The sequence below is a fragment of the Hymenobacter monticola genome (assembly GCF_022811645.1).
In the GTDB taxonomy this organism is placed as follows: Bacteria; Bacteroidota; Bacteroidia; order Cytophagales; family Hymenobacteraceae; genus Hymenobacter; species Hymenobacter monticola.
In genome coordinates, this window is the sequence record NZ_CP094535.1 from 115,343 (window position 1) to 173,013 (window position 57,671).

General features: G+C 61.8%; 41 protein-coding genes and 1 pseudogene (2 of these 42 running past the window's edge). 25 read left to right on the forward strand and 17 right to left on the reverse strand.

Annotated elements, in window-relative coordinates; all coding sequences use genetic code 11:
- From MTP16_RS23875 to MTP16_RS23915, 9 genes are all read left to right on the forward strand, one after another.
- On the forward strand, positions 1-2,209 hold the 3' portion of the coding sequence (locus MTP16_RS23875; RefSeq protein ID WP_243520231.1) for a glycoside hydrolase family 3 C-terminal domain-containing protein. 167 nt of this gene lie to the left of the window's left edge; the window shows 2,209 of its 2,376 coding nt (coding positions 168-2,376); its start codon lies off the left edge, out of view; the stop codon is at positions 2,207-2,209.
- A gap of 26 nt (positions 2,210-2,235) precedes the next feature.
- Positions 2,236-3,744, forward strand: a complete 1,509-nt coding sequence (locus MTP16_RS23880) for a xylulokinase (RefSeq protein ID WP_243520233.1) — start codon at positions 2,236-2,238, stop codon at positions 3,742-3,744.
- Between the two features lie 41 nt (positions 3,745-3,785).
- Complete coding sequence (gene xylA / locus MTP16_RS23885) at positions 3,786-5,102, forward strand: xylose isomerase (protein ID WP_243520235.1); 1,317 nt, start codon at positions 3,786-3,788, stop codon at positions 5,100-5,102.
- 33 nt (positions 5,103-5,135) lie between these two features.
- A complete protein-coding gene (locus MTP16_RS23890) occupies positions 5,136-7,088 on the forward strand; it encodes a sialate O-acetylesterase (protein ID WP_243520237.1) in 1,953 nt (650 codons plus the stop codon).
- A 31-nt stretch (positions 7,089-7,119) separates the two neighbouring features.
- Positions 7,120-7,959 (forward strand): SDR family oxidoreductase, encoded by an 840-nt coding sequence (locus MTP16_RS23895; protein WP_243520239.1) that lies wholly within the window; start codon positions 7,120-7,122, stop codon positions 7,957-7,959.
- A 72-nt stretch (positions 7,960-8,031) separates the two neighbouring features.
- On the forward strand, positions 8,032-10,080 hold the full coding sequence (locus tag MTP16_RS23900; protein ID WP_243520240.1) for an alpha-L-arabinofuranosidase C-terminal domain-containing protein: 2,049 nt from the start codon (positions 8,032-8,034) through the stop codon (positions 10,078-10,080).
- A gap of 46 nt (positions 10,081-10,126) precedes the next feature.
- Entirely contained in the window at positions 10,127-13,489 is a 3,363-nt protein-coding gene (locus MTP16_RS23905; RefSeq protein ID WP_243520242.1) for a glycosyl hydrolase, read from the forward strand.
- A 30-nt stretch (positions 13,490-13,519) separates the two neighbouring features.
- Positions 13,520-16,390, forward strand: coding sequence for a glycosyl hydrolase (locus MTP16_RS23910; RefSeq protein WP_243520244.1), 2,871 nt, complete (start codon positions 13,520-13,522; stop codon positions 16,388-16,390).
- A gap of 27 nt (positions 16,391-16,417) precedes the next feature.
- A complete protein-coding gene (locus MTP16_RS23915; protein ID WP_243520246.1) occupies positions 16,418-17,314 on the forward strand; it encodes an alpha/beta hydrolase in 897 nt (298 codons plus the stop codon).
- A gap of 76 nt (positions 17,315-17,390) precedes the next feature.
- Here MTP16_RS23915 and MTP16_RS23920 read toward each other — a convergent pair whose 3' ends face one another.
- Together MTP16_RS23920 and MTP16_RS23925 are read right to left on the reverse strand one after the other, a co-directional pair.
- On the reverse strand, positions 17,391-18,668 hold the full coding sequence (locus tag MTP16_RS23920) for a type II toxin-antitoxin system HipA family toxin (protein WP_243520248.1): 1,278 nt from the start codon (positions 18,666-18,668) through the stop codon (positions 17,391-17,393).
- A gap of 6 nt (positions 18,669-18,674) precedes the next feature.
- Complete coding sequence (locus MTP16_RS23925) at positions 18,675-18,995, reverse strand: helix-turn-helix transcriptional regulator (RefSeq protein WP_243520457.1); 321 nt, start codon at positions 18,993-18,995, stop codon at positions 18,675-18,677.
- Between the two features lie 280 nt (positions 18,996-19,275).
- Here MTP16_RS23925 and MTP16_RS23930 point away from each other — a divergent pair, with 280 nt between their 5' ends.
- Together MTP16_RS23930 and MTP16_RS23935 are read left to right on the forward strand one after the other, a co-directional pair.
- Positions 19,276-20,109 carry an oxidoreductase gene (locus MTP16_RS23930; RefSeq protein WP_243520249.1) on the forward strand — a complete coding sequence of 278 codons (834 nt, stop codon included), beginning with the start codon at positions 19,276-19,278 and terminating at the stop codon, positions 20,107-20,109.
- 15 nt (positions 20,110-20,124) lie between these two features.
- Complete coding sequence (locus MTP16_RS23935; RefSeq protein WP_243520251.1) at positions 20,125-21,036, forward strand: helix-turn-helix domain-containing protein; 912 nt, start codon at positions 20,125-20,127, stop codon at positions 21,034-21,036.
- A gap of 306 nt (positions 21,037-21,342) precedes the next feature.
- Here MTP16_RS23935 and MTP16_RS23940 read toward each other — a convergent pair whose 3' ends face one another.
- The 7 genes from MTP16_RS23940 to MTP16_RS23970 form a co-directional block, all read right to left on the reverse strand.
- Complete coding sequence (locus MTP16_RS23940) at positions 21,343-22,137, reverse strand: LytR/AlgR family response regulator transcription factor (protein ID WP_243520253.1); 795 nt, start codon at positions 22,135-22,137, stop codon at positions 21,343-21,345.
- A 9-nt stretch (positions 22,138-22,146) separates the two neighbouring features.
- A complete protein-coding gene (locus MTP16_RS23945) occupies positions 22,147-23,247 on the reverse strand; it encodes a sensor histidine kinase (RefSeq protein ID WP_243520255.1) in 1,101 nt (366 codons plus the stop codon).
- A gap of 89 nt (positions 23,248-23,336) precedes the next feature.
- On the reverse strand, positions 23,337-23,606 hold the full coding sequence (locus MTP16_RS23950; protein ID WP_243520257.1) for an acyl carrier protein: 270 nt from the start codon (positions 23,604-23,606) through the stop codon (positions 23,337-23,339).
- Between the two features lie 107 nt (positions 23,607-23,713).
- Complete coding sequence (locus MTP16_RS23955) at positions 23,714-27,157, reverse strand: efflux RND transporter permease subunit (RefSeq protein ID WP_243520259.1); 3,444 nt, start codon at positions 27,155-27,157, stop codon at positions 23,714-23,716.
- 48 nt (positions 27,158-27,205) lie between these two features.
- A complete protein-coding gene (locus tag MTP16_RS23960; RefSeq protein WP_243520261.1) occupies positions 27,206-28,342 on the reverse strand; it encodes an efflux RND transporter periplasmic adaptor subunit in 1,137 nt (378 codons plus the stop codon).
- 26 nt (positions 28,343-28,368) lie between these two features.
- Entirely contained in the window at positions 28,369-30,036 is a 1,668-nt protein-coding gene (locus tag MTP16_RS23965; protein WP_243520263.1) for a TolC family protein, read from the reverse strand.
- Between the two features lie 48 nt (positions 30,037-30,084).
- A complete protein-coding gene (locus MTP16_RS23970) occupies positions 30,085-30,702 on the reverse strand; it encodes a TetR/AcrR family transcriptional regulator (RefSeq protein ID WP_243520459.1) in 618 nt (205 codons plus the stop codon).
- A gap of 552 nt (positions 30,703-31,254) precedes the next feature.
- On the opposite strand from MTP16_RS23970, the gene MTP16_RS23975 reads away from it, so the two are divergent.
- On the forward strand, positions 31,255-31,668 hold the full coding sequence (locus tag MTP16_RS23975) for a DoxX family protein (RefSeq protein WP_243520265.1): 414 nt from the start codon (positions 31,255-31,257) through the stop codon (positions 31,666-31,668).
- Between the two features lie 61 nt (positions 31,669-31,729).
- Positions 31,730-32,476: an SDR family NAD(P)-dependent oxidoreductase gene (locus MTP16_RS23980; protein WP_243520267.1), complete on the forward strand. Its 747-nt coding sequence runs from the start codon at positions 31,730-31,732 to the stop codon at positions 32,474-32,476.
- Positions 32,477-32,978: 502 nt separating this feature from the next.
- Here MTP16_RS23980 and MTP16_RS23985 read toward each other — a convergent pair.
- The 4 genes from MTP16_RS23985 to MTP16_RS24000 form a co-directional block, all read right to left on the reverse strand.
- On the reverse strand, positions 32,979-33,935 hold the full coding sequence (locus tag MTP16_RS23985; protein WP_243520269.1) for a hypothetical protein: 957 nt from the start codon (positions 33,933-33,935) through the stop codon (positions 32,979-32,981).
- 132 nt (positions 33,936-34,067) lie between these two features.
- Positions 34,068-34,775, reverse strand: a complete 708-nt coding sequence (locus tag MTP16_RS23990) for a siderophore-interacting protein (protein WP_243520271.1) — start codon at positions 34,773-34,775, stop codon at positions 34,068-34,070.
- Positions 34,776-35,027: 252 nt separating this feature from the next.
- Complete coding sequence (locus MTP16_RS23995) at positions 35,028-35,315, reverse strand: acyl carrier protein (RefSeq protein WP_243520273.1); 288 nt, start codon at positions 35,313-35,315, stop codon at positions 35,028-35,030.
- 73 nt (positions 35,316-35,388) lie between these two features.
- The gene (locus tag MTP16_RS24000; protein ID WP_380286592.1) at positions 35,389-36,117 is read right to left on the reverse strand and encodes an MlaE family ABC transporter permease; all 729 of its coding nucleotides are present in this window, start codon (positions 36,115-36,117) and stop codon (positions 35,389-35,391) included.
- Positions 36,118-36,766: 649 nt separating this feature from the next.
- Between MTP16_RS24000 and MTP16_RS24005 the strand changes: the two genes are divergently transcribed.
- The 6 genes from MTP16_RS24005 to MTP16_RS24030 all read left to right on the forward strand — a co-directional run bounded on the left by MTP16_RS24005 (position 36,767) and on the right by MTP16_RS24030 (position 47,189).
- Positions 36,767-37,897 (forward strand): adenylate/guanylate cyclase domain-containing protein, encoded by a 1,131-nt coding sequence (locus tag MTP16_RS24005; RefSeq protein ID WP_243520277.1) that lies wholly within the window; start codon positions 36,767-36,769, stop codon positions 37,895-37,897.
- Between the two features lie 555 nt (positions 37,898-38,452).
- Positions 38,453-39,265: an IS5 family transposase gene (locus MTP16_RS24010; RefSeq protein WP_243520279.1), complete on the forward strand. Its 813-nt coding sequence runs from the start codon at positions 38,453-38,455 to the stop codon at positions 39,263-39,265.
- Positions 39,266-39,784: 519 nt separating this feature from the next.
- Positions 39,785-41,410, forward strand: a complete 1,626-nt coding sequence (locus MTP16_RS24015) for a vitamin K epoxide reductase family protein (RefSeq protein WP_243520281.1) — start codon at positions 39,785-39,787, stop codon at positions 41,408-41,410.
- A gap of 831 nt (positions 41,411-42,241) precedes the next feature.
- Positions 42,242-43,378 (forward strand): TlpA disulfide reductase family protein, encoded by a 1,137-nt coding sequence (locus tag MTP16_RS24020; protein WP_243520283.1) that lies wholly within the window; start codon positions 42,242-42,244, stop codon positions 43,376-43,378.
- Between the two features lie 127 nt (positions 43,379-43,505).
- Positions 43,506-45,863 carry a peptidase domain-containing ABC transporter gene (locus tag MTP16_RS24025; RefSeq protein WP_243520285.1) on the forward strand — a complete coding sequence of 786 codons (2,358 nt, stop codon included), beginning with the start codon at positions 43,506-43,508 and terminating at the stop codon, positions 45,861-45,863.
- A gap of 33 nt (positions 45,864-45,896) precedes the next feature.
- Complete coding sequence (locus MTP16_RS24030; protein ID WP_243520287.1) at positions 45,897-47,189, forward strand: HlyD family efflux transporter periplasmic adaptor subunit; 1,293 nt, start codon at positions 45,897-45,899, stop codon at positions 47,187-47,189.
- Between the two features lie 311 nt (positions 47,190-47,500).
- On the opposite strand, the gene MTP16_RS24035 is transcribed toward MTP16_RS24030, so the two are convergent.
- Positions 47,501-47,668, reverse strand: coding sequence for a hypothetical protein (locus MTP16_RS24035; protein ID WP_243520289.1), 168 nt, complete (start codon positions 47,666-47,668; stop codon positions 47,501-47,503).
- Position 47,669: 1 nt separating this feature from the next.
- Positions 47,670-48,308, reverse strand: coding sequence for a recombinase family protein (locus tag MTP16_RS24040; protein WP_243520291.1), 639 nt, complete (start codon positions 48,306-48,308; stop codon positions 47,670-47,672).
- Positions 48,309-48,446: 138 nt separating this feature from the next.
- Between MTP16_RS24040 and MTP16_RS24045 the strand changes: the two genes are divergently transcribed.
- The gene (locus MTP16_RS24045; protein WP_243520293.1) at positions 48,447-51,536 is read left to right on the forward strand and encodes a Tn3 family transposase; all 3,090 of its coding nucleotides are present in this window, start codon (positions 48,447-48,449) and stop codon (positions 51,534-51,536) included.
- 265 nt (positions 51,537-51,801) lie between these two features.
- Here the strand turns inward: MTP16_RS24045 and MTP16_RS24050 are convergent, their stop codons facing one another.
- Entirely contained in the window at positions 51,802-52,419 is a 618-nt protein-coding gene (locus MTP16_RS24050; RefSeq protein WP_243520295.1) for a TetR/AcrR family transcriptional regulator, read from the reverse strand.
- 89 nt (positions 52,420-52,508) lie between these two features.
- Complete coding sequence (locus MTP16_RS24055; RefSeq protein ID WP_243520297.1) at positions 52,509-52,922, reverse strand: DUF2147 domain-containing protein; 414 nt, start codon at positions 52,920-52,922, stop codon at positions 52,509-52,511.
- Positions 52,923-53,165: 243 nt separating this feature from the next.
- Between MTP16_RS24055 and MTP16_RS25955 the strand changes: the two are divergent.
- From MTP16_RS25955 to MTP16_RS24080, 5 genes and pseudogenes are all read left to right on the forward strand, one after another.
- Positions 53,166-53,222 (forward strand): annotated as a pseudogene (locus MTP16_RS25955) (hypothetical protein); the annotation flags it as partial.
- Positions 53,223-54,035, forward strand: coding sequence for an OmpA family protein (locus MTP16_RS24065; protein ID WP_243520298.1), 813 nt, complete (start codon positions 53,223-53,225; stop codon positions 54,033-54,035).
- Between the two features lie 490 nt (positions 54,036-54,525).
- On the forward strand, positions 54,526-55,983 hold the full coding sequence (locus MTP16_RS24070) for a hypothetical protein (RefSeq protein ID WP_243520301.1): 1,458 nt from the start codon (positions 54,526-54,528) through the stop codon (positions 55,981-55,983).
- Between the two features lie 138 nt (positions 55,984-56,121).
- Positions 56,122-56,724, forward strand: a complete 603-nt coding sequence (locus MTP16_RS24075; RefSeq protein WP_243520303.1) for a glutathione peroxidase — start codon at positions 56,122-56,124, stop codon at positions 56,722-56,724.
- A gap of 282 nt (positions 56,725-57,006) precedes the next feature.
- On the forward strand, positions 57,007-57,671 hold the 5' end (the start) of the coding sequence (locus tag MTP16_RS24080) for a patatin-like phospholipase family protein (RefSeq protein ID WP_243520305.1). The gene runs 1,585 nt beyond the window's last position; 665 of the gene's 2,250 nt are visible here — the first part of the coding sequence; its start codon is at positions 57,007-57,009; its stop codon lies beyond the right edge, outside the window.

The following is a 57,671-nucleotide window of genomic DNA, read 5'->3' on the forward strand; positions in this document are numbered from 1 at the left end:
TTACCTGCCCGACCTGGCCAAGCTGATGCCGCAGATGCTGAAAAATCTGCGCCCCGAGCAAAGCAAAATCGTGGGTACGGCGGGTACCACCTACGCCCTGCCCAAGTTCAACATTGCCTCGCTGGCCGAGTCCGACGGACCCTCCGGTATCAACGTGTACTACCAGAGCGGGAGCCGCACGTTCTACGCTACAGCCTGGCCCAGCCCCGAACTCCAGGCCTGTAGCTGGGACACGGCGCTGGTGCGCCAGGTGGGCCGGGCCTACGGGCACGAGGCCAAGGAGTACGGCCTGGATATCCCGCTGGCCCCGGCCCTGAATTTGCACCGCAGCCCGCTGGGCGGGCGCAACTTCGAGTATTATTCCGAGGACCCACTGGTGTCGGGCCGCATGGCGGCCGCGATGGTGCAGGGCCTGCAGAGCCAGGGAATCGGCAGCAGCATCAAGCACTTCGCGGCCAACAACCAGGAAACCAACCGCAACACGGTCAACACCATCGTGAGCGAGCGGGCGCTGCGCGAGCTGTACCTGCGCGGCTTCGAGATTGCCGTGAAGGAGGCCCAACCCTGGACGGTGATGTCGTCCTACAACAAGATTAACGGCACTTACACGTCCGAAAGCCGCGATTTGCTCACCACCATTCTGCGTGACGAGTGGGGCTTCAAGGGTTTCGTGATGACCGACTGGTTTAGCGGCACCGACCCCGTGGCCCAGCAGCGGGCCGGCAACGACCTGCTCATGCCCGGCAAACCCGAGGAGACGCAGAAAATCATTGCCGCCGTGCAAAGCAAGGCCCTGCCCGAAAGCGTGCTCGACGAGAACGTGGCCCGCATTCTGCGCGTGATGCTGCAAGCCCCTTCGTTCAAGAAGTACGCCTACGCCGACCACACCGACCTTACGCAGAGCGCGCGGCTGGCCCGCGAGGCCGCCGCGCAGAGCATGGTGCTGCTCAAAAACAGCGCGGCCACCCTGCCCATTAGCAGCCGCAAGCAACTGGTATCGCTGTTTGGCAGCACCAGCTACGACCTGCTGGCCGGCGGCTCGGGCAGCGGCACCGTCAACGCTACCTATAAGGTGTCGCTGGCCGATGGCCTCACCCGCGCGGGCTATACGCTGGAGCAGAAAGTGCAGCAGGCCTACACCCAGTACGTGGGTCAGGAATTGCTCAAACGGCCTAAACAGACGTTTATGCAGCAGTTTGCCAAGCCTTATAAGCCCGTGGTGGAGTTGCCGCTCGACAGCGCGCTGCTCGTGCAGTCGGCCAAGACGGGCGGCGTGGCCGTTATATCCTTCGGCCGGGTGGCGGGCGAAGGCACTGACCGCAAGCCGGAGGATTTTTACCTGACCGACGCGGAAAAAAGCCTGCTCAAGCGCGTGTCCACCGCCTTCCACGCCCAGGGCAAGAAGGTGGTCGTGGTGCTCAACGTAACCGGGGTGGTGGATGTGGCCCAGTGGCGCGACCAGGCCGATGCCATCGTGCTGGCCTGGCTGCCCGGCCAGGAGGGCGGCAACGCGCTGGCCGACGTGCTCAGCGGCCAGGTGAACCCTTCGGGCAAACTCGCCAGCACCTTCCCTATGCGCTACGCCGATGAGCCGACGGCCAAGAATTTCCCCGGCAAAACCCTGCCGGTTCCGGCCAGTGCGGCTAGTACGGGGGTGTTTACTTCGGCCGCCCCGCCGGCCGAGGTGACGTACGAAGAGGGCGTGTACGTGGGCTACCGCTACTACAACACATTCGGCGTGAAACCGGCCTACGAGTTCGGCTACGGCTTGAGCTATACTACGTTTAGCTACGGTCCGCTCACGCTTAGCGCTCCCACTTTTAGCGGCCAGCTCACAGCTACGGTCACCATCACCAACACCGGGAAGGTTGCCGGCAAGGAAGTAGCCCAGCTCTACCTGGCGGCCCCCACAACTAAACTCGATAAGCCCAGCAGTGAGCTCAAGGGCTTTGCCAAAACCGGCCTGCTTCAACCCGGCCAGTCGCAGACGCTCACCTTCACCCTGCAACCCCACGACTTAGCCTCGTTCAACACCAAAGCTTCGGCGTGGGTAGCCGACGCCGGCACCTACGCCGTGCGGGTGGGCGCCTCCTCGCTCGATGTCAAGGGCACGGCCTCGTTCAAGCTGGCCAAGGAGCTGGTGGTGGAGAAAACCCACAAGTCGCTGACGCCGCAGGTGGCCATCAAGGAGCTGCAATTCAAGAAATAATCTGCCCACCGGGCCTCCGCTTACCCATGAACTATTTGCTTGGCTACGACCTCGGTAGCTCTTCCATCAAGGCGGCGCTGCTCGACAGCGCTACCGGCCGCTGCGTGGCCTCGGCCACGAGTCCGGCCGGGGGGCGCGAGCTGGGCATGGACGTGCCCCAGCCCGGCTGGGCCGAGCAGCACCCCGAGCGCTGGTGGCAGGAAGTGGTGGCGGCCACGCAGCTGCTGCGCCGCCACTTCCCCTTTGCGCCCGGCGAAGTCGCCGCCATCGGCATCACCTACCAGATGCACGGGCTGGTGCTGGTCGATAAGGAGGGGCAGGTGCTGCGCCCGGCCATCATCTGGTGCGACAGCCGGGCCGTGGACTTGGGCAACCAAGCGTTTAGCGACCTCGGCGAAGCGTACTGCCTGGAAAATTTTCTCAACTCGCCGGGCAATTTCACGGCCAGCAAGCTGAAGTGGGTGCGCGAAAACGAGCCGCAGGTGTACGCCCGCATCCACAAGGCGCTGCTGCCCGGCGACTACCTCGCCTACCGGCTCACGGGCGAGCTGCAAACCACCGTGTCGGGCTTGTCGGAGGGCGTGTTCTGGAACTTCAAGCGGCAGGCCGTGGCCCAGGAGCTGCTCGACTACTACAGCCTCGATGCCGCGCTGCTGCCTACGGTCGTGGACACGTTCGCGGTGCAGGGCCGGCTCCACGCCGAGGCCAGCCAGGCGCTGGGCCTGGCGGCGGGCACGCCCATCAGCTACCGCGCCGGCGACCAGCCCAACAACGCTTTCTCGCTCAATGTGTTGAACGCGGGCGAGGTGGCGGCCACGGCCGGCACCAGCGGCGTCGTGTACGGCATCAACGAAACGCTAACGGCCGACCCGCGCTCGCGGGTCAACTCGTTCGTGCACGTCAACAGCACCCACGCGCAACCTAAGAACGGGGTGCTGCTGTGCCTCAACGGCACGGGCATCCTCAACAGCTGGCTGCGGCGGCTGGTGGGCGAGCTGCCCTACGACGAGCTGAACCAGCTGGCGGCGCAGGCCCCGGTGGGCGCGGCGGGCCTGCGGTTTCTGCCCTTCGGCAACGGGGCCGAGCGGGTGCTCGAAAACCGCCCATCGGCCGCCGGGCTGCACGGGCTGCAATTCAACGTGCACGGGCGCGAGCACGTGATTCGCGCCGCGCAGGAGGGCATCGTGTACGCCCTCACCTACGGCCTGGACATCATGCGCGACATGGGGGTGCGGGCGCAACGGGTGCGCGCCGGCCACGCCAACATGTTTCTGAGCCCGGTGTTCCGCGAGGCCTTCGTGAACGCGGGCAACCTGACGCTGGAACTCTACGACACCGACGCCGCCCAGGGCGCGGCGCGCGCCGCGGGCCTGGGGGCCGGCATCTACGCCAGCGAGGCGGAGGCCTTTGCCGGCCTGCGCCTGCTGAGCGCTACCGAGCCGACGCCCGCCCTGCGCGAGCAGTACCAAGCCGCCTACGCCGACTGGCTAACCCTGCTGGCGCCCGAGACCCAGCCGGAACGGCGGCTGGCTTAACTTTTTTCTACCCCCCAACCATTACCGACTACCCTTCTTACATGGCAACCTCCGAGTATTTCAAAGGCATAAACAAGATTCAATTTGAAGGCCGCGAGTCGGACAACCCTCTTGCCTTCAAGTGGTACGATGCCGACCGCGTAATAGCCGGCAAAACCATGCGCGACCACCTGCGCTTTGCCACGGCCTACTGGCACACCTTCGTGGGCACCGGCGGCGACCCCTTCGGCCCCGGCACCAAAACCTTTGCCTGGGACCAAAAGGGTGACATCATCGGCCGGGCCAAAGACAAAGCTGACGCCGCATTCGAGTTTTTCACCAAGCTGGGCACGCCGTACTATTGCTTTCACGACATCGACCTCGTGGACGAGGGCGCGTCCTTGAGCGAGTACGAAAGCAACCTCGCCGCCATCGTGGACTACTGCAAGCAAAAGCAGCAGGAAACCGGCGTAAAGCTGCTCTGGGGCACGGCCAACGTCTTCTCGCACCCGCGCTACATGAACGGCGCCAGCACCAACCCCGACTTCGCGGTAGTGGCCCACGCGGGCACGCAGGTCAAGAATGCCATCGACGCCACCATTGCCCTGGGGGGCGAGAACTACGTGTTCTGGGGCGGTCGCGAGGGCTACATGACCCTGCTTAACACCAACATGAAGCGCGAGCTGGCCCACCTGGCGCAGTTCCTAACCATGGCCCGCGACTATGCGCGTCGGCAGGGCTTTACGGGCAAGTTCTTCATCGAGCCCAAGCCGGCCGAGCCTACCAAGCACCAGTATGATTTCGACGCCGCCACCGTTATCGGCTTCCTCAAAGAGCACCATTTAGAACACGATTTCCAACTGAACCTCGAAGTGAACCACGCCACGCTGGCGGGCCACACCTTCCAGCACGAGCTGCAAGTAGCTGCCGACGCTGGCATGCTGGGCAGCATGGACGCCAACCGCGGCGACTACCAGAACGGCTGGGACACCGACCAGTTCCCGAACAATCTAAACGAGCTGACCGAGTCGATGCTCATTATCCTGGAGGCCGGCGGCATCACGCAGGGCGGCATCAACTTCGACGCCAAGACGCGCCGCAACTCGACCGACTTGGAGGATATCTTCATCGCCCACATCGCGGGCATGGACACGTTTGCGCGGGCGCTGGTCGTGGCCGATAATATCCTGACCAAGTCGCCCTACAAGCAGTTCCGCCACGAGCGCTACGCCTCGTTTGACGCCGGCGCGGGCGCTGAGTACGAAAAGGGCGGTCTCACGCTGGAAGACCTGCGCCGCATTGCTCACGAAACCGGCGAGCCTACGCCCCGCAGCGGCAAGCAGGAGTGGCTGGAAAGCATTATTAACCAGTATATCTAGGCTGATTCAGCCAGGCTAAACTCCTTAATTCTCATGAAGTACGCCCTCGCCTTTTTAGGAGCTTTCCTGCTGAGTACGAGTGCCTGGGCCAACGTGCGGCTGCCGGCGCTGGTGGGCGACAACATGGTGCTGCAACGCGACGCCAACATCAACCTCTGGGGCTGGGCCGACCCGGCCGAAAAAGTGACGGTGCAGTTTCAGGGGCGTCAGCTGAGCACCAGCGCGGGGGCCGATGGCAAGTGGAAGCTGGTGCTGCCGCCGGTGCCGGCGGGCGGACCTTACGACCTGGTAGTCGCGGGCAAAAACACCCTGACCCTGCACAACGTGCTGGTGGGCGAGGTATGGCTGGCCTCGGGGCAGTCCAATATGGAGTGGCCGCTCAACGGCATCAACAACGCCGGCACGGAAGTGGAAACGGCGGAGTTCCCGCAAATCCGGCTTTTCACTGCCAAGACGGCCGTCGCGCTGCAACCGCAGGCCCGGCTGAAGTCGCCGGGCTGGCAGGTGTGCACGCCGCAAACCGTGGCGGCGTTTTCGGCCGTGGCGTTTTTGTTCGGGCACGAGCTGCACCAGCGCTACAAGGTGCCGGTGGGTCTCATTCAGTCGGCCTGGGGGGGCACGCCCGTGCAGTCCTGGACCAGCGCTGAGGGGCTGAAGCCGTTTCCGGAGTTTTCGACCGCCCTCGCGCGCTTTTCGCAAACGGATTCCAGCGCCTTCGCGGCCTTTACCGCCCGCAAGGAGGCGTGGTACCAGCAGTTTGGCAAGGTAGACCGGGGCCACTCGCCGAATAGTCCCTCCTGGGCCAGCGCGGACGTCAACACCGCCAGCTGGCCCACGCTGGCTCAGCCAGTGCTCTGGTCAACCGTCAGCCAGCTAAAAGGCTTTACGGGCATTGTCTGGCTGCGCAAAACGCTAACCGTGCCCGCGGCCAGCGCCGGCAAGCCTCTGGAATTGAATTTAGGGCGCATTCTGGTCTCGGACTCGACCTTCTTCAATGGGCAGTTCGTGGGCCGTACCGTCGGGGCCGAAAAAGCCCGCCGCTACCAGGTGCCGGGCAATCTGGTGCAGGCTGGCGAGAATACCGTGGCGGTACGCGTGGTGGGCAACCTCTTCTTCGGGGGCGGCCTGGGGGGGGCGGCGGCAGACTTGTACGCCCAGGCCGGCCCGACCCGCCTCCCGCTGGCCGGGGAGTGGCGCTACCAAACCGGGCCTGACCTGACGACGATGCCCTACGAGGCCGGCCTGTCTGAGGTCAATTCGCAGCTGCCCCAGTCGCCGGCTATCATCTACAACGCCATGATTGCCCCGCTCCTCCCCTACACCATGAAGGGCGTTATCTGGTACCAGGGCGAATCGAACGCCGACGACCGGGCGGAGGCCCTGCGCTATTACCAGTTGTTTCCGGCGCTGATAACTGATTGGCGGCGGCAGTGGGGCACCGACTTTCCGTTTCTGTTCGTGCAGTTGGCGGGCTACCAGCCCAACCCGCCCGCCCCGGCCGACGAGCCTTGGGCGCGCCTGCGGGAGGCGCAGGCCCGGGCGCTGGCGCTGCCCGCGACCGGCATGGCTACCGCCATCGACGTGGGAGAGGAAACTAACATCCACCCCAAAAACAAGCAGCCGGTGGCCCACCGCCTGGCCCTGGCCGCCGAAAAGGTAGCCTACCGGGAAAACGTTGTGGCCTCCGGCCCCACCTTCAAAAGCCTGACGGTGGAGGGCACCAAGGTGCGGCTGCGCTTTGCCAACACCGGCACCGGCCTGCTGCCCACGGATAGCCAGCAGCTCACCCACTGCTTTGCCGTGGCCGGGGCCGACAAAAAGTTTGTGTGGGCCACGGCCGTGGTGCAGGGCAACGACATCGTGGTGTCGGCCCCTGGCGTGCCGCAGCCTATGGCCGTGCGCTACAACTGGGTGAACACGCCGCAGGGCAACTTCTACAATAAGGAAAACCTGCCGGCCGTGCCCTTTCGCACCGATAACTGGTAAGCTATTATTCTTCTATAAGAACTCATTGAAAATGCGTAAAGTAAGCGTTATCACCGGCGGTGCCGGCGGCATGGGCCTGGCTACGGCCAAGCTTATGGGCCAGGACCACCAAGTCGTTATCTGCGACGTGAGCCAGGAGCGCCTGGATGCGGCCCAGGCCGAGCTGCGCGGCCTGGGCATTGCCTGCGAGGCCGTGGTGTGCGACATCACCAACCGGGAGTCGGTGGCCGAGCTGGTGCGGCGGGCGCAGCAACTGGGCACCGTGGCTTCGCTTATCCATACGGCCGGGGTAAGCCCGCAAATGGGTAAGCCCGAGCTGATTATGCGCATCAACGCCCTCGGAACCATCCACGTCAGCGACGCCTGCTACGCTATCGCGCAGGAAGGCTTCTGCTTGGTCAACGTGGCATCGATGGCCGCCTACACCTTGCCGAACTTGTTCGTGCCGACGCGGGCCTACAAGCTGGCCGGCACCGACCAGGAGGCGTTTTTGCGCAAGGCGCTGTTCGTGGGCAATTTTCTGCCGCAGAAGCTACGTTCGGGTATTGCCTACTCCATCAGCAAGAATTTCGTGGTGTGGTATTCCAAGCAGCAGGCGGCCCGCTTCGGGCAGAAGGGGGGGCGCGTCCTGTCAGTATCGCCGGGCAGCATCGACACGGCGATGGGGCGGCTGGAAATCAAGAGCGGGTCGGAGAAGATGCTGCAATTCGCGGCCCTCAAGCGCTTTGGCCGCCCCGAGGAGGTGGCCGAGGTGCTGGCCTTCTGCGCCAGCGACAAGGCCAGCTACCTCACCGGCATCGACATCCTCTGCGACGGCGGCGTCATTGCCGGCGTGACGCCGAAGGACCTACGGTCGCTGTCGGTGGATTAGGGGGCAGTTCTGGCGTCACGGGGCGCCTCACCCCCAAGGGCAAATTCTCAACCATCAGCAACTCCCACCCCGATGAAAACCTCCTCTCCCCTGGCGGCCCTGGCGGCTGGCCTGGCCCTGCTGGGGCCGCTGGCCGCCGTGGCCCAGGCCCCGGCCACGCTCACCGTGCAGGTGGGCAAGCCGGGGGCAGCCGTTAACAAGACCATGTACGGGCTGTTTTTTGAAGACATCAACTTCGCGGCCGACGGCGGGCTGTACCCCGAGCTGGTGAAGAATAAGTCGTTCGAAATCAGCCCCAACCTGCTGGGCTGGCGGGCGTTGCAGAGCGGCGACAACCTCGAAATCTATGCCGTGCGCACCGAGCAGCCGGTGAGCGCCAGCAGCCCGCACTACTTGCGCGTGGCGGCCCGCCCCGGCACGGGCGACGAGGCGGGCATCGAAAACGAGGGCTTCCGGGGCATGGGCATCCGGCAGGGGGCCGAGTATACGCTCTCGTTTTGGGCGCGGCGCGGGCCGGGCAGCGGCGCGCGCGGCCTCACGGCCAGCCTCACGGCAGGCAAAACTAAGACCCTGGCCCAGGCGCAGGTGACGGGCCTCACCGGGCAGTGGCAGAAATACGCGGTGGTGCTGCGCGCCACCGACACCGAGGCCAAGGCCAAGCTGAAGCTGGTGCTCGACGGCCCCGGCGCGGTGGACCTGGACGCGATTTCGCTGTTTCCGAAGGACACGTATAACAACCGCCCCAACGGCCTGCGCCCCGATTTGGTGCAGCTGCTCAAGGACTTGCAGCCGGGCTTTCTGCGCTTTCCGGGGGGCTGCATCGTGGAGGGGCGCACGCTGGCCGAGCGCTACCAGTGGAAGAAAACTATTGGCGACGTGGACGGCCGCGAGCCGCTCATCAACCTCTGGAACATGGGGATTCGGCCCCGTGCCACGCCCGACTACTACCAGTCGTTCGGGCTGGGCTTTTTCGAGTATTTCCAATTGGCCGAGGACATCGGGGCCGAGCCGCTGCCGGTGCTGAACGTGGGCATGTCCTGCCAGTCTAACTCGGCCGAGCTGGCCCCCATCACCGGCACGAGCAGCGCCAGCGCGGCCCCCGCCAAAGGCCCGAACGCCGACGCGCCCCCTAGCTTCGGCACCGACGACCCATCGCTGGATGTGTTTATTCAGGACGCGCTCGACCTGCTGGAATTTGCCAACGGCCCGGCCAGCAGCCCGTGGGGGGCCAGGCGCGTGGCGATGGGCCACCCCAAGCCCTTCAACCTCAAGTATATCGGGGTTGGCAACGAGCAGTGGGGCCAGCAGTACTTGGAGCGCTACGAGCCGTTTGCCAAGGCCGTGAAGGCCAAGTACCCCGGCATCGCCATCGTGAGCAGCGCCGGCCCCCGGCCCGACGGCGACCTCTTCGACAAAGCCAGCAAGCGCCTCGGCGAGCTGAAGGCCGAGTACATCGACGAGCACTACTACGCCCTGCCCGAGTGGTTTCGGGAGCACGCCGACCGCTACGATAACTACCCGCGCACCGGCCCCAAAATCTTCGCCGGCGAGTACGCCGCCAACGGCCAGCACCCGTGGGACAACGCCCTCTCGGAGGCCGCCTTCATGACGGGCCTGGAGCGCAACGCCGACGTGGTGGGCATGGCCGCCTACGCCCCGCTTTTCGCCCACGTCAACGCCTGGCAGTGGACGCCCGACCTCATTTGGTTTGACAACCTGCGGGCTTTTGGCACGCCAAGCTACTACGTGCAGCAGCTTTTCAGCCTCAACAAAGGCACCCGCGTGCTGCCCGTGGCGCTGCCCGGCCAGGCCAAAAACGGCACCGACAACCTCTTTGCCAGCGCCGTGGCCGACGAGCCGGCCGGCGAGGTGGTAATCAAGCTCATCAACTACAGCGCCAGCCCGCGCCCGGTCAGCCTCGACCTGGCCGGGGCCAAAAAGCTCGGCAAAACCGGCCGCGCCCAAACGCTGGCCAGCGCCGACCTGCAAGCCCAAAACAGCCTCGACGAGCCCAGGAAAGTCGTGCCCCAGGCCTCAACCTTCTCACTCAGCGGCTCGAAGGTGAGCTACACCCTGGCCCCGTACTCCTTCACGGTGCTACGGGTGAAGGGCACGAAGTAATACGTATTTACTGCTGAGCACGCGCCCCCCAGCCCCTCCCAATATTATGACGAAGCTACCCAAAACCCCCTGCGGCGTGGGGGTACTCGCCTGCCTGCTCGCCGCCGACGCGCTGGCCCAAACCACGCCCGCCCCCGCGCTGCCCGGCCTGTACCGGGAGTTTCAAAACCCCGGCAACGCGGCCCGGCCCCGCGTGTGGTGGCACTGGATGAGCGGCAACATCGCGCCGGCCGGCATTCGCAAAGACCTGCTTTGGATGCAGCGCAGCGGCATCGGCGGCTTCCAGACCTTCGACGCCTCGCTGCCCACGCCGCTCATCGTGCCCAAGCGCGTCGAGTACATGTCGCCCGACTGGAAGGCCGCCTTCCGGCTGGCTACCCGGCTGGCCGACTCGCTCCAGCTGGAAATGGCCATTGCCGGCTCGCCGGGCTGGAGCGAGAGCGGCGGGCCGTGGGTGCCGCCCCAGGACGGCATGAAGAAGCTGGTGTGGCGCGAGGTGCGGGTGCCGGGCGGGCGGCCGTTTCGCGGGGCGCTGCCCCGGCCCTCCGCGGTGGAGGGCGCGTTTCAGAACCTAGGCATTATCAAGGGAGCCACCGGCGCGTTTGAGACGGAAACGCCGCCCACGCCCGAGTACTACGCCGACGTGGCCGTGGTGGCCTACCGCCTGCCCGCCGCCGACGTGGCCCCCGCCGCGCTGCGGCCCACTATCACGGCCAGCGGCGGCACCTTCACCCTGGCCCAGCTCACCGATGGCGACCTGGGCACCACCAGCCTGCTGCCGGCCGACCCCGCCAAGGGCACGGCCTGGATACAGTATGCCTACCCCAAGCCCCAGACCATCAAGGGCGTGACGGTGGTGGGCGGCGACATCCGGCCCTGGGCGGGCATCGTGCCGCCGGCCGAAGACCGCACCCTCGAAGCCAGCGACGACGGCCAGACGTTTCGGCTGGTCGCGGCGATTCCGGCGGGCGGCGTGGGCCAGCAAACCATCACCATCCCGGCCACCACGGCCCGCTACTTCCGGGTGACGTTCAAGAACCCGGCGGCCCCGGTCAACATCGGCGCGATACTCGGCACCGGGGGCGAGGCCCCCCCCGCGCCGGCCGGCACCGGCATCGCCGAGCTGGTGCTACACCCCGTCACGCGCATCAACCACTTCGAGGAAAAGGCCGGCTTTGCCGCTACCTACGATATAGCCGCCTACCCCACCCCCGCTTCGGGCGACGTGGTGGCCCCGGCCGATATCGTGGACCTGACCGCTAAGCTCACGGCCGACGGCCAGCTGAGCTGGACCCCGCCCGCGGGCGAGTGGAAAATCGTGCGCTTTGGCTACTCGCTCACCGGCCACAAAAACACTCCCGCCAACCCCGAAGCCACCGGCCTCGAAGTAGACAAGCTGGACGCCGACGCGGTGAAAAGGTACTTCACCACCTACCTCGACCAGTACAAAGACGCCACCGGAGGCCTGATGGGCCGCCAGGGCCTGCGCTACGTCATTACCGACAGCTGGGAGGCCGGGCAGGGCAACTGGACGCCGCAGATGGCCGCCGAGTTTCGGCAGCGCCGGGGCTACAGCCTGGTGCCCTGGCTGCCCGTGCTCACCGGGCAGGTGGTGAAAAGCACCGAGGCCAGCGAGCAGTTTCTCTGGGACTGGCGCCAGACCATCGGGGAGCTGATTGCCGAAAAGCACTACGACCAGCTCACGACGCTGCTGGCCGCGCGCGGCATGGCGCGCTACTCCGAAAGCCACGAAAACGGGCGGGCGCTGCTGGCCGATGGCATGGACGTGAAGCGCACCGCCGCCGTGCCCATGGGCGCCATGTGGCTGCCGGGCGTGGCCAGCCCCCCCGCCAAGATGGCGCAGGCCGACATCCGGGAGTCGGCCTCGGTGGCGCACCTCTACGGCCAGAACCTGGTGGCGGCCGAGTCGCTCACGGCCCTGGGCCTGGCCGGCCGCGCCTGGTCGTATGCCCCCGAAGACCTGAAGCCCACCGCCGACCTGGAGCTGGCCAGCGGCCTCAACCGCTTCGTAATTCACACCTCCGTGCACCAGCCGGTCGATGATAAGATACCGGGCCTCAGCTTGTTCGTGGTGGGGCAGTGGTTCAATCGCCACGAAACCTGGGCCGAGCAGGCCAAGCCCTGGATGGACTACCTGGCCCGCAGCAGCTACCTGCTGCAACAGGGCCGGGCGGTGGCCGACGTGGCCTACTACTACGGCGAGGGCAGCAACATCACCAGCCTCTTTGGCGAGCAGCTGCCCGCCGTGCCCGCGGGCTACGAGTACGATTTTGTGAACCCGCACGCGCTGCTCCACCTGCTGTCGGTGCAGGACGGCCAGCTCGTGACGCCAAGCGGGATGCGCTACCGGGTGCTGGCCCTCGACGACAACGCCCGCCAGATGTCGCTGCCCGTGCTGCGCAAAATTGCCCAGCTGGCGCAGGCCGGGGCCACCATTTGCGGGGTGCAGCCCGAAAAAAGCCCGAGCCTGGCCGACGACCCGCAGGAGTTTCAGCGCCTCGTGCAAGCCGTGTGGGGCGCCGGCAACCCCCGCGTGAGCACCGGCCGGCCCCTGGCCGACGTGCTGAGCGGCCTGCAAGCCACCCCCGACTTCACCTACGCGCCCGCCAAAGGCGGGGCCGAGGTGCTGTACGTGCACCGCCAAACCCCTGAGGCCGATATCTACTGGGTAAACAGCCGCAGCAATGAGGCCGCCCAGGTCGAGGCTTCGTTTCGGGTGGCGGGCAAGGTGCCGCAGCTCTGGCACCCCGACACGGGCCTGACGGAGCCCGCCGCCTACCGCACCGTGGCCGGCCGCACCGTGCTGACCTTGCGCCTGGTGCCCCACGAGGCCGTGTTTGTCGTGTTTGCCGCCCCGGCCGCCCAGCCGGTCCTGGCGCTGCCCGCCCGCACCGAGCAGGAGCTTGCCACCGTGGACGGCCCCTGGCAGGTGGCCTTCCAGCCCCGGCGCGGCGTGCCGACCAGCGCGTCATTTGCCCAGCTCGCCTCGTTTTCGGAAAACAGCGAGGCCGGCATCAAGTACTTTTCCGGCACGGCTACCTATTCCAAAACCATCCGGGTGCCGGCCACTGCCCGCGCCAACAACGCGCAGGTATGGCTCGATTTGGGCGACGTGAAGAACCTGGCCGAAGTCATCGTCAACGGCAAGTCGCTGGGCATCGTCTGGAAAAAACCCTTCCGCGTGGACGTAACCAACGCCCTGAAAACCGGCGACAACGCCGTGCAGGTGAAGGTCACGAATCTGTGGGTCAACCGCCTGATTGGCGACGCCCAGCCCGGCGCCGCCCCTAAAATCACCTACACCACCGTGCCGTTCTTCAAGCCCACCGCCCGTCTCAAGCCCTCCGGCCTGCTCGGGCCGGTCAAGCTCATTTCTACGACCAACTAGCTGGTAGCCCCTCGCTAACCACTTGCTACTATGAAAAAGACCCCATTGGTCCTGTTGCTAGCCCTGGCTACCGACGCGGTGGCCCAGCAGGCCCCTACGCCCGGCCAGCGCACCTGGCTCCAGCCCACCACGTTTTCGCTCGGCAGCTTTGGCAACCCGGCCGGCTCCTACGGCCCCCTTACGCGCTGGTGGTGGCCCGGCAACCTGGTCACCAAGACCGAGTTGCAGCGCGAGATAAACCTGTTTGCCGACTACGGCTTTGCCGGCGTGGAGGTGCAGGCCCTGCAACTGCCGACGCCCATGACCAGCGACGAGCGCCGGCAGCTGCAAACCGTGGACGGGCCGGAATACTACGAAAACCTGCGCGCCATGCTCGACGAGGCCCGCAAGCGCCACCTGGTAGTGGACCTGACCGACGGCAGCGGCTGGCCCCCCGGCGGCAGCTACCTCACCCCGGAAGACGGGTTTTTGTCGCTCGAATTTGCGGCCGTGACCGTGGCGGGCGGCCAGAAGGCCCGCGTGGCGCTGCCCCGCGTGCCCAACCCCACGCCCGTGCCCGCCCGCCTGCAAGCGGTGCTGGCCGCCAAAACGCGCCCCAAGGCGGCCGGCGACACCAGCCGGACGGTGCCCCTGGACGAGGCGTCGGTGCGGGTGCTCACGGCCGGCGTGCGCCACGATACCCTCACCTACGAACTGCCCGCCGGCTCCTGGCAGGTCATCGCCTTCTGGAGCATCCCGAGCAACGAGCAGACCGCGATGGCGGCCACGCGCCAGCAGGGCCCGGTACTCGACCACCTCGACTCGGTGAAGGTGCGCAAAAACTACACCCACCTGTTTGGGGCGCGCACCGGGCTGGCGCCGTACTTCGGCAACCCCGTGCGGGCCATCTTCAACGACAGCTACGAGTTTAAGGCCAACCGCCACTACGCGCCCGATTTTCTGGCCTATTTCAAGGCTCACCGGGGCTACGACATCACGCCCTACCTGCCGGCCAACATGCAGAAGGGCTACAACTTCGTGGAGTTTATGCGGCCGAACGCCCAGCCCGACTTCACCTTCTCCGACCAGGACTGGCGCCTGCGCCACGACTACGACCTGACGGTGAGCGAGCTGCTGGGCGAGCACTTCTTCAACACCAGCCGCACCTGGGCCGAAACCCGCGGCCTGCTGCACCGCACCCAGGGCTACGGCCTCAACATGGACATGATAGGCATGGCGGGCCTGGCTTCCATTCCGGAAACCGAGAGCATGCTCGGCCCCGAGGCCAACCTGAAGGTGATGACCTCCGGGGCGCTGCTCTACAACAAGCCGATTATGACGGCCGAGGCCGCCGTGTTCATGAACCAGGCCTACACCACCACCCCGCAAACCGTGCGCCTGGCGGTCGATAAGCTGTTTGCGGCCGGCGTCAACCAGGTGGTGTACCACGGCGTGCCCTACCGCCGCACCAGCGAGCGCCTGGGCACGGAGGGGTGGTACCCGTTTTCGACCCCCGCGCTGAGCTTGATTAACTTTTCGTCGAACCTAGGGGAGGGCAACCGCTTCTGGCCCGACCAGCCGGAGGTGAACCAGTACGTGCGCCGGGTGCAGTACGCGCTGCGCGCCGGCAAGCCCCACGCCGACGTGCTGGTGTACTACCCCTTCCTCAACGTGGAGGACATGCCCGACAACCCCGAGGAGATTTTCACCCTCGGCACGCTCGGGCCGGCCACGCCCCCGCCCGTGCCGCCGGTGGCCCAGGCCGCCGCCCGCGCCAAGCAGGCCTGGGCCGCCCAGGTGTACCCCCTGCTCAACGAGCTGGAGCACCAGGGCCTCAGCTGGCAGTGGGTCAATGACGCCTCCCTGCAAGCGGCGACGCCGGGGCGCGATGGCCAGTTCGCGATTCGGGGCAACACCTTTCAGGCCCTGATTCTGGCCAACGCCGCCGTGCTGCCGCTGCCCACCGCCGAGCACCTCAAAGACCTCAGCCGCCAGGGCCTGCGCCTGCTGGCCACCGGCGAGCTGCCCACCCGCCAGCCCTCCTACCTGCGCTGGCAGGAAAACGACCGCAAAACCGCCCAGGCCATCCAGGCCGCGCTGAAGGGCAAAAACAGCCGCTACCTCCGCCAGCCCGGCGAGTGGGCTACCTGGCTGCGGCAGCTCACGCCCGCCGTGCGCTTCAGCGCCCCCTACCCCTTCACCCGGCAAACCCAGCGCGAGCTGCCCGACGGCAGCCGCGTGCAGTTTATCTGGAACAAGAGCGCGCAGTGGCAGAACATCACCCTGGCCCTAGGTTCGCAGTTCAAGCGCAGCTACTGGCTGAACGCCGACGCGGGCACCACCACTCCCAACGCGGGGCCTACGGTGTCGTACCAGCTGCCGCCCTACGGCTCGGTGCTGCTCTACGCCGCCACCACCCCCGCCGCCAGTGCCCCCGCCGCCCCGGCCGCCCCCGTGGTAAACCCCACCCGCCAGCTGCTGGCGCTGGAGCAGTGGCGCCTGAAAACCGACAGCGTGGAGCTGAAAAACACGCCGCTGTTTGACTGGAAAACCAACCCCCAGCTCCGCTATTCAGCCGCTGAGGGCGTGTACACCGCCTCGTTTGAGTGGCGCCCGCCCGCCGGCACGGCCCCCTACTTCCTCGACCTGGGGCAGGTAGCCTACACGGCCGAGGTGTTCCTCAACGGCCAGCGGGTGGGCAAGCGCATCTACTCGCCCTACGTGCTCGATATCAGCCGCTTCCTGAAGCCGGGCGCCAACACGCTCACCGTGCGCGTGGCGCCGGGCCAGCTCAACGGCTACCTCAACCAGGCCCGGCACGGCGACCCGCGCTACAAGCAGTTCAAGGACCGCCAGGACCAAGTAATGTCGGGCGGCCTGCTCGGGCCGGTGGTCATCCGGCCGGGCCGGGTAGCGGAGTAGTTCAGCGGTTACCTCATCCCCTAGCCCATGAAAACCCTTTTACCCTTTTTGCTCTTGTTCGTCCTGCACGTAGCCAAGGCGCAGGAAGTGTTGCCGCTCTACGATAAGATTCCCAACAGCAAGCCGTACCGGACCCCGGAAAGGGTATCCGTGCGGGCGGGGCTGGTGTCCAGGGTGTCGGTGCCGACGCTGACCAAGTACCAGCCCGCCGTGCCCGGCCCGCAGCGGAGCGCCGTCATTATCTGCCCCGGCGGGGGCTATACCCTGCTCTCGGCCCGGCAGGAGGGCGAGGCGGTGGCCATGGCGCTCAGCAAGCTGGGCGTGGTGGCCTTCGTGCTGAAGTACCGCCTGCCGAGCGACAGCACCATGCGCGACAAGAGCATCGGGCCGCTCCAGGATGCGCAGCGGGCGTTGCAGCTCGTGCGCGAGCGGGCCGCCGAGTGGCACATCGACCCCACCAAAGTGGGCCTGATGGGCTTTTCGGCCGGGGGGCACCTGGCCGCTACGGCCGCCACGCACTTCAACCAGGCGGTTATCGACAACCCCAAGCGCACCTCGCTGCGGCCCGATTTTTCGGTGCTGCTCTACCCCGTCATCAGCTTCCGCGACAGCCTGACCCACCTCGGCAGCCGCGACCAGCTGCTGAGCAAAAACCCCGGCGCCAGCGCCATCCGCAGCTTCTCGAACGAACTGCTGGTGACGCCCCAAACGCCGCCCGCCTTCCTCATGCAGGCCGCAGACGACAGCACCGTGCCCGTGGCCAACAGCCTGGTGTACTACCAGGCGCTGCTCAAGCAAGGCGTGTACAGCGAGCTGCTGCTCTACCCCCACGGCGGCCACGGCTTCGGCCTCAACAACCCCGCCACGCCCGACAAATGGCTGGACGCGCTCAAGAACTGGCTGACGGCCGGCAGCTTCCTGTAGGCGCTTGCTCACCGGCCCTAGCCCGGCAGCCGGGCTAGGGTCCGGACAAATCAGGAGACCAACTTTATTGCTTGCTTCACTCCGCAGCGGCAAACGCCCGGCTCATGCGCTGCTGCTCTTCCCGGCTCAGCTGGTGCGTTTCGGCCTCCTGCGGCCAGGTGCGCACTGCCGCCAGCACTTCGGTAAGTAGCGCGGTGGCCTGGGCCGGCTTCAGCCGGAAATGCGGTGCTACGCTACAAGCCAGTTCCAGGTCAAGCTCGTTGCTGGTTTCCGAGATATTGAGCCGGAGGCCGTGTCCGTAAGGGATGGGGTTCAAATCATAAGCCGGGGCCAGCCGCCAGCCCTGGGGCGTGAGCAGAAAACCGTGGTTACGCAAGTGGTCGTCGGTGTTGGAAATGCAGATATTGAACACGATGCGTCGCCACAGCTCGGCCAGGTCGGGGCCTGTACTAGCTCCTTGGGTGATGAGCAATTCGGCCAGCTCCAGGTAGCTGGCTCCATCCTGGTAGCTGGTGCCGTCCTGGTAGCCGAGCAGCGTCATCGCCGAGGCAAAATGCAGCCGTTGTCCATCGGCAGACCGGTCAAATCGCCGGGATAAGTAGGTGTGGTGGCGACTATTGAATTGTTGGGCCCGACCGTCGGCCACGTGCATACCCGCTTTCACGGCCAGCCGATTCACCAGGGCCTCCCACGCCCCTACGTCATGCTCGTCGTGGCTACTGGGAAATTTGGCTATCCACAGGGCGTTGTGCTGGTCTACCACGCTGGCCTTGGGCCGCGCGCCGCCCAGCGAGGAGCCGGGGGCTACCAGCAAGGCCAGCCACTTAAGATAGTCCGGGTCAGAAGCGGCATCGGTTCGCTCCAATTGCAAGCTGGCGTGCTCCAACTCGCGCAGGGAAGTCCAGGGCGGGGCCGCCATTGCCCGGTTATCATTCAGAAAAGGCCCATCCGGCTGGGTTTTAAATCGCAGGCCGCCCATGCGGTGCCCGTCAAATACGCCTAGTAGATAGTCCGATTCCATCAGGGTGCGCTCGGAGCGGGCTTCCTGCCGGGCCAGCGCTGCTTCGCGTCGGCGCATCAGCAGGCGGCCCCAGCGGTCCGGCGCAGAGTCCAAGAACAAGCCAAAGTTGCTTTGGTCGTCCTTGGCCAGGTACTGCGGACCGCTGTAGAGTTGCAGGTCGGGGTCCAGCAGCTGCGCGTAGGGCGAGGCCAGCCAATCGCGGGAATACTCGAAGGAGAATATTTCCTTGCCCCGCCCTGGAGTGGCTGATAGCGTGCCCATCCACTGTGGCTCGGCCATTCCCTGCCAGTGCGCATAGACCAGCAATTGCGTGCGAACTGCATTTTTTGCCATGACTTGCTACGCTTCGTCGCGCTTAGGGGCCCGTTCTTTTACCAGCAGCCCGGCATCCTGTAGCTTGCGGCCGAGCACATCATCCTCTGCTAAATGAAGGATGGTTTTTTCCAGTCCAAGAGTAAGAAGAACCTGTAAGTAAGTCCCGATACTCACGCTAGGAGCACCTTTCTCGATGGCCAGCAAGGTCGTTCGGCTAATATCGGCTCGCTCCGCAATCTGGGCGGCGCTCAGTTTGCGGCGTAGGCGGGCCAGCCGAATATTCTCGCCGACCTCAACCAAGAGTTGCTGCAAGCGCGGTAGTAGCGGTTTGGCTTCACGTGGCATAATGTTCAATACTTTGGACAAAAATAAGCATTTTTGCCCAAAGTATTGAACATGTATTGATGAATGACACGGTTGTTGCAAGCTATGACAGTATGCCTGCTACTTATATTTTTCCAGCTGTGGCAGATGAGAAAATTATTCATAAAAGAAGCACTTCTCACACGTTGGCTTAAGCAGAGTGCTGTTTCACGCCCTCTCATTTCACCTACAACAATCCGGGATTTGGCTACGTGACGCTTTTTGGTGCAAGAGACCTTTGCCCCGAACAAAAAGCGAACCTATGAGCACCACTAGAAAAGTTATCCTGGTAACCGGCGCGTCGGCCGGAATAGGCAAAGAATTCGTCAAGGTTTTACTGGCCGATGGCCATACCGTGTACGGGGCCGCCCGCCGAGTGGAGAATATGATGGATATCCAGCAGCTGGGAGCCAAGGTCTTACCACTGGATGTGACCAACGACGAGTCGATGGTGCAGACCGTGCAGACGGTTTTGACGGAACAGGGTCGCATCGACGTGCTTATCAACAGCGCGGGCTTCGGACTGAATGCGGCCTTTGAGGACGTCTCGATGGCCGACGCGCGGTATCAGTTTGAGGTCAACGTTTTCGGCCTGGCGCGCCTCTCGCAGCTCGTGCTCCCGGCCATGCGGCAGCAGCAGGCAGGAAAGATTATCAACATTTCCTCCATTGCGGGGCGCATGCCGTCGCCCTTTGCGGCCTGGTACCATGCCTCTAAACATGCGGTGGAGGCCATTAGCGACAGCATGCGCATAGAGCTGCAACCGTTCGGTATTCAGGTGGTCCTTATCGAGCCGGGTTCGGTTAAATCAGAATGGGGAGGCATTGCCATAGATAATGCGCTGAAGCATTCCGGCAACGGCCCGTACCAGGACATGGTGCGGGGGTACGTGGCCACCGTCCGGGACATGGACGCCAGGGCGTCGGAACCGGCGGTTATTGCCCGATTGGTGAAAAAAGCCATTGATTCGCGACGGCCCCGGATACGCTACGTGGGCGGCTTCATGGCCAAACCCTTGCTGCTGATTCATAAACTTTTGCCCGCCCGGCTGTTCGATGCCCTGTTAGCGAGTCAGATTAAGCCGAAGAAGCCCTAGCCGTTTACGCCGCCCATGAAGGCCACTCCCCTCCCCATTCGCTCGCTCAGCGACTTGTTCCGGCTCCTGGACCTGGGCAAGCCCCAGCACCCGCTCATTGCGCTGCTGAAACACCAGGCGCTCCCGCCGCTGATGCTGGCCACCGAAACCAAATTCGTTTCGGACCTGTACGTCATCCTGCTGAAGAAGGAAGTCCGGTTCAAGCTGAAATACGGTCAGAATTACTACGATTTTGACGACGGCCTCATGGCCTTTATGGCCCCTGGGCAGGTTATTTCGCTGGAAAATGAAGAGGGGAATCCGGTCGAGGGCTGGCTGTTGGCCTTCCACCCGGATTTCATTCAGCCCTATCCGCTGGGCAAGAAAATCAAGGAGCTGGGGTTTTTCTCCTACGCGGTGTACGAGGCCCTGCACCTGTCGGAAGCGGAGAAAGACATGCTGCGGGAGCTGATGGTCCAGATTGAGCGGGAGTACCTGTCGCCCATCGACCAGTTTAGTCAGGACGTGATAGTCTCCCAGCTTGAGCTGCTGCTGAACTATGCCAACCGCTTTTATAACCGGCAGTTTCTGACCCGCAAAAAAGTAAACCACGACTTGCTGACCCGGCTGGAAGCGGCGCTCGAAAGCTATTTCAGCAGCCCCCAGCTGCCGCAGCTGGGCCTGCCCAGCGTGCAGTACCTGGCGCAGCAGCTGCACGTGTCGCCCAACTATTTGAGCGACCTGCTCCGCACCCTGACCGGAAAGAACACGCAACAGTGCATCCACGAAAAGCTCATCGAAAAAGCGAAGGACCAATTGGCCACCACCACGCGCTCCATTAGCGAGGTGGCCTATGCGCTGGGCTTTGAGCATCCCCAGTCCTTCAGCAAGCTGTTCAAGACCAAAACCAACCTTTCTCCGCTGGAATTTCGGGCTTCCTTCAACTGACCAAGGAAGGGACCGAAGTTACGCCGGCTGGAGCGTTGGCAGCTGCCTCTCGGCATATTAAGCCGCCCTTACCAGATGCCAGCTTCCCCGCTATTTATGGCTTGGTCCAGCTATCCCCTGCCTGCTGCGAGCACATCAATCGACTGGATAAACACCTCGGCTCCAGTGGAGAGAGCCGACCTTTTCAGAACCAAATGGTTCGTGCTAGTTACCATCAAAACTCAACAAGCGAAATACCACGATTGGGTACACAGTGAATTTGACCACTACGCTGGACCTGCGTTAACCAACACTTGATTCAAGCCGTTAGCTGCCCCCCACCCACCGGCGGAGCTCGGCTACCCGAAGCTTGGGCACGATGACCTCCTCGGCCGTAACGGGCTGCAGGTGCACCACCATGCGGTTGCCATAGTACGGTTCCAGGGCGGTGACGCTGGCGCGGGCGAACAAGACCTGCCGATTGGCCCGAAAAAACTGCTGCGGGTCTACCTGCGTCTCCAATTCGTCGAGCGTGCTGTCGATGGCATATTGCTGCCCGGCCAGCGTGGTGAGGTGAACCGAGCCGTGCCGAATAACGAAGTGGGCCACCTCGCTGGTGGCGATGGGCAGCAGTTTGGTTTTGTGAGGCACCAGCCAGCTGGTCTTGTAGGTGGCTTTGCCGCTGAGCTGCTGCATGGTGCGCAGCAGTTCAGGCAAATTGGGAATGGCCCCGACCAGGGGCGGGGCGGTACTGGCGTAGTGCCGTTTGAGGGCATCGAACTTCTGCAGGCCGCGCTCTAGATTATCGCGGGTGATGGGCTTGAGCAGGTAGTCGATGCCGTTGACCTGGAAGGCCTCCATGGCGTGCTCATCGTAGGCCGTGACGAAGATGACCGGGCAGGTGACTTCTACGCGCCGGAATATCTCAAAGCTGCTGCCGTCCGACAAGTGGATGTCCATGAATATCAGGTCGGGGGTAGGGTTTTCCTGCAGCCAGGTCACGGTATCGGCTACGAATTCCAGATGGGCCACTACCTGCGCGTCGGGGCGCACTTCTTGCAGCAGGCGCTGGAGCGCCCGGGCCGGACGCAGCTCATCTTCGACTATCAGAATGTTCAACACGGGCAACGGCTAAGCAGGTAAGGGAATGTATACGGAAAACTCGTCGTCGGTCTGCTCCACCAATAGGCTCTGCTGGTTGAGCATCCGCACGCGGTTGGTCAGATTGCTCAGGCCAATGCCGCTGCTGGGCTCGGGCACGAGGCGCGGAACGCGGGTATTGCGCACGCGCAGCGTGGCCGGGGCCACGAAATCGACGCGTACCAGCAGCGGCTGGCGGCGGCTCACGGTGTTGTGCTTCACGGCATTCTCCATGAGTAGCTGCAGGGCCAGCGGCGGCACCTGCCGGTCCAGTACCTCGGCCGGCAGGTCCATTTCCAGCTTAATGCCGTCCCCAAAGCGCATCTGGAGCAGGTAGAAATAAGACCGCAGAAAGCTGACCTCGTCGCGGAGCGGCACGGCCATCTGCTCGCCGTAGCGGAGCAAATAGCGGTACACCTGGGCCATTTCTTCCACAAAGAGCGCGGCGGCGGCCGGCTCGTCGTAAATCAGCTCGCCCAGCGTGGAGAGTGAGTTAAACAAAAAATGGGGGCTCAGCTGCTGCTTGAGGCTCTCGTAGCGGGCTTGCAATTGCTCACGCTTCAACGATTCATTCTCGATGGTCAGATAACGGCCACTTTCGACCAACTCAATGGCGAGCTGAAAGGACAATCCCACGGCCGTTAGAATCTGGGAGAGAATCACCCTTATGCGCAGCGAGGTGGTTTCCATATTTATTCCCAGAAAGCTGTCAACGTAGTTGCGGGCGACAATGTAGAGCGTGAACATGATGGCAATAATGACCGCGCGCAGGAGGCGGTCGACCCAAAGCGGCTGGTTGCTGAGCCAGCGCTGCACGGGGTTGTTAACGTAGCGCAGCAGATAGTTCACCCAGAATTGCACCTGGAAATACAGCACCGCATTGATGAACAGCAGCAGCAATTCCCAAATGGTGGTGTGCTGGCGCTGCACAGCCGCCGCTGGCAGTACCAGCAGGGCAAAGGCGACGGAGATGCCCAGGGTGATGCGCCGGTACGTTTGCCGCGAGAACATCACCGGGGCCTCGGCGCGGGCCGTGCCGGGCCGCGGGACGCTGGGCTGGCTGACGGCGGAAGACGGAAGTGACTGGTTCATGAGGGCAAGCTAGTGGGACAGCAGCAATCCTGCGATTGAAGACGAGGCTACCCGGCTAGTAACGGCGGGCTGGGCCCGACGTCCGGGTTCTAGGCCGAGGCGCGGCAGCCCACTACGTAGCGCACGAAATCGCCCACCGTGTAAAAGGGTACCTCGTCGGGCACCGTGAGGTGGAAATTACGCTCCAGCTCCAGGATGATGTCGACCACATCGACCGTGTCGAAGTGCAGGTCGCGGCTGAGGCTGGCCGAGCGCCGCAGCCGCGCGGTCTTGATGGCCTTGCGCTTGCTGATGATACACAATACTTGCTGCTCCAGGACTTTGGTGGGCGCGGGAGAATAAGAAACGTCGGCTAACATATTGCAAAAAAAGAGAAGGTTGACGTTGGAGTTGTAGCAAAAAAAAATGGCCGGGCAGCCGCCTGCGGAGTTCCCGCGGACAAGCCACCCGGCCAATTCTTGGCTGCTTACGCCAGCACAGCGGGCGTAGCGGCTTCGGCTTCTTCGTGGTCGGCGGCGTGTGCCTTCGGCTGCGGCTCGTTGTAGTGACGGCCGGAGATTTTGGCGCGCAGCTTCTCATTGAGCAGGTACATCACGGGCACCACCAGCAGCGTGACCAGCGTGGCGAAGGCCAGGCCGAAGATGATGGTCCAGGCCAGCGGGCCCCAGAACACCACCGACTCGCCGCCCAGGAAAATGTGCGGGTGGCCCGACTTGAAGAGCTCATAGAAGTCGATGTTCAGGCCCACGGCCAGCGGAATCAGGCCCAGAATGGCGGCCGTGGCCGTCAGGATGACCGGGTTGAGGCGGGTGCGGCCGGCCAGCACCAGGGCGTCGTGCAGGTTCATGCCCTGCGAGCGCAGCATGTCGGTGAATTCGACCAGCAGAATGCCGTTCTTCACCACGATGCCCGCCAGGGCAATCACCCCTACCCCAGTCATCACGATGCTGATGTTCATGCCCGTGATGGCCAGGCCCAGCATCACGCCGATGATGGAGAACAAAACTTCCGTCAGGATGATGACCGGCTTGCTCACCGAGTTGAACTGCGTGACGAGCACCAGGAAGATGAGGGCAATGGCACCCAGGGCAGCTACGCCCAGGAAGTTGCTGGTTTCGGCCTGGTCTTCCTGCGCCCCGCCCATTTTGATGGTGTAGCCGGGCGGCGTGGGGAAGCTCTTGAGCGCCTGCGTCACGTTGGCCACCACGTCGGGGCCAGTAAAGCCACCCAGCACGTTGGAGCTGATGGTGATGATGCGCTTGGTGTCCTTGCGCTTGATGCCGCCGTAGGTCGTGCCGTAGGTGATGTCGGCGATGGACGACATGGGCACCTGGCGCACGTTGCCGCTGGCATCGCGGAAGGTCAGGGGCGCATTCATGATGGCGTCGATGTTGTCGCGGTAGGGCTTGGCGTAGCGCACCTGGATGGGGTACTCATCATCCGGGGTCTTGAATTTGCTGGCCTCGTAGCCGTACACCGCCGTGCGCACTTCCTGCCCAATCTGGGCCGTGCTGATGCCTTCGCGGTTGGCGCGGGTGCGGTTGATGCCGACGCTGATTTCGGGGTTGCGGTCCTGCAGGTCGGAGCGCAGGTCTTCGATGCCGCCGATTTTGAGCGAATCGATGTAGCGCTCCACTTTCTTGCTCAGCGCGGCCAGCTTGGGATAGTCGTCGCCGCTGACCTCAATGGCAATGGGCTTGCCCTGGGGCGGGCCGCTGGCCTCCTGGTCCACCGATACCTCGGCCCCCGGAATGCCCTTGACAGCCTCCCGAATCTGGTCCATGTACAGACCAGTCGTTTTGCCTTTGCGCTCGGCCAGCTCCTTGAAGGCTACGGCTACCTTGCCCAAGTGCGACTGCGAGGTGCCGGCCGCCGAAGCTTCGGAAGGGTCGCCGGCGCCAATGGCGACGTTGGTAATCACCGATTCCACGTCGGGGTTGTCGCGGCCAATGACCTTGTACACGCGCTTTTCCAGCTCGCGGGTCACCGAGTCGGTGACTTCCACGCGGGTGCCCACCGGCATGCGCAGGTAGGTATAGATGAAGTTGGGGTCGCCCGAGGGGAAGAAGTCCACCTTGGGCTTGCGGGCCACCACGGCCAGCAGGCTGCCCACCATCAGCACCACCAGGCTGAGCATGATGGCTACCTGCCGCCACACCGTGCCGCCTACCACAATTTCCACCAGGCGGGCGTAGCCGTTCTGGAAACGCGGCAGGATGCTGCGCTGGAAACCGGCAATCATGTAGACGAACACGTACTTGTCGAGGAAGCAGAAGACGATGATGGTCACCATCAGATTGCCCAGAAAAGTCGAGCCCGCCAGGTAGCCGGCCACGGCCACCAGCAGAATGCCACCCATCCCGAGCAGGAAATTGCGCGTGAGCTGCGGCTTTTCCACGCGGTCGAGGTGCTCTTCGCGGTTCATGAAGCTCACGGCAAACACCGGGTTCATGATGAAAGCCACGATGAGCGAGGCCCCCAGCGTGAGGATGAGCGTAACGGGCAAAAAGAACATGAACGAGCCCACGATGCCGGGCCAGAACAGCAGCGGCACGAACGGGGCCACCGTGGTGAGCGTGCCGGCCAGCACGGGGATGAACACCTCGCCGGCCGCATATTTGGCGGCCTGGGCCGTGGTCAAGTTGGGGTGCTCGTGCAGCAGGCGGTGGGTATTTTCAATCACCACAATGGCGTCATCGACCACGATGCCCAGGGCCAGCAGGAAGGCAAAGAGCACAATCATGTTCAGCGAGAAGCCGAACATGGGCAGCATGATGAAGGCCAGGAACATGCTCAGCGGCACCGAGAGGCCCACAAACAGGGCGTTGGTGGTGCCCATGAAGAACATCAGAATCAGCGTCACCAGCAAAAAGCCGATGATGATGGTGTTAATCAGGTCGTTCAGGGTATTGCGGGTCTGGCTGGAAGCATCGCCGGTAATGGTGATTTTCAGGCCTTTGGGGGTGCTGGCTTCCGCGTCCTTTACCAACTGGTGAATCTTGTCCGAGGCATCGAGCAGGTTTTCGCCCTGGCGCTTCACCACGTTCAGCGTCACCGAGGGCTGGCCTTCGAGGCTGGCGTAGCTCTCGCGGTCCTTGAAGCCGTCGGTCACGGTGGCAATGTCGCCGAGGCGCACCGAGGCCCCGCGCAGGTTTTTCACCTGAATGTTGGCGATGTCGTCGGCCTTCACGTACTGGCCGGCTACGCGCACGGCCCGCTTCTGGGTGCCCACGTCGATGGAGCCCCCCGAGATGGTGATGTTCTCGCGGGCGATGGCGCCCTCAATGTCGGAGAAGCTCAGCTGCGAGGCTTGCAGCTTGTACAGGTCCAAGTCTACGTTCACCTGCTGCTCCAGCGCCCCCACGATGTCGACGCGGGTGATTTCGGGCAGGGCCTCAATCTTGTCCTGAAAGTCGTCGGCCAGCTTTTTGAGCTGCGAGGCCGGCAGGTTGCCGCTCAGGTTGACGTACATGATGGGCTGCTCCGAAATGTTCACCTCGTTCACCGTTGGGGCGCTGGGCAGGTCGTTGGGCAGCTCGGAGCTGGCCTTGTCCACGGCGTCCTTGATGAGCTGCTTGGCGTACTGCACATCCACACCCGAGTTGAACTCGATGTCCAGAATACAGTAGTCCTGGTTGGAGGTGGAGTTGATTTTTTTTACTCCGTTCACGCCCTTAATCTCCTTTTCGAGCTGGCGCGTCACCAGGTTCTCGATGTCGGAGGGCGAAGTGCCGGGGTACACCGTGGCCACGATGATGCGCGGAATCACGATGTCCGGGAATTTCTCCTTGCCCAGCTTGACGTAGGCAAAGATGCCGGCCACCGTCAGCAGCAGCGTGATGATGTAAATACTGGTTTTATTATTGATGGACCAGCTGGTGGGTCCAAATTCCTTCTCAAGGTCTTGCATGACAATTGGCTGCTGGATGAGGGAGTAATCCGTGGCGAGGTGAGCCGGCTAACCGACTTTCACCACCTGGCCATCATTCAAATTCTGGTACCCGGCCGAAATCACCTCATCCCCCGGCTTCAGGCCGCTGATGACTTCCTGCTGGCCGTTGTAGGCCTCGCCGGTTTTGATGACGCGCTTCTGCGCGACGGGCTTGCCCCCCTCGCGGGCCACCACCAGCACGTAGCTGTTCTGCTCGTCTTTCTGAATCAAATCCACGGGCAGCACGGTGGCGTTTGCCTTGCCGTAGTTCTGGATGCGCACGCTGGCCACCATGTTGGGCCGCAGGCGGGAGGCCTGGCCGGCGGGCAGGCGCAGCTCGGCGGTGAAGGTGCGGCTGGTGGCCGAAATGCTGCGGCTCACGGTGCGCACGGTGCTGGCAATTTCCTCGCCGCCCAGGTCGGGCAGCGTCACCAGGGCCTTGTCCCCGGCCTTGATGCTGCCGGCGTAGGCTTCCGAGATGTCAACCAGGACTTTGCCGCCCTGCCCGCTGTTGAGTTGCACCACGGCCATGCCCGGCGACACCGTTTCGCCCAGCTTGGGCAGCACGTTATCCACGGTGCCGGCGTAGGGCGCCACCACGTTGTAGAGCGCTTTTTGCTGGTTGAGGCTGGCGAGGTTGCGCTGCAGGGCCTCGTAGTTGCTTTTGGCTTGCAAATACTGCACTTCGGTGCCGATTTGCTGCTTCCACAAGCTGGCTTGCTTGTCGTAGATGGTTTTGGTCAGGTCCAGGCGGGTGCGCAGCTCGGCAATGTTGGCATCGAGTACGCCGGCGTCTACCGTAGCCAGCACCTGGCCTTTGCTCACGTGGTCGCCGCGCTGCACCCGCACGCTGGTGAGCGTGCCGGCCGCCCGGGCGCCCACGGTCGCGTTCTGGTCAAAATCGACCCGGCCCTGCACTTCGAGGTAGCCGGCGAAGTCCTGCGGTGCCACCTTGATGACCGAAACGGGCACGGCGGCGTTGGCGACGGCCTTCGGGTCGGCCGGGCCGGCCTTGGCTTCGAGGGCGGCAATTTTGGCCTGGGTGTCGGCCTGCGCGGCTTTGAGCTTGGCGAGTTCGGCCTGGGGGTCTTGGCTGCCGCCCCCGCACGAGGCGAGAAAGAGCGCGGCGGCCAGCAGGGAGTAACGAGCGGGGTTGGAATACATGGGGATGTGAGGTTTCAAAACGGGGGTTATTTGGCCTGCTGGTACAGTTCGCCGGTGGCTTTGTCGCGGTCTACTTTGGCAACCAGGGCGTCGTAGAGGGCCCCGTAGTAGTTGGTCTGGGCCTCGCGCAGGTCGCGCTCGGCGGTGATGACTTCCACGTTAGAGCCCACGCCGGCCTGGAACTTGATGCGGGCCACACGGGCCACGTCGGCGGCCAGGGCCATGTTGCCCTGCTGGCTGTCGAGCACGTCGAGGGCGTTGATGAGGGTGGTGCGGCTCTGGGCGTCCTGCAGGTCGATGCTCTGCTTCAGCGTTTCCATGTTCTTTTCAATGGTCTGCTGCTGAATCCGGCCTTGCTGCACCTGGTACTTGCGCCGGAAGCCGTCGAAGACCGGGATGTTCAGGGCCAAGCCCACGTTGCCGAAGCCGAACCAGTTCTGGTTAGGGTAGCCGTTGCTGTTGCGCGAGTCGGGGCCGCGGAAGCCAAACAGGTCGCTGGCGGTTTTGCCCGAGCCGCTCAGGCCATAAGCTGCCGTGAGGCGCAGGGTGGGGTAGGCCCCGGCGCGGCGGTTGGCCAGGTCGAGGCCGGCCAGCGCCTGCTGCGTTTCCAGGGTTGAAAACTCAATGCGGTTGTTGTAGTTGAAGGCCGCCTGGGCCTGGGAAGGCTGGCCGGTGTTGGTGGCCGTGGGCTGGTTGGCAAGGGGTGCCCCGGTAGCAGGGGCCGTGGGCGTAGGCAGCTGGCCCAGGCCGTCAACTCCGCCCCCGGAATTGAAATTGGCCGTTCCCAGGCTGCGGCGCAGGGCCCCGGCATCCAGCACGGCCGCGCCGAGCGAATCGGTGAGCTGCACCGCTTGCTGCTGCGGCAGGCCCATCTGAAACTTCAGCAGCGCCAGGCTCACCTCCGTCAGGCGCTGGGCTTTCTGCTGCTCCACCACCAAGTTGGTGCGCTGCACCCGCAGGCGGTCCACATCGAGCTTCTCGGCAAAACCGGCTTTAAACGTCTTATCGGTTTGGTAGAGGAGCGTATCCAGGCGCTGCACGTTGCGGGCCAGCAGCTTGAGCCGCGCCCGGGCCACCAGCGTGCTGTAATAGGCCTTGCTGACCTGCTCTGCCACTTCGATTTCGGCTTGCTGGGTTTGCTTCTTGGAGAGCTCCTCGTACACCTTGGCCGCTTTCAGGCCCACCAGGTAGGAGCCGTCGAACAGCATCTGCGACACCGAGGCCGAAGTGTTGCCGGCGTACTGCAGGCCAAAGGCAAAGGCCTGCGGCGGTACCGGCGTAGAAGGCAGCGCGACCGTGCCCAGGTTCACCGTCTGACCACCCTGGGCCGCCGCGATGTCGCTGGGCGTAAGGGTAGTGGCCGAGCCGCCGCCGCCCAGAGCTGAGAAATCGACCAAGCTTTTTTGCAGCTTGAAGTTGTCGGCTACGTTGGCGGCAATGTTCACCTGGGGCAGTCCCTGGCTCTTGGTTTCACCGACTTTGGCGTGGGCGGTTTGCTCGGCCAGCCGCGTAGCCAGCAGGCTGGGTTTGTTCTGCACGGCGTAGCGCACGGCCTGGGGCAGGCTCAGGGCCATGGGGCCGGAACTGGGCTGGACCGGCAGCTCTGGGCGCTTGGTTTGGGCCTGGGCCTGGGCCAGCGGGCCCGTCGCGAGGCTGCCGAGCAGCAGCGCCGTCATTACTCTGTTCACTTTCATGAAGAAAACTTGCTTAACTAGTAGGCTGGGTTGAAGGAGCACGGGCGCTTAGCGCGCCATTTCCGGCTGGTGCCGATACTCGGCGAAAAGCTGCTGCCCGTGCGGGGTGGCGATGCCGAGCAGAAAATGCTCGTCGAGGGTTTGGTGGATGCGCGTGGTCGTGAACTGTTCCGGCGGGTACAGCTCGGGGTCGAAGACCAGCTCGGCCTGCCCCAGGTGGAGACGGGCCAGCACGCCCACGTCCAGATTGGCCCGGAATACGCCCTCGGCGATGCCGCGCCGCAGGTTATGGATTATCTGGGCCAGGATGAAGGTGTACTGGTGCTCGCGAAACAGGGCCCAGGTCACGGGGTGGAACTTGCGCAGGTCGTGGATAATACTGGGGTGCACCTCGCTGAACTGCGAATCGGCCCAGCGCGAGAGCAGCACCATCTTCTGCACGGCATTGGCGGCCCGCTCGCCGATGCGCACGCAGTCGCCCTGCACCTTGTGCAGGTGGCTGGTCATGGCGGCCTGCACGATTTCGTCCTTGTTGGCGAAAGCCTTGTAGAGCGTTTTCTTCGACATGGACAGCGCGGCCGCGATGTCGTCCATGCTCACGCCCTTGATGCCGTTGCGCAGAAACAAAACCTCCGCCTGCTGCAGGATTCGCGCTTTCACATCCATGGTTGCGGTGGTCAAAGCCACGCCGATACTTAAAACGTGTTTTAAGTTTCCGAACGGCTTAACTGACTGGCGTTGAGTGGTCACTTGAGAAGCGACGGGCGGCGGGCTGAGGAAATGCCGCTCCGTGATTGCAGTGACAAAACAACGGGCCGCCCCACCGCGAGGCCAGCCAAATCGGGCGAACGTGCCAAAGTCGGTTGTGAACAAACCAAGACGGGCCGTGGCCAAACCGCTCGTGGCCGCTGATTTAAGTCAATGCCCTGCGCCGGGGCCTTGCGGGCGCGGGCGCCAACAGCATATAGCGGCGGCGAGCTGACGATAAAGCCCAGCAGGCCAGGGCCTTTTTTGGGTATGCTCAACCGCGATTTTGGCACGTTCGCCACGATTTCCCTTGGTTCTTCGACCGGAGTACCGCTGGTTTGCAGCGCTTTCCCAGCGGCCGCCGGCTCCCGAGCTGGTCTGCCGGCCCGGCTTTTCCCGTGATGCCCGCCGGGCGGCTATCCGCGGCTGAAACTGGGTACTTCAACTCCTACCCGTTTGCTAAATCAGGCGATGCTCAACCCGACCGTTCCCACCAACCGGCTACAAACCGCGCTTCGCCTGTTGCTTGGCAGCCTCATGGTGCTGGCCGGGGTGGCGCACCTCACCTTTGCCCGCCCCGATTTTCAGGCGCAGGTGCCCACCTGGCTGCCGCTGAATCGTGATTTTGTGGTCCTCGCTTCGGGGCTCGTCGAGGTGGGGCTGGGCCTGGCCATGCTCTTCTGGCGGAGCCGCCGGGTGTACGTGGGCCTGGCGCTGGCCCTGTTCTACGTGTTGATTTTTCCGGGCAATATCTCGCAGTACGTCAACCACATCAACTCGCTCGGTATGAACAGCGACGGCGAGCGGTTCCAGCGTCTGTTCTTCCAGCCCGTGCTGATACTCTGGGCACTGTGGAGCACCGGCTTCTGGCGGGCGTGGCGGTAGCGCCCTGGTTTTTCTTTTTCACCCCACCCCTGGCAGTAGGGTACTACTGCCCCAACCCCTTATGCAGTTGCAAGATAAAGTTGCCGTTATTACGGGCGGTGCCGATGGCATCGGCGCCGGCCTCACCCGGGCCTTCGTGCAGGAGGGCGCGAAAGTACTGTTCGTAGACGTGCAGGAAGACAAAGGCCTGGCCCTGGAAAAAGAGCTGGGCAGCGCGGCCAAATTCCTGAAGAAAGACCTGCGCAGCCCCGGCATGGAGCAGCGCATTCAGGAGGCCGCCAGGGAGGCGTTCGGCGTTACGCTCGACGTGCTGGTGAACAACGCCCAGGCCTCGAAGCCGCAACTGCTGCTGGACGTGGACCAGCCGGCCCTGGACCTGGCCTTTGAAACCGGCCTGTGGGCTACCTGGAAGCTAATGCGGATTTTTTACAACCAACTGGCCGCCTCGAAGGGCTCCATCATCAACTTCGCCTCGGGCGCGGGCATCCTGGGCATGCCCACCCAGGGCGTGTACGGCATGAACAAAGAAGCTATCCGGGGGCTGTCGCGCACGGCAGCCAATGAGTGGGGCCCGGTAGGCATCCGCGTGAACGTGGTGGCCCCGGCCGCCGCCACGGCGGGCTTTCAGTGGTGGCAGGAAACTTACCCCGACCAGGCCAAGGAGATGATTTCTAAGGTGCCGCTGCAGCGCGTGGGCGACGTACTGACCGACGTGGCCCCCATTGTGGTGTTCCTGGCCAGCAGCGCCTCGCAGTACATGACCGGCCAGACGCTGATGGCCGACGGCGGCAGCATCCAGCTCCGCTAGCTGGTGCCCGCCAACCGGCGTAGAGTCGGCGGGTGTTACCGTAGAAAGCAAGGTCGTCTCCAGTGCACTGGGGATGACCTTGCTTTTTAGGGCTTTAGGGGGGCGGACAAGAAACGATGCGAAATGCCAGTAGGCTACGCTTCAACTTAGCGCGTGTGTGCGCCCTCAACCGCTTTAGCAGTGAGTGCAGCGAGAAATTACTTTAGCACACGGCCACGCTGGAGTAAGCGAATTGAATGTTTGGAATTTAGGACGGCATCAAATACAACAGTTCCGATAACCAGCTTCTTTTATAACGTGGGCCGCAGACCATCAAAATCAGCGCCACTTGGAAAACTCATAATTGAACCAAAACCACAAGCACCAGAGCTGCGGAATACCGGTCCACTGCTGACAAAGTTGTGGCTGTGATGAAAAAGGCTTGGGTCTGGAACGCTCAGTTGCTAAAAATTTGCCGCTGCGATAATAGTAACAGTGGAACCGGTGCATAATCATATCTCTTTTAAGTAGTTAAGAGAACTTGCTTAATGTAATCCACTTCGGGCCGCAGCTTTTCTATGGCCTCAGTAAGCATTCTATTACCTCTTTCAAGGCCTGTAATTGCATCCTCTGAAGAGTGTAAAATACGACCCATTAAAATATTATTCCTTCGACCAATATTAAAAATGGCATCCACTCTGCTATCGTGCCTGAAGTCATCCAATAATTCTTTCATGAAGGGTCGTAGAAAGACAGCATGGTGCCAGGTAAGGCCGGTGGCACCTGGAATTCTCTCTACTAAATAGACATAGAAATAGCGCAACTCATCTAGATAAAGAGCCAGCGGGTCTATCCGAAGTGCTCCATTTTTTCTGGATTGTTCAATTATATCAGAATTTATATTTCTAATTGCCTCTATATTTTCCCTGTATTCTTTTCCTATTTTGTGGTACAACTTGATATGCGATTTGTATGCTAATCGATAATCAACCATGCTGAATTTGATGAAGTCAAGTTGCTTATATATTCTAGCTACGCGGGCACGGTTATCAGCAGTGTCTAATGCTTTCCGAATCAGTGAGAAAAAGATATCATCATTTCGAATGGAAAATAGCCGTTCTAATGTACCAGAGGCACGAATACTTAATGGATGGGGTGATGTAGGATTCCGCTTAATTTCTTTTGCTGTATCAACATAATCGTGGGTCTGCTTTTCAACATAGCCTATTAAATCGTCTAATAACCAAGTGAAATGGTTTAGATTTTTCTCGGCCAGTTTGTTCTGTCGGTCATGCTCTTCTTTAAAATTATTGAGTATACTCTGCTCATGGGTTCTTCGATTCTCTTCGGTCTGTCTCTTAAAGACAGATAATGAAGCCCATGCTCCAACCCCAGCTCCTGCTAGAGGAATGATGAAGTCCTTGAGCAGCGGATATAAATAGTCATGCGCAAATTCTTTGATTTGAGTCCAGCAGTTCATGAGGAGTAGAGTTGAGGGGGAAACTAACGAAAAGTAACTGATTCCCTGTTATCTCTCTTAGCCACGCCAGTGGCAAACCTTTGTTGATATTTGATACATTAAATAGTATTCGCTATGAGCCTCGCCGCGTACTTACTTCCAGAACGGCTTGGTTTTCAGCAAACCGGCCGGCCAGTGGTGCTCGTGTTGGAGCAACCGGTGCCCGGCTACGCAAGTTGCCTGTGGCCCACCCCAGTACACCAAGGCCTGCGGAGCTGCGAGCCGCAGGCCCTGGCCTTCGGCAGCCTTCAGGTATTGAGTGGCCGACAAGGTGTCGGCAACGACGAAGTGCAGGGGCAGGGAGCCATCGACATCCGCGAAGCAGTCATCGGCGTGGCGCGCGTGGACGACGCTGGCCACGGGCACTTGCTTCGGCAAATGCCGGCGCAGCTCATAGAAGTGGGCCAAGCACGAGACATCGCCTAGCAGCGCGTAGGCCGGGGCTGTAGCATCGAGCAGAAATTTACCACCTGGCCCGTAAAAATGTACTACGTCGCCGGGTCGGCATTGGGCGGCCCACCGGGCACCCGGTCCGTCGGAAAACGTGCAGACCGCGAGCTCAAGCCGGCCGGCGGCCGCGTCGTAGCCCCAAATCGAGTAGGTTCGCTTGCGAAGGCTGGCCGCGTCGGTGCGGGCACCAAGGTCAAAGAAGACGTTGAGCGTTTGCCCGGGCACATAAGACCAGCCAACCAACGAGGCGCCGCTCAGGCTCACCCGGTAGGTGCAGGCCGCAATCTGCTGCACCCCTACGATGGTGGCCGTCTGCGTTACCTGGCGGGCCAAGGCGTTGAATAGCTTCATAAAAATCACCGGGGTTTCTTCCCCGATAGGACGCTTTGGACTGCCATTTACTGGATGGTAACGGGCCAAATATTCTCCTTGTCAGGAAAATCTGCTGTTGTCCAACGGGTTGGAGCGAGCGGGCCTATTAGCTCAACGCATCCGAATGAAGTGGAGCCCGGCTCTGCCCATCGCCTGCCGACGACCGGCCACCCCCGCGGGCAGCGCAGGCGGCCCTGGCGGCAGATGGCGCCACGAGCTGGCGCGGGCAGCTTAAGCGGCCATCTCGGGATGGTGTGCGGGCAAGTGACTGCCGATGTAACGCACGCAGTCGCCCACGGTGTGCAGGGGCACTTCGTCGGGGATACCTAACTGAAAGCAGCGCTCCAGCTCCAGAATGATGTCCACTAGGTCAACCGTATCAAAGCCCAATTCCTGGCTCAGGTCGGTGTTCAGGCGCAGCCGCCGGAGCCGGATGCCTTTGCGGGCGTGAATAATGTGGCGCACCTGCCGGGCAAGGGCAGCCTGGGTATCAGCGGGGCGAATAGGATGGGCAACCATAGCAATTGAATAAAAGAGAGAGGAAAAATTGAGTGACGTAAACCACCAGCCCGGCCCGCGCCGGCGGCGCGCTTTACAGCAGCAGCCGCGCCAGCCCGAAATCAGCCAGCAGAATGGCAATAATGGACTGCGTGACGGCCGCCGTGCTGCTGGCCCCCACCGCCAGGGCGCCGCCCCGGGTAGAAAAGCCGCGGAAAGCCGAGATGGCCGCAATCAGAAAGGCAAATACCACGGCCTTGATGAGCGCAACGGCCATTTCATAGGGCACGAAATGGTAGCGCAGGCCCTCGATGTAATCGTGCGCCGAGAGCTGGCCCGAAACCGTGCCCGCCAGGTAGCCGCCCAGCAAGGCCAGCCCCAGGGCCAGGCTCACCAGGAGCGGAAACCCAACTACGGCCGCCAGAATGCGGGGGAGCACCAGGTAGCTCGTGGGGTTGATGCTCATCATTTCCAGCGCGTCAATCTGCTCGGTGATGCGCATCGTGCCCAGGCTGCCGGCGATGTTGCTGCCAACTTTGCCAGCCAGCACGATGCTCGTGACGGTGGGGGCCAGCTCCAACAGGGTCATCTCCCGCACGATGAAGCCGATGGTGGACTTGGGAAGAAAGGGAATGTTCAGGTTGTAGCTTACCTGCAGGCAGGTGACGGCCCCGATAAAAAGGGCGACGAGGCCGACGATAAAGGCCGATTCGACGCCCATGAGCACGATTTCTTCCAGGGTGCGGTGCCAGAGCACGCGCACCCGTTCCGGCCGCACCACCATATTGCCCAGAAAAAGCAGAAAGTCCCGCAAGGTGCGCAACACAGGTAGGAAAAGAAGAAAAGAGAAACGGATGGAGGGGCGTTGCGGCATCGGTCCAGCAGGTTTAGCGGCCAATTCAGCGCGCCGCGGCGACAGCCCCTGGCTAACCCGTCAAAAAGCCGATAAAAGGGGGCCACAGAACGGACAGGGCCGCCAGTAGCACCAGGGCAGCGAAACACAGCCCGCCCATCAAATCAGCCCCGGGGCTGCTGAGCGGGTGGCCGGCGCGGAATCGCTGGCCCGGCAGATAAGTCTTCTTGCGGATGCTTTCGGGCAACACGGGCTGACCACGTAAAAACAGTTGTTTGCGCGGGACGGCCAACCGGCTGGCAGTCCTGCACTACAAAGGAAATTAGCCCGTAAGCCCCGGAATGAAACAACTTAGGCGAACGCGCCAAAACAGTGCCTGACTGTACCATAGCCCGGGTTGAGTAATCGCCGTTAATGCTCGCAAGGGCCAGAGTCCGCGTTTAGCCGCTATTTAGGGCTTCCATAACAGCCGTTCGGTTCATCGCCCAACCGGGGCTGCCGCCTCGTCGGGCAGTCGGGCCGCGGCGGTTGACGCCCTGTTTTCGGACCGGGCTAGTTAAAGCTGCCTATCCGGCAGCCCTGGTTAGTTGTCTCATCTGCTTCAGAATAAACCACCGCGTTGAAAGCATTTCTTCCCCTCTACTACCGCTACTACCTGCGCTCGGTGCTGCTGCTCTGCCTGGCCTTCATGCTGGGGCTCACGCTGCTCATCTACCTGATTCGCGGCCAATTTAATCCGTTGAACACCACGCTGGTGCTGGCTGTGGGCGGCCCCGTGGGCCTGCTGGTGGGCGTGCTGGAAGTGTACGTGTTTCCGCGCCTGCTCACCAACCGGCCCCTGTGGCTCCGGATTCTGCTCACGACCAGCCTGCACTTGCTGGTTTTTGGCGTGCTGCTGTGGCTGGGCCAGCACCTGATTCAGACGCTGCGCAGCCTGGTGGCGCTGGATTTTCCGACGGCCCGCGCCCTCGACCACGAGCTGGTGCAGCTGGGGTTGCTGCCGTCGAAATCGCCCGACGCCCCGGATTCGTCGCTGACGCGGCTCCTGATTATCTACGGCTTGTTGTCGCTGGGGCTGACGACGCTTTACCAGGTGGGCCGCAAAATGGGCCTGCGCTCGTTATCGCGCGTGGTCCTGGGGCAGTACAACCAGCCGGAAGAGGAGAAGCGCATCTTCCTTTTTGCCGACATCAAGGACTCGACCGTACTGGCCGAGCAGCTGGGCAATACCCGCTACAGCGCCCTCATCCGGGACTTCTTTGGCGATGTCGGCCTACCCATTGCCGCTACCCAGGGCGAAGTGTACCAGTACGTGGGCGATGAAGTGGTGGTGACCTGGAAGTGGCCGGCGGGCTTGCAGCAGGGCAACTGCCTGCGCTGTTTTTTCGACATGCAGGCCGCCATCGACCGGCGCCGGCCCTACTACCTGCGGACGTACGGCGTGGTGCCCGCCTTCAAGGCCGGGGTGCACGGCGGACTGGTGGTGGCCACGCAGGTGGGCGACATCAAAACCGAACTTGTGTTTCACGGCGACGTGCTCAACACCACGGCCCGGATTCAGGCGCAGTGCAATGCCCTCGGGAGCATCTTCCTCGTATCGAGCGCCATTCTGGAGGCGCTCCCGCCGGGGTTGCCGTACCAGTTGCGGCCGCTGGGTGCGTTCACCCTGCGGGGGAAGCAGCAGGCCGTGGAAATTGTTGATGTGCAGCAGCCCTCGCTGGAGGTGGCGCGTTCCGCTTCCAACAGCTAAGCACCGCATCAGCGGATAAGTCCAGGCTGGGCTACCGGGTTATTGCTGCTCGGCAAAGCTTGGCGCCAGTACCGCCGGTGGCTTGCGGCTAGTCTTCACTGAGCAGTCTGAGCAACGCATCAGCAGCACTTCCGCAATAAAGGGTGTTGTTAAACAAATAGGGCAAAACCTCCGACTCGGCCTTACGTCGGTTTACTTGACGACTGCCAAGTAGCAATCAGGTGCATGTCAAACGAGGCTTCGGCCAGCAGTGGCTGGTGGAGATGTCGCACTCGCTGTACAGGTTCAAGTGGTGGTAGGAAAGCACGGCAAAGGGCGAAATTGTGCCCAGCGTGGCAATTTGCTGCTCGGGCGGCGGCTAGGCCAGGTGCTAGGAGCAAGCCCAAAGGCGGGGTGCAGCCGTTGATGTACGACGCCGACCGCGAGCACATTCCGCACCGGCACGCGCTGAGTGTGCCGCTGGCCACCATTGTGGCAATGCACCTGAAGTACGGCAAGTACCTCTCGCTGAAAAACTACTAGAGCGTGTTAATGACTAATTGAAGAAATTCGGGGATGAAAAAGCCCCATTCTGGTTATCCGAGCGATGTAAGCGACGAAGAGTGGGCGTTTGCCGCGCCCTATCTGACGTTGATGAATGAAGCGGCCCCGCAACGGGAACACCCGCTGCGGAGCTTGTTCAATGCCGTGCGTTATTTGGCCCGCACCGGGGTGCCGTGGCGTTACCTGCCGGGCGATTTTCCGGCCTGGCCGGCGGTCTGCCAGCAGTTGCGGCACTGGCTGGACGCCCGCTGTTTCGAAACGATGGTCGACGAGTTGCGCCACCTGCTGCGCACGGCCCAGGGCCGTCCGGCTGAGCCCTCGGCCGTCTTGCTCGGCAGCCACACGCTGCAAAGCACCCCAGAAAGTGGCCACCGAGCGGGCTATGACGGCGCCAAGCGGCGCAAGGGCAGCAAGGTGCACATCGCCGTGGACACGCTCGGGCACTTGCTGGCGGCGCTGGTCACGCCGGCCAACGAACAAGACCGTGCCCAGGTGGCGGCCCTGGCCGAAGAGGTACAGGCCATTACGGGGCAATCGGTCGCCCTGGCCTACGTCGACCAAGGCTACACGGGGCAGGAGCCCGCGCAGGCCGCAGCGGAGCAGGGCATTGCCCTGCACGTGGTGAAATTACCCGCCGCCAAGCGGGGCTTTGTGTTGCGGCCCAAGCGCTGGGTCGTGGAGCGCTCCTTCGCCTGGGCCGCGCGGTTCCGACGATTGGCCCGGGACTATGAACGCCTCACCACGACCTTGGAAGGCATGCACTACCTCTTCTTTGCCTGCTTAATGCTCGTCAAAGCAAATCGTAGTAACCTGCTAAGTCATTAACACGCTCTAGGCTAAAATGCAGCGCCAGCCGAACCAGAACGCGTCTGCGTAAGGGGGCGAGTCGGAGGTTTTACCCTATTTATCTAACTGTGTCTTTCGTTGAAAGGCAGCCGATTAGGGAACGAAGTCACCCTATAGCCGATTTTTTTTAGAAATAGATAAAAAAATTTGCTTTATTCTCTTGTTATTCGTTTGTTTACAACAGCTTCTACCTATTAACAAGGTTTTCACCTTGCCTGGGGCCGTGGAACCCCTCCTTCACCCTTGCTGCAGCCTTGTGCTGTGCGCGTAATCGAAATACCTGATTCATCAGGGCAGTTTCAGTTCGCACTGGTGGCACCTGCCGGCATCCGGCCCAAGCCATATCTACCCTTTATGCGTCCAGCAGGAGTCTTTCCTTAAGATTTCTCACCCTTTTTTCTGGTTCAAATAGGTGGCTACCTATCACCCGTCGCAGTAATGCGCTGGGAAGAGGCTTGCCTATATTCCTGATGCTTCTATTTCATAGTTCTCCGCGTTATGAACCTGAATGTCTCTCAGAAAAACGCCTTGCACGGCCTCGAAATGTTGCTTCGCTTGAGCAAGGTGCCGGTTACCCGAGCCACGTTACAGGAAAAGCTGTGGGAGCACCCGGATTTCCCGAGTCTGACCTCCCTGAGCGACACGCTGGATGAATTGAAAGTAGATAATGTTGCCGCGCACCTGACCCTAGACCAGTTGCCTGAAATCCCGTTGCCGGCGCTGGTCTACCTCGGCAGCGAAGGCGGTTTCTTTGCTCCCGTGCGTGCCACGGCGGCTAATGCCGTAGAATGGTGGCACCACAAGCGAGGGTGGCAAACGGAAACCCTAGCCCGCTTCAATCAGCAGTGGAACGGCGTAGCGCTGCTAATTGAGCCTACGGAACGGTCGGGGGAGGCCAACTATGAACAAAGCCGAAAAAAACAGTTGATTGAAAGCCTGCGCCTGCCCTTCGTCGCGCTTAGCTTACTGGTTTGCTTGGGCGTGTGGATAAGTGGCTTCCAGGGTGTTCCGGCCGGGACATCGCTGTATTGCTTGCTATTACTGTTAAAACTGTCGGGCCTGTCGGTCAGCAGTCTGCTGGTTTGGTACAGCTTGGATGCGGATAATCCTTTCCTGCGCAGCATCTGCCAACTAAACGCCCGCACCAGTTGCAGCAATGTGTTGACTACCTCCGCAGCCAAGCTATTTGGCTGGCTCAGTTGGGCGGAAGTCGGGCTATTTTACTTCGGCGGCGGGCTACTGGCCCTGTTACTCTTTCAAAAAAACACGGCCGTCTTGTACCCGATACTATTCGGGCTGACCGTTGTGGCGCTACCCTATACGTTTTGGTCGGTTTATTATCAACAGTACCGCGCCCGGCAGTGGTGCGTGTTGTGCCTGACGGTACAGGGCCTACTGTGGTTAGAATTTGGGGCCCTGCTATATTTCCAGCGCCGCCTGTACTGGCCGGTGGACTTCGGTTTTACCGAAATAAGCCGCTTGCTCGCAGGCTTTCTGTTGCTGCCGGCTATGTGGGTCCTGCTGAAGCCCGTCTGTAGCCAAGCCCTGCGCACCGATGACTTGCAGCGCAGTCTACAAAAAATCAAGTTCGACCCCAACTACCTAGAATCATTAGGCCGGCGGGCGCAGCCACTACCGCACATTTTCACGGGAATGCAAGTGCTCACGCTGGGAAATCCAGAAGCTTCCGATACCCTTACAGTCATCACCAATCCGACTTGTTCGCTGTGTTCACGGGCGCACCTAGAATTAGAAACGTTAATGACTGAACAGGAAGATTTGAAATGCCAGATTATCCTAGTGGCCACGAACCGACCCGGTGATGCAGGAACATTTGTGGCCCACCGGATTCTAAGTCAATCCATTGAGGGAGCGCTAACAGCCTTACACGATTGGTACACGACACCACGCGTGGAAAGCTGGCTTAAAATGATTCCACAAGGTGAAGCAACAGAAGAGGGAATGGCACAACTTGGCCTGCATCGGCAATGGTGCAAGTTAGCCGGGGTGAGTGCAACGCCCACTATATTTTTTAATGGGATTGAGATTCCGCGATACTACACAATTTCGGAGTCCAAACAATTGCTAAAATTTCTTAAAGATAGAGTTGGCCAGCTCTCTTAATTCCCTTTCACCTTTTAAACAGTTTTCATTATGAGAAACTGCTTTTATTCCGATGCCTAGTAGGCGTTGTGGTGCTGGTTCGCAAAGTACTGATACCAAGCAGTACATTTCAAGCCAGCGTTTCGCTTTGCGAAAACAGCCTTATCGGCGTTTCCAATGCGCAGGAGTCAATTTCAAACCTTAATCAAACAACACAATGAAAACTTCCCTAAAAAGCTTTTGCAACGGCAGCAACATCAGTTTGCTCTCCAGAGAAGAACAGCGTCAAGTTAAAGGTGGTCTAATAATGTGTACTACAACTTACGCTGATGATTCAGGGTCCCATTATATCTCCGGGTCCTGCGGCGGTAGCAGTGCTGCTCAGTGCCAGCAATATGCTGAGAGTTCTTATGGTGGTATGTGTGACTCAGACCCCTCTTGCATTTATACTTCTACTACGTGTCGTTAGTCCTAAAAGTATAGCACTACTTATGTAGTGCCACTTACTGTTGGTACTGACTGAACATAGCGGCATTGTACTTAGTAGAATGTTAATCCCTTGGCCGCCGATAAGTCGACCAATATTACATTTTATAAGGTTGCCAATGTGTCAATCCTTATTAAGAAAACAATACTAGCATTGTGTTTAATGCTAGTATTGTTTTCTTAATTATTGATAAATAATAGTTTATCATTATTATACTTGTGTAAGTTACGTAATTAGCGCTACGCACCGCTTGTATTTCAGCTTAAGAAAAAATCTTTACTTAAAGAAACCTTTTTTTCAGCGCATGGGGGTGGGTAGTACGTGGCATAAGATATAACTGAAGATAATTCAAACTTCCCTTGCCCATGAAGAATTACTTGATGGTTTTACTATTAATACCGAGCCTAGCTGCTGCGCAAACACCCATCCACTTCGTACTGAAGGGCCACATGGGTCCAAGTACTTACCGCGGCGCGCCTATCTACGTCTATCTGCGCAGCGGGAGAATGTTGGATTCTGCGCTAGTAGAGAAAGGGCGGTTCGAACTGAATGGCACCGTGGACGAACCCACTAAAGGATTTCTCTCTATGAAGCGGAATAGCGGGGATATGTCGGACTCCAAGGCGGTCTTTTACCTTGAACAAGGCACGCTCGTTTTCACCAGTCCCGATTCGCTCAAGCACGCGCACGTGGGCGGCACGCCGCTCACGGACGCCTGGCGGACGTTATGGACGGCAAAACAACCGATTGTTCAGCAGCTCAAGGTTCTGGAAAACGAGTCACGGGCCGCTACGCTGGCCCAGCAGCAGTCCCTGGCGTTCCAGCAAGGCCTGCGGGCCCGGCACGCGGCTACGGTGCGGGCAGGCGTCCGCTTAGATTCTGCGTTCGTCCGCGCGCACCCCACTTCGCCCATCAGCCTATATGTATTGAACAGCTTGAGCAAGGACTCCACGAATGCTGCGCTGGTGACGGCCCTGCTCCCGACCCTCTCGCCTGCGGCGTTTACCAGCCCCCGAGCCGAGGAAATTCGGACGACAATCCAGCAGAACGCGCGGGGCATTAAGTCCGAGACGGCGCTGAAGGTGGGGCAACTGGCCCCCAACTTCACCCAAGCCACACCCGATGGCCGGCCAGTATCGCTCGCGGATTACCGCGGCAAATACGTGCTGGTCGATTTCTGGGCCAGCTGGTGCGGGCCTTGCCGCCAGGAAAACCCGAACCTAACCAAAGCCTATCACAACTACAAAGACAAGAACTTCGACGTGCTCGGCGTATCGCTCGACGAGGCCAAGGACCGGGCCAAGTGGGTGAAGGCCGTTCAGGATGACCACCTGCCCTGGACGCAAGTGGCGGAGTTGAAAGGTTGGCAAAGCAAAGCGGCCACCGCATATTTCATCAAGGCCATTCCGCAGAATTTCTTGGTGGACCCCACGGGTAAAATTATCGCCATGAATTTGCGTGGTGAGGAGCTGCCGAGGGCACTGGCGCGCTTAATTAAGTAGATACAAACCTCATGTAGGGTACAGTAAATTACTAGTGGTCTTGTTCTTATTGGCCGACAAAGTCCCGTCTAGTTAATATGAATGCTTCAGTCGAGCCTAAGGGATTGCACAAGTTAACCAGCATGCCATGAGCAAATTCACGTACTATCAGCAGCTCGACATCATGGACTGCGGGCCTACTTGCTTGCGCATGGTTGCCAAGCATTATGGCCGGCACTTCACGGCGCAGTCGTTGCGGGAGCGGGCCCAGATTGGCAAAGATGGGGTGTCGCTGCTGGGCATTGCGGAGGCTGCTGAAGCTATTGGGTTTCGGTCACTGGGTGCGAAAGTGTCGTTTGAAAAGCTGGCCAAGGAAGCCCCGCTACCCTGCATTGTGCATTGGCAACAGAATCACTTCGTGGTGGTGTACGCGATTACCGGAGCGAGCAACAAGTGGTTAAACAATATCCGAGGCGGCTATAGAAGGTCCAGTGACACCGACATTCTCCGGTCTCAAGTACCCACCTTTGACTTCCCTGCCGGGGCCGAAGCTATTTTTTCAACCCGGCCAGCGCCAGAGGCCGTTAAAAGTCCGGGTACCGGCTCACGCCGAGGCACCGTTTACGTAGCCGACCCTGCCCGGGGCCTAGTTTCCTACACCGCCGAAGAGTTTTGCGAGGGATGGCTCTCCAACCGCACGGAAACGCAAAGTGAGGGCGTGGCGCTGCTTCTGGAGCCTACTCCTGCTTTTCACGAGCAAGACGACGAGCAAGCTGTCAGCTACAGTTTTGGGCGCGTGCTGGGCTACTTGGGGCAATACAAACAGTTACTGGTGCAACTGCTACTAGGCCTGGCCGTGGGAAGCGGGCTGCAACTGCTGGTACCCTTCCTGACGCAATCAGTCGTGGACATTGGCATTAACACCCAGAACGTGCCGTTTATCTACTTGGTCCTGGGTGCTCAATTGATGCTGATGGTTGGGCGGCTGATGATGGAATTCATTCAAAGCTGGCTCTTGCTACACATCAGCACCCGCGTTAACCTCAGCATCCTGTCTGATTTTCTAATCAAGTTGATGCGCCTGCCGCTCTCGTTCTTCGATACCAAGCGTTTCGGCGATATTATGCAGCGCGTCGGCGACCACCACCGCATTGAGACATTCGTAACGGGGCAGGCAGTATCCCTGCCCTTCGCACTGGCGAACATATCGATATTGAGCGTGGTAATAGCTTTATACAGCTTACCAATTTTTGGCGTGTACGTTGTCTCTAACTTGCTGTATGCAGGTTGGATAATACTGTTTCTACGCCAACGCCGCAAGCTGGACACTAAGCGCTTCGACCTGTCGGCCCAGAGTCAGAGCGCCTTGGTGCAACTTATTCAGGGGATGCAGGAAATTAAGCTGGCGGGCGCGGAGCGGCAAAGCCGCTGGGCGTGGGAACGGCTCCAGGCCCGCTTGTTCCGGTGGCAGATGAAGAGCCTGAGCCTAGGCCAGTACCAGCAAGTAGGCGCCTTTCTGATTAATGATGGCAAAAACATTCTGATTACGTTTCTGGCCGCGCAGGCCGTTATCAATGGGCAGTTGACGCTGGGGGCCATGCTGGCCATGCAGCAGCTCATTGGCCAGCTCAATGGCCCCGTAAACCAATTAGTGGGGTTATCCCAAAGCTTGCAGGATGCCAAAATAAGCCTGGAGCGACTTAACGAGATTCATACCCTCGCAGATGAAGAGCCAGCTGGACACCCTACTATTCAGAAACTGCCCGCTGGTGGTCTGGAAGTGCACCAACTCTCGTTTCGCTACCCCGGCGCTGGCAACGAACCGGTTCTGAGCGCGGTAGATTTACAAATTCCAGCAGGCAAGACAACAGCAATTGTGGGTATGAGCGGCAGTGGCAAGACTACCTTGCTCAAGCTACTGCTCAAGTTTTATGACCCCAGCCAGGGCGAAATTCGGCTGGGCGAGGCGGCGCTCCGTAATATTAGCCATGCTGCGTGGCGGGCACAGTGCGGGGTAGTAATGCAGGAAGGGTTCGTATTTTCCGATACCATTGCCCGCAACATCGCCGTGGGTGCTGAGCGCATCGATGCCCAAAAGCTCGAGCATGCCGTGCGAGTAGCCAACCTGCGCGAGTTTGTGGACGGGCTGCCGTTGGGGCTGCATACGAAAATTGGAACTGAAGGAACCGGCATCAGCCAGGGCCAGAGACAGCGCATTCTCATTGCCCGGACCGTTTACAAAGACCCGCAATTCATTTTCTTCGACGAGGCAACCAATGCGCTGGACGCCACCAACGAGGCTATTATCATGAAGAACCTAGACGAGTTCTTTCGCGGCCGAACCGTCATTATCGTTGCTCACCGGCTCAGCACGGTTTGTCACGCCGACCAGATTGTGGTGCTTGATAAAGGAACGTTGATTGAGGGCGGCACGCACGCCGAGTTGGTGGCCCAACGGGGCGCTTACTGGCAACTGGTGAAAAATCAACTTGAACTGGGCTCCTAAAATCAGCCTAGCTCAATGCTAGCACTATTTCTTATGAATCAGAGCACTACATTTGTTGAACTGCGGTCAGAAGAGGTGCAAGAGCTGCTAGCTCGCCCTCCGCGGTGGCTACTGCGCTGGGGAATCACCGTAGTATTTCTGATTCTGCTCTCGGTATTTGCTGGCGCCTGGGTTATTCATTACCCTGACCTAGTAAGAGCTTCCTTTAAGCTCACCACTGCCAACGCGCCAAAAGCGGTGCTGGCCCGCACTGACGGTAAAATTGTCCGTTTATTTGTGCAAGAAGGCCAACTGGTGCCACCTGGCGCCACACTGGCGTATTTGGAGAGCACTGCCCGCCACGACGAGGTAATACATTTGGCGCGGGAGTTAAAAGCAGCTTGGGCGGTCTGTCGGCGGGGCAATTTGGAAGGGTTACGGCAAATCAATCTGTCGGCTTATCATCAACTCGGCGAGTTGCAAAACGATTATCAGACTTTTGAGCAGCGGCATATACAACTGCGCGCTTATCTAGCAGATGGTTTCTACAGCAAGAAGCGAAAGCTGTTGCAACTGGAGCTGATTGACTTACAGACATTAGCGCAACAACAACGACAGCAACGAGTGCTACAGGCTCGGGATGCCACGCTGGCGCAAGAAGACTATGAGACGCAACGGCAACTGGCCGAGCAAAAGGTAATTCCTGAACTGGAATTTAAGCGCGAGGAAAGCAAGAATATCGCGCGACAACTGGCTTACCAGCAAACCGCTTCAGTCTTAGTTAATAATGTGACTGCCCAGCGCGCCAAACAGAAAGAAATACTGGAATTAGACAAACAGGTAGCGGAAGAACGCGACCAGTTTTTACAGGCGTTAAATACCTTGCAAAGTGCTGTCAACTCTTGGCAAGCCAGGTACGTGTTATCGGCTCCCGTAAGTGGCCGGGTATTCTTTCCCGGCATAATTCAGGAAAACCAAGTCGTCGCGACCAGCCAAGAGCTATTTTATGTTGCTCCGCCGAGTGCAACTTATATCGGAGAATTGCGAGTACCGCAGCAGAATGCGGGCAAGGTGCAGGTCGGGCAGGATGTGTTGGTAAAGTTTGCCGGCTTTCCCTATCAGGAATATGGTGCAATACGAGGCCAGATTACGGCCATTGCTAACATTTCGTTCAAGGACAGCATCTTTCTAGCGCGGGTGGCATTGCCAGCAGGCTTGAAAACCACTTATGGCAAGTCGCTGGCTTATAGAACTGGTATGACGGCCTCAGCAGATATTATCACCGCCGATAATCGCTTGTTAGAAAAGCTATTTTATCAACTTCGTAAAGTAACCGAAGGGCAGTGATGAGCTAAGTTGTGCAACCTAGCTCACGGGATAAGCGTGGCGGGTAAAGAGCGTGAGCGCCTGGGGGTCGATGTTGTTCTCTTGGCAAATTTTGGCAGCCAGCGTTACCTGGCACTGTGCGAGGCCGGCGCCGTTTTCCGCCAACTCGGTTGCGACGTCCCACCCCTGCTCAGGATGAACGACCAACTCGCAACGGGTCGGGGCCTGCTTCACGTCGTCGTATAGGTGGAATGGCAGTGCATGCGTGACGCCGGCCAGCGTAACTAAGTTTGTTCCCAGGAAAGGAAAGCAGATGGTAGGGAAAGGTAGATTTAAGGGAGGCACACCAGCCAGCCCTGACGCAGAAAACGCTCGCGCAGCTCGTCGGCCGACGTGTCCTCCCCGATGAATTGCAGCCACTCGGCCACGGTGGTCAGGTCCGGGGCTTCGGCCAGAAAGGGTGTTGTTAAACAAATAGAGTAAAACCTCCGACTCGGCACGCTAGGCCGGTGCGTTCAGGCCCGGCTGGCGCTGCAGTTTGGCCAGGTAGTTTTTCAGGGAGAGGTACTTGCCGTACTTCAGGTGCACGTCCACGATGGTGGCCAGCGGCACGCCCAGCGCGTGCAGGTGCAGGATGCGTTCGCGGTCGGCGTCGTACATCGACGGCTGCACCACGCCCTTGGGTTTGCCCAGCACGATGCCCTGCTCGCGCCGCACCCGCAGCCCTTCCTTCGTGCGCTCGGACACGAAGTCCCGCTCCAGCTCGGCCAGCATGGCGAAAATGGTGAGCAGGATTTTGTGGGTCATGTCGCGGTGGTTCTGCGGGTCCAGGTCCAGGCCCTGCTTGACCAGAATCAGCCGGCAGCGCTTGTGGTGAATCAGCTCCTCAATCAGCGCCAGCACTTCGCGCAGCGAGCGACCCAGCCGCGAGAGCTCGGACACAATCACGGTGTCGCCGGCGGCGACCTTGGCCAGTAGCTCGGGGAGGCGGCGCTGCCCGGCGGTCCGGCGCGAGGACATCTCGACCTCAATCCACTCGTCCAGGGTCCAGCGGTGCTCGACCAGGTAGCGGGCGATGAGGCTCTTTTGGCTCTCGGCCGATTGGGCGCTGGTCGAGACGCGGACGTAGCCAAAAATCATGGGCAAAACGGGGTGGTTAGCGATAAGGTAAAAGGTCCTCGTAAAGGTACCGGTTTTCGATACCTTTACACGCACGTTAACCCTATCAAACGACGGTAGGGATAACGGTCGTTTACACCATCGCATTTTGGGCACCTTATGGCCACGCACCTGCGGATTCACATGGGCAAGGAGCGTGAGCTATACGAGCAGCCCCCGCTGGTGCCGGCGACCGAGCAGGCGCGGGTATTTGCCGTGCCGGCATGGGCCGATGTTCACCTGGCCCGGATGCTGGCGCCGGCTAACCGCGTCGGGTTTCTGTTGCAACTGGGCTACTTCCAGATCAGCCAGCGCTTCTACGTGGCCACGCGCTACCACGCGGCCGATGTGGCCTTCGTGGCGCGGCAGTTGGGCGTGGCCCCGGCCGAGTTCGCGCCCGCCCGCTACGCCGATGCCCGGTACTACGCCCATCAGCAGCTCTTGTGCGAGCAGTTGGGTATTGCGCGTTTCGACGCGGCCGCCACGGAGCGTTTGTACCAGGAGGCCGTGCGCCTGAGCAGCCAGCACCTCAAGCCGTCAACTGTCTTCGACTACCTGGTGCTGTTTCTGCACGAGCACCGGCTGGAGCTGCCCACCTACAACACGCTGGCCGACCTCATCACGCGGGCCCTGCTCGCGTTTGAGAAACGGCTGCTCCACCGCTTGCAGCAGCACCTGCAGCCCGGCGAGCAGCGCTTGCTGGACCGGCTGCTGGCCGCCGACGACCCCGACGCCCGCGAGGCGGATGCGGACCGCCGCTACCCGCTCACCTTTCTCAAGCGCATCCGCCAGGGCCTGCGGGCCGGGGAAATCCGCGAACGGGTCACCCATTTCGCCTCCCTGCGGCAGCTCTTTGAGCAGCTGCAGCCGCTCTGGCAGCGGTTGCGCCTCTCCGACCAGGCCATCACCTACTACGCCGAGTACGTGCTGCGGGCCCAAGCCGCGCAACTCTACCGCCGCGATGAGCGGCGCTACCTCTACCTGCTCAGCTTCGTGGTGCACCAGTACTACGAGCTGGGTGATGCCCTGGTCGATACGCTGCTGCAAACCATGACCAGCGCCGCCAATCAGTGCCGCGAGCAGGTCAAGGAGACGCTTTACCAGCAACGCACCGCCACCCAGCAGCTGACCAGCCAGGTCACCGGCCGCGGCTACCGGCACCTGCAAGCCCTGACCCAGATTCGCGCCCTGGTCGACGCGCCCGACGTGCCGGCCGAGCAAAAGCTCCAGCGCATCGACGCGCTGCTGCAGCGCCACCAGGTCACGGCCGCGCAACTCAGCGAAGACCACCAGCAGCTGGAGCAATTGCGCCAGGCCACCGAGCAGCAGGCCGGAGAGGCGCTGTTTCACGAGGCGCTGGCCGCCGCCTCGTTGCGCCTGCAGACTAAGCTCGGGACCCTGGTCAAAGCGCTGGTCGTGGACGAAGCAACCACCCGCGCCGACCTGTGGCGGGCGGTGCAGTACTACCAGCAGCACGACGGGCACCTGGGCGCGCAGGTGCCGCTGGACTTTCTCTCGCTCACGCAACGGGCCTACGTCCTCGATGCGCAGGGCCGGCTGCGCCCATCGCTCTACAAAGCGCTGCTGTTTCTGGAGATGGCCAAGGCCGTCAAGTCTGGCCAGCTCAACTTCACCTGCTGCTACCAGTACCGGGCCTTCGAGCACTACCTGCTGCCGGCCGCGCAGTGGGCCAAGCAGCGCGAAGCCCTGCTGGAACAGGCCGGGCTAAGTGCCTGGCGCGACTTTGCCGCGGTGCAAACCACGCTTCAGGCGCAGCTGCAGGCCCAGTTTACCGCCACGAACGCCCACCTGAGCGGGGCCGACAACCCGCACGCGCACCGCACCCCGGCCGGGCGCTACCGTCTCACCACGCCCCGGTTGCCGGCCGAGCAGCCCCGCCTGCCCGCCCACCTGTTTCCCCGCCACCGGGTGGTGCCCTTGCGCGAGGTGCTCACCAGCGTGGCCCGGCTCACCCAATTTGACACGGCTTTTGGCTCGTTGCCCAGCAAGCACGCCCGCACGCCGCCACCCTTATCGCAGCTGCTGGCCGCTCTGGTCGGACTCGGCTGCAACTTGGGCCTGCGCCGCTTGGCCCAGGTTGCGCCGCAGGTGGACGAAGCGGCCCTGCAGCGCCTGGCCAGCACCCATTTCTCGCTCGACAACCTGCGCCAGGCCAACGAGCTGATTCTAAACTTTACGCGCCAGCTGCGCCTGCGCGAGACCTTTCGGCTCTCGCCCGATGTGCTGCATAGCAGCAGCGACGGGCAGAAATACGACCTGGCCGTGGACTCGCTCGGCGGCAGCGCTTCCTTCAAATACTTCGGCAACCGCCGCGGCCTGACGGCCTACTCCTACGTGGACGAAACGCTGCTTGTCTTCGACTCGACCGTGTTCAGCGCTGCCGACCGCGAGGCCACGCACCTGCTGGAAGGGCTGTTGCGCCACGCCGTGCGGCCCACCGACGTGCACAGCACGGACACGCACGGCTACACGGAAGTCATTTTCGCCGTGACCCGCATGCTGGGCATCGCCTACGAGCCGCGCATCCGCCAGCTCACCAACCAGCAGCTCTACAGCTGGGAGCCCGTGGCCGCCCACCGCCAGCTGGGGCAGACGCTGCTGCCCGACGCGCGCCTCGACCCCGAACGCATCGCCCGGCACTGGGACGAGGTCCTGCGCCTGGTCGTCACCCTGAAGCTGCGTCACAGCGAGGCCTCGCGTCTGTTCGGCCGCCTCAACTCCTACGCCCGCCAGCACCCGCTTTACCGGGCCCTGAAAGAGCTGGGCCGGCTGGTTAAAACCGAGTTTCTGCTGCGCTACGTAGACCAGGTCGAACTGCGCCAGCGCATCCAGAAGCAACTCAACAAGGGCGAAAGCGCCCACCGCCTGGCCCACGCCGTCTGGCACGGGCGCAACCAGGAGTTTCACGCCGCCACCCGCTCCGAGCAGCTGGTGGCCGAGACCTGCAAGCGCCTACTGATGAACGCCATCATCTGCTGGAATTACCTGCACCTCTCCCAGCACCTGGCCCGGCTGCCGCCCGAGCAGCAGGCCGCCACCCTGGCCACGCTCTCGCCCTTCGCCGTGCTCTCCTACCGCCACCTGAACCTGCACGGCGAGTACGACTTCTCCGACCACCCCCTGCCGGCCGAAGCCCCATTTGACATGGACTTGATTGCCGCCTGGCAGCCGCCGAGCAAACCCGCGTAACCGGTCGAGTCGGAGGTTTTACCCTATTTGTTTAACAACACCCAATAAAGCAGCCGGCATATCCTTCCATTTCTAACAGGGTATCAATGGTGGCCAATAGGACACATCCCAGTTCCTGCCACCAGCGCAGGGGCGGCAAAGCGGCGGACGCAAGGGGCCTGGGCGAACGAGGCCGACGCAAGGCGGGCCGGTGGCGCCCGGCACGGAGAGTGACTGGCATGCGAGGAAACGTTAATGCTAACCGTTGGCTGGATTGCGGCGGTAACTACCGCGCCGGGGTGGCTTGCAAGCGCCGCACTACCGCGATGCCCGCCGGCGAAACGACCCCCGCCAGCAGGTCTGCCAACAGAAGCAGCGGCTGCACCTCGGTTTCAAATCCCACGGTGCTCAAGCGCTGATACCAGTGTTCCGCCTGAAGCTCGACATCCGCGTGGGCCTGGTAGAGGTCTTGCAGCACGCCCCAGAGCAGGTTGTTGCGCAGGTGTTCGAGCGGAAAGGCGGTGTGCTCCTGCCAGCGCTGCCAGGCCACGGGGAAGTGGGCCTCCAGCTGCTGAAAAAACGCGGCGTAGCTCGTCCGCAGTGCACTGCCCGCCCAGCCACAGAGCGCAAACAGCTCCTCTACCGCATTGCGACTGGATTCTTTGTGCCGGTGTAAGGCCTGGTATAGCAGGCCCGCCAGCGCATCCACCACGGCGCTCACCAGGAGTGCCTTGGCGGGGAACCACCGGTGCACAGTTTCGGGGGGTAGATAGAGGGAGTCCGCCAGGTCATCCAGCGAAACCGAGGTGAGGCCCTGCTGTAAGTACAGCGCCTGCGCCGCGGCAACAATGCGCGCCCGCTCATCGGTGGCCGATGGCTCCGCAAATCCGGACAGCGTATTCATAGTGGCGGGCATAGTGAAAGAATAACGAGCTGATGCGCAGCCGGGAATCGGCTGCGCATGGCTGGCCCTGCGGCGGACCGGTGCTGGAACTAATTGTTGCCCGCCTGGCGGGTCCAGGTTTCCTTGTGGGCCGTCATGCCCATGGCCTTCACGCGCATCTCCAGGGTTTTGGGCCCCGTCAGGCTCAGGGTCGTTTTGTAGTCCTTGCCCGATTTGGGGTCGAGCACCACGCCGCTCAGCTCATCACCATCGGGCTTCAGGTCCTTCAGCAGGTAGGTATTGAGCAGGGCTTTCTTCTTGGGGTCGCTGGCGGACTTGCGGAAAGCCACGTAGCGGCCCACGTAGGCATTGCCCTGCCGGCTTATTTCAATGACCACGTCCTGGTCCTCCATGAGCCAGGAACCAACGAAGGAGGGGGCCGGCGGTACCGCAACGGCCGGCGCAGAAACGGCGGCCGGGGCAGCCGCTAAAAAAAAGCTGAGAAACCAAACGATAAGGGTCATACCGGGAAATAGTGAGGGGTGAAACCAGGCAGGCTCCCCGGCCGGGGACCTGTTCTGCTGGCAAAGGACTTAACCGGTGCCCCCAGCCGCCGACATAATCTGCGCGAACGTTCCGAATTCGCCATTGAACCCGCCATAACGGGCATTGAGCTTGTGGGACTGGTGCCAGCCAGTGGGGGCGGTACCAACCGGCCGGGCCCATCCCAGGCTTGGGACGCGGGCCGGCGGGGCCGGCGATGAGGCTGCCCCCTCGATACCGACGCCGACGGCGTAGCCGACTACCAGGACAAGTGCCCCGACGTGAAGGGCCTGACCGCCCTGCAAGGCTGCCCCGATGCCGACGCCGACGGCGTGGCCGACAACGACGACCGCTGCCCCAACACCCCGGCCGGCGTGCGCGTGGACGCCACCGGCTGCCCGCTCGATGCCGACGGCGACAAAGTGCCCGACTACCTTGACAAGTGCCCCAACACCCCGGCCGGCGTGCAAGTAGATGCCACCGGCTGCCCGCTCGACCGCGATGGCGACGGCGTGCCCGACTACCAGGACCGCTGCCCCGGCCGCCCCGGCCCCGCCAGCAACAAAGGGTGCCCCGAGATTAAGGTGGAGCAGAAGAAAATCCTCAACGAGGCCACCAAGTACATCAACTTCGACTACAACAAGTCGACCCTGAAGCCTTCCTCCTACCCGCGCCTCGACCAGATGGTGGCCATTCTCAACGAGTACACCGATTACAGCCTCAGCATTGCCGGCCACACCGACAGCAAGGGCGACGACAACTACAACCTGAAGCTGAGCTACGAGCGCGCCGCCGCCCGGGCTTACATGCTCAGCAAAGGCATCCCCGCCGACCGCATCGAGGCCCGCGGCTACGGCGAAAGCAAGCCCATTGCCGACAACGCCACGGCCGCTGGCCAGGCCCTGAACCGCCGCGTTGATTTCGACGCCTACCTGACCGGTGAAGCCAACTCGGCCGAAGTGAAGTACGGCCCGGCGCCCACGGTAGCCCAACTGCTGCAGCAGGCCAAAACCTCGCCGGCCAAAGCGACCCCGGCCAAGAAGGCCCCGGCCAAGGAAAAGCCGGCCGCTAAAAAAGCCCCGGTCCGGCGCTAAGCGCCAGCGCAATTACCAGCGCCTTTTAAGCCCCGCCTGCCCTGCCAACCCTGGCGCGCCGGTGGGGCTTTTGCGTTTCGCTCTTTCGGGGTGGTTGCCGGGCTACGCGCCGCACTAGGCGGACCTGCGGCGGCCACTTTCTGGCGCTTTGCCCCAGCGGGCCCGATGATTTCCCGCTTTAAAGCCGGAATGATTCGCTGCCCATAATGGCACGTTCAAAACCCTTCTGCGCCCATTCGCTCACTTTCTGCGTGCCGGACTGCGGGGCCCATGGTTGCTTTGTAAATCCCGACTCCGCGAACACATCCGGGCGGTGACGTTTGACGGGGCACGGGTCACTTGGTTACTCCCCGGCTGGACTGTTCCGCGCTCAAGGGCCGCCGAAGCATTTCGTGTTTGCTGTTTAACCAACGGCCAGACGGCGTCTTGTGGTGGACAAGCCCCTCCCCTGCCGGATGGCGGAACTCCTAATTACTTACCCAACTGCATTGTGATTTTTCAAGCCCTGTTAACGTTGCCAGGTACCATCCGGGGGGTATTGCTGTTGCCCGCGCTCTGGCTGACTGCTCTCGGGGCGACGGCCCAAAGCCCGGCATCCATCAGCCTGCCAGCGGGCATACCGCTCAAGCGCATTGGCTACGCCCCCTTGCCGGGAGTGGGCCGCCACCTGCTGCTGACCGTGGGCCAGCCCGGTGGGCACCCCCGCTGCACCCCACTCCTGGTGCAGGTGTATGATTCCACCCTGCACCTGCTGGGCCAGCACTCCGCCCAGCTGCGCGGTAAATGCACCTTAATCGAAACCAACCCAATCAAGGGCCAGTACTCGGCCGCGTTTCAGTTTCGGCAGCACAACACCTGGGCTGACAGTACCTTTTTACTGGCCTTTGATGCCGGTGGGCGGCCAACGGGCGTGCTGGCCAGTCGGCAGCACATCACTGGCCGCAACCGGGCCACCCCGCTGAACCTGCCCACGGCCGACCTGCTGGTGAAAAGCGCCGGGAGCACCCGGCGCCAGTTCACCGTGCAGAGCCTGCGGCCCAGCCTGCAACCGTGCTGGGAGCAGTCGTTCGTCGCGCCAAGGGGGGCCGCCCGCCTCAACGCCTATGCCGCCGACTCGACGCACCTCTGGCTGCTGCTGACCGAGCACGCCAACAGCCGCCGCAACAACCCGGTGGCCGTCTGCCTGGACCTGGCAACGGGCCGCCAGCTGAGCCGCACGCCGCTAACCACCGGCTCCGGCCTGCGGGAAGTTTCCACCTGCACCATCGGCCCGAACCATAGCCTTTCCATCGTGGGGCATGCTTTCGCCGGCACCCGGCCCAAAAACTCGCGGATGGGCGAGCTGTTCCTGCTGCGGCTCCAGCCCGACGGCCGCGTGCTGACGGACCACCAGGTAGCCGTCGACCAGCTGCCGGCCCGGCATAAGGTGATATGGCGCCAGGTAGCCAACTCGCCCAACGGGGGCCTGCGGGTAATCGGCGAAACCTATACCCGGACTTCTTTTGGCGGGATGGTGGCATTTTACGCGGTAAGCTGGGCCGCCACCTTCACGTACGCCGCGCAGCAGGAAGTGACCCTGCGCCCGCGCGACTTGCTGCTGCTCGATTTCAACTCGGCAGGCCAGCTCCAGCAGCGTCAGCTGGTCGCCCTGCCTAAGGGCGGGTCCTTCTACAAGGGCCGCTACCTCGCGGCCCGGCGCCTGGCGCGGGAAGCCGCCGAACGCGGCCGGTTCCGCTACCGGGCCACGGCGCCGGGCAACGTAACCCTGCTGCGCACCAAGCAGGGTCTGCTGGCAGTGCGGGCCAACGGCCAGGCCGCCGTACCGCTTCGGGCACAGGCCGACCACTGCGTCCAGGACATCGTCGGCACCTCGGGCCACCAAGTGCTGGTAACGGAGTTCAACAAAAAGAAGAAGCAGTTCTCGCTTCTGCAGGTGCCTTTCAACTAGGTAAGGGGACAACTTGGGCGCGGCCTCGCCCCTGTTGCACTGGCCCCGGTCACCTAGCCGACCGCCGTTGCTCTCCTGCTCCCAGCCCAACTGCCGCCAGCCAGGCTTCGTTAGCCCCTTGACTCACCATTGTTTAGTATGGCTTCTTTTAAACAAAAAATCCTCCAGCTGCTCTACCCACTCATCATGCGCCTGTCGAAATCGGGCAGCAAGGGCAAAGTATTGAAAAAAACGGGGCAGGCACCCGCGCCGGTGTCTTTCTATGAGCTGGCCAGCCAGCTCAGCAATGGCCAGGAACTGCCGTTTGCCCAACTAAAAGGCAAGAAAGTGCTGCTGGTGAACACCGCTTCCAACTGCGGCTACACCAACCAGTATGCGGAGCTTCAGCAGCTAGCCGAGCGTTTCCCCGACCAGCTGCTGGTGCTGGGCTTTCCGGCCAACGACTTTGCCGAGCAGGAAAAGGACGACGACCACACCATCAGCCAGTTCTGCCAGGTCAATTTCGGCGTTTCGTTTCCGCTCATGAAGAAGAGCGTGGTCGTGAAGCAGGCCGCGCAAAACCCCGTGTATCAATGGCTCACCAATGCCCGCCAGAACGGCTGGAACGAGCAAGCCCCGGATTGGAATTTCTCAAAATACCTCATCAGCGAGGACGGGCAGCTAACCCACTACTTCGGCCCGGCCGTGTCGCCGCTGAGCGAAGACATAACTGCTGGCATCACTACGCAACGTCGCTACTGAAATCGCCCGGCTATTGACTAGCAGTGCGTAACTCCTACTTCTTAAACGCTGGCGAGCGGTGGAGGCGAAAGCATGCATTGGCGAATGCTTATGCAGGCGCCAGTGGCTGTTCTGGAGGCAACTGCCCGAAAGAAAAAGCCTGGCCCAGGGCCAGGCTTTTTCTTTACCAAGGAAATGTGATGTCCCGGTGGTATTTATACCCCTGCCCACGGTTCACATCCATGTCAGAAAAACTACCAGGTGTCAAACCACTGTCCGTACCATTCCTGTAGTCAGCACTTTATGCGGCTTCCCTACTTATTCATTGCCCTGTTGCTGGTTACCTGCCCCATGCTGATGCAGGCCCAGACGCCCGCCGCCCGGCCCCGAATAGGGCTTACGCTGGGCGGCGGCGGGGCGCGGGGGCTGGCCCACATCGGGCTGCTCAAGGCGCTGGACTCGGCCCAGGTGCGGGTCGATTACGTGTCGGGCACCAGCATGGGGGCCGTGGTGGGCGCGCTCTACGCCGAGGGCTACACCGGGGCCGAGATTGAGCGCATCGCGCAGGCCATCGACTGGAACGCGATGCTCAGCAACGCGACCCCGCTCGCGGCGCTCCCGCTGGCCGAGCGCGACGAGTCGGGCCGCTACATCGCCGAATTGCCGCTGACCAGGAAGGGCTTGCAGCTGCCGGGCGGGCTGCTGGAATCGCAGGAGCTGTGGCTGAAGCTGATCGAGCTGTACTTCCCGTTTTACCGCACCAAGAACTTCGACGACTTCGAACGCAAGTTTCGCTGCGTGGCCACCGACGTGGTGGCCGGCCAGCCGGTGGTGCTGCGGCAGGGCGAAATAGCCTCCGCCGTGCGCGCCAGCATGGCCATTCCGTCGGTTTTTTCGCCGGTCGAGTACCAGGGGCGCCGCCTGGTGGACGGGGGCGTGGTGCGCAATTTTCCGGTGTCGGAGGCGCA

What these genes read in the sequence shown, in the direction of transcription:
- MTP16_RS23880 (WP_243520233.1), top strand. Translation starts at nt 2,236, where the DNA reads ATGAACTATTTGCTTGGCTACGACCTCGGTAGCTCTTCCATCAAGGCG.
- xylA (WP_243520235.1), top strand. Translation starts at nt 3,786, where the DNA reads ATGGCAACCTCCGAGTATTTCAAAGGCATAAACAAGATTCAATTTGAA.
- MTP16_RS23890 (WP_243520237.1), top strand. Translation starts at nt 5,136, where the DNA reads ATGAAGTACGCCCTCGCCTTTTTAGGAGCTTTCCTGCTGAGTACGAGT.
- MTP16_RS23895 (WP_243520239.1), top strand. Translation starts at nt 7,120, where the DNA reads ATGCGTAAAGTAAGCGTTATCACCGGCGGTGCCGGCGGCATGGGCCTG.
- MTP16_RS23900 (WP_243520240.1), top strand. Translation starts at nt 8,032, where the DNA reads ATGAAAACCTCCTCTCCCCTGGCGGCCCTGGCGGCTGGCCTGGCCCTG.
- MTP16_RS23905 (WP_243520242.1), top strand. Translation starts at nt 10,127, where the DNA reads ATGACGAAGCTACCCAAAACCCCCTGCGGCGTGGGGGTACTCGCCTGC.
- MTP16_RS23910 (WP_243520244.1), top strand. Translation starts at nt 13,520, where the DNA reads ATGAAAAAGACCCCATTGGTCCTGTTGCTAGCCCTGGCTACCGACGCG.
- MTP16_RS23915 (WP_243520246.1), top strand. Translation starts at nt 16,418, where the DNA reads ATGAAAACCCTTTTACCCTTTTTGCTCTTGTTCGTCCTGCACGTAGCC.
- MTP16_RS23920 (WP_243520248.1), bottom strand. Translation starts at nt 18,668, where the DNA reads ATGGCAAAAAATGCAGTTCGCACGCAATTGCTGGTCTATGCGCACTGG.
- MTP16_RS23925 (WP_243520457.1), bottom strand. Translation starts at nt 18,995, where the DNA reads ATGCCACGTGAAGCCAAACCGCTACTACCGCGCTTGCAGCAACTCTTG.
- MTP16_RS23930 (WP_243520249.1), top strand. Translation starts at nt 19,276, where the DNA reads ATGAGCACCACTAGAAAAGTTATCCTGGTAACCGGCGCGTCGGCCGGA.
- MTP16_RS23935 (WP_243520251.1), top strand. Translation starts at nt 20,125, where the DNA reads ATGAAGGCCACTCCCCTCCCCATTCGCTCGCTCAGCGACTTGTTCCGG.
- MTP16_RS23945 (WP_243520255.1), bottom strand. Translation starts at nt 23,247, where the DNA reads ATGAACCAGTCACTTCCGTCTTCCGCCGTCAGCCAGCCCAGCGTCCCG.
- MTP16_RS23950 (WP_243520257.1), bottom strand. Translation starts at nt 23,606, where the DNA reads ATGTTAGCCGACGTTTCTTATTCTCCCGCGCCCACCAAAGTCCTGGAG.
- MTP16_RS23955 (WP_243520259.1), bottom strand. Translation starts at nt 27,157, where the DNA reads ATGCAAGACCTTGAGAAGGAATTTGGACCCACCAGCTGGTCCATCAAT.
- MTP16_RS23960 (WP_243520261.1), bottom strand. Translation starts at nt 28,342, where the DNA reads ATGTATTCCAACCCCGCTCGTTACTCCCTGCTGGCCGCCGCGCTCTTT.
- MTP16_RS23965 (WP_243520263.1), bottom strand. Translation starts at nt 30,036, where the DNA reads ATGAAAGTGAACAGAGTAATGACGGCGCTGCTGCTCGGCAGCCTCGCG.
- MTP16_RS23970 (WP_243520459.1), bottom strand. Translation starts at nt 30,702, where the DNA reads ATGGATGTGAAAGCGCGAATCCTGCAGCAGGCGGAGGTTTTGTTTCTG.
- MTP16_RS23975 (WP_243520265.1), top strand. Translation starts at nt 31,255, where the DNA reads ATGCTCAACCCGACCGTTCCCACCAACCGGCTACAAACCGCGCTTCGC.
- MTP16_RS23980 (WP_243520267.1), top strand. Translation starts at nt 31,730, where the DNA reads ATGCAGTTGCAAGATAAAGTTGCCGTTATTACGGGCGGTGCCGATGGC.
- MTP16_RS23985 (WP_243520269.1), bottom strand. Translation starts at nt 33,935, where the DNA reads ATGAACTGCTGGACTCAAATCAAAGAATTTGCGCATGACTATTTATAT.
- MTP16_RS23990 (WP_243520271.1), bottom strand. Translation starts at nt 34,775, where the DNA reads ATGAAGCTATTCAACGCCTTGGCCCGCCAGGTAACGCAGACGGCCACC.
- MTP16_RS23995 (WP_243520273.1), bottom strand. Translation starts at nt 35,315, where the DNA reads ATGGTTGCCCATCCTATTCGCCCCGCTGATACCCAGGCTGCCCTTGCC.
- MTP16_RS24010 (WP_243520279.1), top strand. Translation starts at nt 38,453, where the DNA reads ATGAAAAAGCCCCATTCTGGTTATCCGAGCGATGTAAGCGACGAAGAG.
- MTP16_RS24015 (WP_243520281.1), top strand. Translation starts at nt 39,785, where the DNA reads ATGAACCTGAATGTCTCTCAGAAAAACGCCTTGCACGGCCTCGAAATG.
- MTP16_RS24020 (WP_243520283.1), top strand. Translation starts at nt 42,242, where the DNA reads ATGAAGAATTACTTGATGGTTTTACTATTAATACCGAGCCTAGCTGCT.
- MTP16_RS24025 (WP_243520285.1), top strand. Translation starts at nt 43,506, where the DNA reads ATGAGCAAATTCACGTACTATCAGCAGCTCGACATCATGGACTGCGGG.
- MTP16_RS24030 (WP_243520287.1), top strand. Translation starts at nt 45,897, where the DNA reads ATGAATCAGAGCACTACATTTGTTGAACTGCGGTCAGAAGAGGTGCAA.
- MTP16_RS24040 (WP_243520291.1), bottom strand. Translation starts at nt 48,308, where the DNA reads ATGATTTTTGGCTACGTCCGCGTCTCGACCAGCGCCCAATCGGCCGAG.
- MTP16_RS24045 (WP_243520293.1), top strand. Translation starts at nt 48,447, where the DNA reads ATGGCCACGCACCTGCGGATTCACATGGGCAAGGAGCGTGAGCTATAC.
- MTP16_RS24050 (WP_243520295.1), bottom strand. Translation starts at nt 52,419, where the DNA reads ATGAATACGCTGTCCGGATTTGCGGAGCCATCGGCCACCGATGAGCGG.
- MTP16_RS24055 (WP_243520297.1), bottom strand. Translation starts at nt 52,922, where the DNA reads ATGACCCTTATCGTTTGGTTTCTCAGCTTTTTTTTAGCGGCTGCCCCG.
- MTP16_RS24075 (WP_243520303.1), top strand. Translation starts at nt 56,122, where the DNA reads ATGGCTTCTTTTAAACAAAAAATCCTCCAGCTGCTCTACCCACTCATC.